Annotated in this window: 55 protein-coding genes, 1 pseudogene and 1 riboswitch (1 of these 57 only partly in view); of the genes and pseudogenes, 14 read left to right on the top strand and 42 right to left on the bottom strand. The window is 62.2% G+C overall.

Going from position 1 to position 55,460, the window contains the following annotated elements; all coding sequences use genetic code 11:
* Positions 1-357: 357 nt before the first annotated feature.
* Complete coding sequence (locus LPW11_RS09315) at positions 358-1,803, bottom strand: glyceraldehyde-3-phosphate dehydrogenase (protein WP_230997847.1); 1,446 nt, start codon at positions 1,801-1,803, stop codon at positions 358-360.
* 279 nt (positions 1,804-2,082) lie between these two features.
* On the opposite strand from LPW11_RS09315, the gene LPW11_RS09310 reads away from it, so the two are divergent.
* The 3 genes from LPW11_RS09310 to LPW11_RS09300 all read left to right on the top strand — a co-directional run bounded on the left by LPW11_RS09310 (position 2,083) and on the right by LPW11_RS09300 (position 3,486).
* Complete coding sequence (locus LPW11_RS09310; RefSeq protein ID WP_230997846.1) at positions 2,083-2,412, top strand: DMT family protein; 330 nt, start codon at positions 2,083-2,085, stop codon at positions 2,410-2,412.
* 70 nt (positions 2,413-2,482) lie between these two features.
* The gene (locus tag LPW11_RS09305) at positions 2,483-2,788 is read left to right on the top strand and encodes a putative quinol monooxygenase (protein ID WP_230997845.1); all 306 of its coding nucleotides are present in this window, start codon (positions 2,483-2,485) and stop codon (positions 2,786-2,788) included.
* 215 nt (positions 2,789-3,003) lie between these two features.
* Positions 3,004-3,486, top strand: coding sequence for a DUF2127 domain-containing protein (locus tag LPW11_RS09300; RefSeq protein ID WP_230997844.1), 483 nt, complete (start codon positions 3,004-3,006; stop codon positions 3,484-3,486).
* Here the strand turns inward: LPW11_RS09300 and LPW11_RS09295 are convergent.
* Both LPW11_RS09295 and LPW11_RS09290 read right to left on the bottom strand, forming a co-directional pair.
* Complete coding sequence (locus LPW11_RS09295; protein ID WP_230997843.1) at positions 3,483-4,256, bottom strand: sugar phosphate isomerase/epimerase family protein; 774 nt, start codon at positions 4,254-4,256, stop codon at positions 3,483-3,485. The two genes, LPW11_RS09300 and LPW11_RS09295, sit on opposite strands and share 4 nt — an antisense overlap.
* Positions 4,249-5,307, bottom strand: coding sequence for a potassium channel family protein (locus LPW11_RS09290; RefSeq protein WP_230997842.1), 1,059 nt, complete (start codon positions 5,305-5,307; stop codon positions 4,249-4,251). The genes LPW11_RS09295 and LPW11_RS09290 overlap by 8 nt, the downstream gene beginning before the upstream one ends.
* A gap of 147 nt (positions 5,308-5,454) precedes the next feature.
* On the opposite strand from LPW11_RS09290, the gene LPW11_RS09285 reads away from it, so the two are divergent.
* The 5 genes from LPW11_RS09285 to cysS all read left to right on the top strand — a co-directional run bounded on the left by LPW11_RS09285 (position 5,455) and on the right by cysS (position 10,879).
* Entirely contained in the window at positions 5,455-6,147 is a 693-nt protein-coding gene (locus tag LPW11_RS09285) for a GntR family transcriptional regulator (protein WP_230997841.1), read from the top strand.
* Between the two features lie 257 nt (positions 6,148-6,404).
* Positions 6,405-7,094, top strand: a complete 690-nt coding sequence (ispD, locus tag LPW11_RS09280) for a 2-C-methyl-D-erythritol 4-phosphate cytidylyltransferase (RefSeq protein ID WP_230997840.1) — start codon at positions 6,405-6,407, stop codon at positions 7,092-7,094.
* 33 nt (positions 7,095-7,127) lie between these two features.
* A complete protein-coding gene (ispF, locus tag LPW11_RS09275; RefSeq protein WP_230997839.1) occupies positions 7,128-7,604 on the top strand; it encodes a 2-C-methyl-D-erythritol 2,4-cyclodiphosphate synthase in 477 nt (158 codons plus the stop codon).
* Positions 7,605-7,674: 70 nt separating this feature from the next.
* A complete protein-coding gene (locus tag LPW11_RS09270; protein WP_230997838.1) occupies positions 7,675-9,351 on the top strand; it encodes a glutamine--tRNA ligase/YqeY domain fusion protein in 1,677 nt (558 codons plus the stop codon).
* Positions 9,352-9,442: 91 nt separating this feature from the next.
* Positions 9,443-10,879 carry a cysteine--tRNA ligase gene (cysS, locus tag LPW11_RS09265; RefSeq protein ID WP_230997837.1) on the top strand — a complete coding sequence of 479 codons (1,437 nt, stop codon included), beginning with the start codon at positions 9,443-9,445 and terminating at the stop codon, positions 10,877-10,879.
* Positions 10,880-11,027: 148 nt separating this feature from the next.
* Here the strand turns inward: cysS and LPW11_RS09260 are convergent, their stop codons facing one another.
* Positions 11,028-11,210: a ribbon-helix-helix protein, CopG family gene (locus LPW11_RS09260; protein ID WP_230997836.1), complete on the bottom strand. Its 183-nt coding sequence runs from the start codon at positions 11,208-11,210 to the stop codon at positions 11,028-11,030.
* A 243-nt stretch (positions 11,211-11,453) separates the two neighbouring features.
* Positions 11,454-13,739: a sigma 54-interacting transcriptional regulator gene (locus LPW11_RS09255; RefSeq protein ID WP_230997835.1), complete on the bottom strand. Its 2,286-nt coding sequence runs from the start codon at positions 13,737-13,739 to the stop codon at positions 11,454-11,456.
* A gap of 418 nt (positions 13,740-14,157) precedes the next feature.
* Between LPW11_RS09255 and LPW11_RS09250 the strand changes: the two genes are divergently transcribed.
* From LPW11_RS09250 to LPW11_RS09240, 3 genes are all read left to right on the top strand, one after another.
* The gene (locus tag LPW11_RS09250; protein ID WP_230997834.1) at positions 14,158-14,370 is read left to right on the top strand and encodes a hypothetical protein; all 213 of its coding nucleotides are present in this window, start codon (positions 14,158-14,160) and stop codon (positions 14,368-14,370) included.
* Between the two features lie 5 nt (positions 14,371-14,375).
* Positions 14,376-15,815: a transglutaminase-like domain-containing protein gene (locus LPW11_RS09245; RefSeq protein ID WP_230997833.1), complete on the top strand. Its 1,440-nt coding sequence runs from the start codon at positions 14,376-14,378 to the stop codon at positions 15,813-15,815.
* Positions 15,816-15,977: 162 nt separating this feature from the next.
* Positions 15,978-17,147, top strand: a complete 1,170-nt coding sequence (locus LPW11_RS09240; protein WP_230996629.1) for an IS4 family transposase — start codon at positions 15,978-15,980, stop codon at positions 17,145-17,147.
* Between the two features lie 169 nt (positions 17,148-17,316).
* Here LPW11_RS09240 and LPW11_RS09235 read toward each other — a convergent pair whose 3' ends face one another.
* From LPW11_RS09235 to yihA, 10 genes and pseudogenes are all read right to left on the bottom strand, one after another.
* Positions 17,317-18,177: an energy-coupling factor ABC transporter ATP-binding protein gene (locus LPW11_RS09235; RefSeq protein WP_230997832.1), complete on the bottom strand. Its 861-nt coding sequence runs from the start codon at positions 18,175-18,177 to the stop codon at positions 17,317-17,319.
* 17 nt (positions 18,178-18,194) lie between these two features.
* Positions 18,195-18,953 (bottom strand): cobalt ECF transporter T component CbiQ, encoded by a 759-nt coding sequence (cbiQ, locus tag LPW11_RS09230; protein ID WP_230997831.1) that lies wholly within the window; start codon positions 18,951-18,953, stop codon positions 18,195-18,197.
* Positions 18,954-19,007: 54 nt separating this feature from the next.
* Positions 19,008-20,019, bottom strand: a pseudogene (locus LPW11_RS09225) (energy-coupling factor ABC transporter permease).
* Between the two features lie 254 nt (positions 20,020-20,273).
* On the bottom strand, positions 20,274-21,581 hold the full coding sequence (gene thiC, locus LPW11_RS09220) for a phosphomethylpyrimidine synthase ThiC (protein ID WP_230997830.1): 1,308 nt from the start codon (positions 21,579-21,581) through the stop codon (positions 20,274-20,276).
* The gene (locus tag LPW11_RS09215) at positions 21,578-22,951 is read right to left on the bottom strand and encodes a cobyrinate a,c-diamide synthase (RefSeq protein ID WP_230997829.1); all 1,374 of its coding nucleotides are present in this window, start codon (positions 22,949-22,951) and stop codon (positions 21,578-21,580) included. The genes thiC and LPW11_RS09215 overlap by 4 nt, the downstream gene beginning before the upstream one ends.
* On the bottom strand, positions 22,948-23,556 hold the full coding sequence (locus LPW11_RS09210; RefSeq protein WP_230997828.1) for a histidine phosphatase family protein: 609 nt from the start codon (positions 23,554-23,556) through the stop codon (positions 22,948-22,950). The genes LPW11_RS09215 and LPW11_RS09210 overlap by 4 nt, the downstream gene beginning before the upstream one ends.
* A gap of 90 nt (positions 23,557-23,646) precedes the next feature.
* On the bottom strand, positions 23,647-24,390 hold the full coding sequence (gene cobS / locus LPW11_RS09205) for an adenosylcobinamide-GDP ribazoletransferase (protein ID WP_230997827.1): 744 nt from the start codon (positions 24,388-24,390) through the stop codon (positions 23,647-23,649).
* A 20-nt stretch (positions 24,391-24,410) separates the two neighbouring features.
* Positions 24,411-25,463, bottom strand: a complete 1,053-nt coding sequence (gene cobT, locus LPW11_RS09200; RefSeq protein ID WP_230997826.1) for a nicotinate-nucleotide--dimethylbenzimidazole phosphoribosyltransferase — start codon at positions 25,461-25,463, stop codon at positions 24,411-24,413.
* 48 nt (positions 25,464-25,511) lie between these two features.
* Complete coding sequence (gene cobU, locus LPW11_RS09195) at positions 25,512-26,033, bottom strand: bifunctional adenosylcobinamide kinase/adenosylcobinamide-phosphate guanylyltransferase (protein ID WP_230997825.1); 522 nt, start codon at positions 26,031-26,033, stop codon at positions 25,512-25,514.
* Positions 26,034-26,119: 86 nt separating this feature from the next.
* Positions 26,120-26,300, bottom strand: a riboswitch (cobalamin riboswitch).
* A 113-nt stretch (positions 26,301-26,413) separates the two neighbouring features.
* Positions 26,414-27,046, bottom strand: coding sequence for a ribosome biogenesis GTP-binding protein YihA/YsxC (gene yihA, locus LPW11_RS09190; RefSeq protein WP_230997824.1), 633 nt, complete (start codon positions 27,044-27,046; stop codon positions 26,414-26,416).
* 241 nt (positions 27,047-27,287) lie between these two features.
* Here yihA and LPW11_RS09185 point away from each other — a divergent pair, with 241 nt between their 5' ends.
* On the top strand, positions 27,288-28,133 hold the full coding sequence (locus tag LPW11_RS09185; protein ID WP_230997823.1) for an HDOD domain-containing protein: 846 nt from the start codon (positions 27,288-27,290) through the stop codon (positions 28,131-28,133).
* Between the two features lie 19 nt (positions 28,134-28,152).
* Here LPW11_RS09185 and LPW11_RS09180 read toward each other — a convergent pair whose 3' ends face one another.
* Complete coding sequence (locus LPW11_RS09180) at positions 28,153-28,338, bottom strand: hypothetical protein (protein WP_230997822.1); 186 nt, start codon at positions 28,336-28,338, stop codon at positions 28,153-28,155.
* Positions 28,339-28,723: 385 nt separating this feature from the next.
* Between LPW11_RS09180 and LPW11_RS09175 the strand changes: the two genes are divergently transcribed.
* Positions 28,724-30,187 carry a sensor histidine kinase gene (locus LPW11_RS09175; RefSeq protein WP_230997821.1) on the top strand — a complete coding sequence of 488 codons (1,464 nt, stop codon included), beginning with the start codon at positions 28,724-28,726 and terminating at the stop codon, positions 30,185-30,187.
* 218 nt (positions 30,188-30,405) lie between these two features.
* Positions 30,406-31,773: a sigma-54-dependent transcriptional regulator gene (locus tag LPW11_RS09170; RefSeq protein ID WP_230997820.1), complete on the top strand. Its 1,368-nt coding sequence runs from the start codon at positions 30,406-30,408 to the stop codon at positions 31,771-31,773.
* A 103-nt stretch (positions 31,774-31,876) separates the two neighbouring features.
* Here the strand turns inward: LPW11_RS09170 and LPW11_RS09165 are convergent, their stop codons facing one another.
* From LPW11_RS09165 to LPW11_RS09040, 26 genes are all read right to left on the bottom strand, one after another.
* Positions 31,877-32,224, bottom strand: coding sequence for an MGMT family protein (locus tag LPW11_RS09165; RefSeq protein WP_230997819.1), 348 nt, complete (start codon positions 32,222-32,224; stop codon positions 31,877-31,879).
* A gap of 176 nt (positions 32,225-32,400) precedes the next feature.
* Positions 32,401-33,963: a right-handed parallel beta-helix repeat-containing protein gene (locus LPW11_RS09160; RefSeq protein ID WP_230997818.1), complete on the bottom strand. Its 1,563-nt coding sequence runs from the start codon at positions 33,961-33,963 to the stop codon at positions 32,401-32,403.
* A 471-nt stretch (positions 33,964-34,434) separates the two neighbouring features.
* Positions 34,435-35,079, bottom strand: a complete 645-nt coding sequence (locus LPW11_RS09155) for a four helix bundle suffix domain-containing protein (RefSeq protein ID WP_230997817.1) — start codon at positions 35,077-35,079, stop codon at positions 34,435-34,437.
* Positions 35,080-35,103: 24 nt separating this feature from the next.
* Positions 35,104-36,165: a flagellar biosynthesis protein FlhB gene (gene flhB / locus LPW11_RS09150; RefSeq protein ID WP_230997816.1), complete on the bottom strand. Its 1,062-nt coding sequence runs from the start codon at positions 36,163-36,165 to the stop codon at positions 35,104-35,106.
* A gap of 57 nt (positions 36,166-36,222) precedes the next feature.
* Complete coding sequence (gene fliR, locus LPW11_RS09145) at positions 36,223-37,011, bottom strand: flagellar biosynthetic protein FliR (protein ID WP_230997815.1); 789 nt, start codon at positions 37,009-37,011, stop codon at positions 36,223-36,225.
* Positions 37,012-37,281 (bottom strand): flagellar biosynthesis protein FliQ, encoded by a 270-nt coding sequence (gene fliQ / locus LPW11_RS09140; protein ID WP_230997814.1) that lies wholly within the window; start codon positions 37,279-37,281, stop codon positions 37,012-37,014.
* Between the two features lie 83 nt (positions 37,282-37,364).
* Positions 37,365-38,117 (bottom strand): flagellar type III secretion system pore protein FliP, encoded by a 753-nt coding sequence (fliP, locus tag LPW11_RS09135; protein ID WP_442899809.1) that lies wholly within the window; start codon positions 38,115-38,117, stop codon positions 37,365-37,367.
* Positions 38,114-38,572 carry a flagellar biosynthetic protein FliO gene (gene fliO / locus LPW11_RS09130; protein ID WP_230997813.1) on the bottom strand — a complete coding sequence of 153 codons (459 nt, stop codon included), beginning with the start codon at positions 38,570-38,572 and terminating at the stop codon, positions 38,114-38,116. The genes fliP and fliO overlap by 4 nt, the downstream gene beginning before the upstream one ends.
* On the bottom strand, positions 38,569-38,829 hold the full coding sequence (gene fliN / locus LPW11_RS09125) for a flagellar motor switch protein FliN (protein ID WP_442899822.1): 261 nt from the start codon (positions 38,827-38,829) through the stop codon (positions 38,569-38,571). Before fliN ends, fliO begins: the two co-directional genes overlap by 4 nt.
* Before the next feature lie 41 nt (positions 38,830-38,870).
* The gene (gene fliM, locus LPW11_RS09120) at positions 38,871-39,848 is read right to left on the bottom strand and encodes a flagellar motor switch protein FliM (protein ID WP_230997811.1); all 978 of its coding nucleotides are present in this window, start codon (positions 39,846-39,848) and stop codon (positions 38,871-38,873) included.
* A gap of 12 nt (positions 39,849-39,860) precedes the next feature.
* Positions 39,861-40,415, bottom strand: a complete 555-nt coding sequence (locus LPW11_RS09115) for a flagellar basal body-associated FliL family protein (RefSeq protein WP_230997810.1) — start codon at positions 40,413-40,415, stop codon at positions 39,861-39,863.
* 399 nt (positions 40,416-40,814) lie between these two features.
* On the bottom strand, positions 40,815-42,020 hold the full coding sequence (locus LPW11_RS09110; protein ID WP_230997809.1) for a flagellar hook-basal body complex protein: 1,206 nt from the start codon (positions 42,018-42,020) through the stop codon (positions 40,815-40,817).
* 336 nt (positions 42,021-42,356) lie between these two features.
* On the bottom strand, positions 42,357-43,232 hold the full coding sequence (locus tag LPW11_RS09105) for a flagellar hook-basal body protein (RefSeq protein ID WP_230997808.1): 876 nt from the start codon (positions 43,230-43,232) through the stop codon (positions 42,357-42,359).
* A gap of 105 nt (positions 43,233-43,337) precedes the next feature.
* The gene (locus tag LPW11_RS09100; RefSeq protein WP_230997807.1) at positions 43,338-43,724 is read right to left on the bottom strand and encodes a TIGR02530 family flagellar biosynthesis protein; all 387 of its coding nucleotides are present in this window, start codon (positions 43,722-43,724) and stop codon (positions 43,338-43,340) included.
* A 1-nt stretch (position 43,725) separates the two neighbouring features.
* Complete coding sequence (locus tag LPW11_RS09095; RefSeq protein WP_230997806.1) at positions 43,726-44,388, bottom strand: flagellar hook assembly protein FlgD; 663 nt, start codon at positions 44,386-44,388, stop codon at positions 43,726-43,728.
* A 16-nt stretch (positions 44,389-44,404) separates the two neighbouring features.
* Positions 44,405-47,710, bottom strand: coding sequence for a flagellar hook-length control protein FliK (locus tag LPW11_RS09090; protein WP_230997805.1), 3,306 nt, complete (start codon positions 47,708-47,710; stop codon positions 44,405-44,407).
* Positions 47,711-47,980: 270 nt separating this feature from the next.
* A complete protein-coding gene (locus tag LPW11_RS09085; RefSeq protein WP_230997804.1) occupies positions 47,981-48,460 on the bottom strand; it encodes a MotE family protein in 480 nt (159 codons plus the stop codon).
* Positions 48,457-48,900 (bottom strand): flagellar export protein FliJ, encoded by a 444-nt coding sequence (gene fliJ, locus LPW11_RS09080; RefSeq protein WP_230997803.1) that lies wholly within the window; start codon positions 48,898-48,900, stop codon positions 48,457-48,459. Before fliJ ends, LPW11_RS09085 begins: the two co-directional genes overlap by 4 nt.
* 90 nt (positions 48,901-48,990) lie before the next feature.
* Positions 48,991-50,319, bottom strand: a complete 1,329-nt coding sequence (locus LPW11_RS09075) for a FliI/YscN family ATPase (RefSeq protein ID WP_230997802.1) — start codon at positions 50,317-50,319, stop codon at positions 48,991-48,993.
* Entirely contained in the window at positions 50,300-51,013 is a 714-nt protein-coding gene (locus LPW11_RS09070) for a FliH/SctL family protein (protein WP_230997801.1), read from the bottom strand. The genes LPW11_RS09075 and LPW11_RS09070 overlap by 20 nt, the downstream gene beginning before the upstream one ends.
* On the bottom strand, positions 51,000-51,992 hold the full coding sequence (gene fliG, locus LPW11_RS09065; RefSeq protein ID WP_230997800.1) for a flagellar motor switch protein FliG: 993 nt from the start codon (positions 51,990-51,992) through the stop codon (positions 51,000-51,002). Before fliG ends, LPW11_RS09070 begins: the two co-directional genes overlap by 14 nt.
* A 156-nt stretch (positions 51,993-52,148) precedes the next feature.
* Positions 52,149-53,711: a flagellar basal-body MS-ring/collar protein FliF gene (gene fliF, locus LPW11_RS09060; protein WP_230997799.1), complete on the bottom strand. Its 1,563-nt coding sequence runs from the start codon at positions 53,709-53,711 to the stop codon at positions 52,149-52,151.
* 95 nt (positions 53,712-53,806) lie between these two features.
* Positions 53,807-54,106, bottom strand: coding sequence for a flagellar hook-basal body complex protein FliE (gene fliE / locus LPW11_RS09055; RefSeq protein WP_230997798.1), 300 nt, complete (start codon positions 54,104-54,106; stop codon positions 53,807-53,809).
* A 34-nt stretch (positions 54,107-54,140) separates the two neighbouring features.
* A complete protein-coding gene (flgC, locus tag LPW11_RS09050) occupies positions 54,141-54,572 on the bottom strand; it encodes a flagellar basal body rod protein FlgC (protein WP_230997797.1) in 432 nt (143 codons plus the stop codon).
* A gap of 3 nt (positions 54,573-54,575) precedes the next feature.
* The gene (gene flgB / locus LPW11_RS09045; protein WP_230997796.1) at positions 54,576-54,989 is read right to left on the bottom strand and encodes a flagellar basal body rod protein FlgB; all 414 of its coding nucleotides are present in this window, start codon (positions 54,987-54,989) and stop codon (positions 54,576-54,578) included.
* A gap of 167 nt (positions 54,990-55,156) precedes the next feature.
* Positions 55,157-55,460 carry the final stretch of a tetratricopeptide repeat protein gene (locus LPW11_RS09040; protein WP_230997795.1) on the bottom strand. It continues 1,823 nt past the right edge of the window, so the window shows 304 of its 2,127 coding nt (coding positions 1,824-2,127); its start codon lies off the right edge, out of view; the stop codon is at positions 55,157-55,159.

Raw genomic sequence — 55,460 nt, 5'->3', positions numbered from 1 at the left:
TCGGAAGAGGTCCCGCCGCCGCCCGCCGCCGTCAGACATTGCACAGCACGACGTGCAATTCCTGCAAAACCAGCCACTTAAGCCTTGCCAGCGCCAGGTCATTTTGCTGACACAGCTGTCTTAATCTTGGCACCACGACCTTGTCCGACTTGTCCGACTTGTCCGACTTGTCCGACTTGTCCGACTTGTCCGACTTGTCCGACTTGTCCGACTTGTCCGACTGGTCCGACTGGTCCGACTGGTCCGACTGGTTGGACTGGTTGGACTGTGCGCCGGTGTCTGGAAGAAAAAAAAGCCGGCGCAGGAAATATCTCCCGCGCCGGCTTCTGCTTCCTAACTGTTTGTGCCTCTACTGAATCACTGCGGCAGGGTCGGCCACTCGAGGCCGGCCATGTCCTGAACCAGGCGTACAACCTGGCAGCTGTAGCCGAATTCGTTGTCGTACCAGACGTAGAGCACGCAGCGGTTCCCTTCCACGATGGTGGCGAGGGAGTCGACGATGCAGGCGTGGCGCGACCCGACATAGTCGCTGGAGACGACGTCGGGGGAGTTCGTGTAGTCCACCTGGTTCTGCAGCGGGGAGTCGAGCGAGATGCTGCGCAGGTAGCTGTTCAGCGTCGCCTTGTCGGTCGCCTTGTCCAACTCCAGGTTGAGGATCGCCAGCGACACGTTCGGGGTCGGGACGCGAATCGCATTGCCGCTGAGCTTCCCGGCAAGTTCCGGGAGAACCTTCGCGACGGCCTTGGCGGCACCGGTCTCGGTGATGACCATGTTGAGCGGGGCGCTGCGCCCGCGGCGATCGGCCTTGTGGTAGTTGTCGATGAGGTTCTGGTCGTTGGTGTAGGAGTGGCAGGTCTCCACATGCCCGCTCACCACGCCGAAACGGTCGTGCAGCGCCTTCAGCACCGGCACGATGGCGTTGGTGGTGCAGCTTGCCGCGGAGTAGATCTTTTCCTCAGGCTGGACCAGGTTGTTGTTGATCCCCGCCACGATGTTGGGGATGTCCCCCTTCCCCGGAGCGGTGAGGAGTACCTGGGAAACGCCGTTGGCTTTCAGATGCCTGCTGAGCCCTTCCCTGTCGCGCCACTTGCCGGTATTGTCAACGACGATGGCGTTGCGGATGCCGTACTGGGTGTAGTCGACGGTCTCCGGGGAATCGGAGTAGATGATGCGGATCATGTTGCCGTTGGCGATGATCGCGTTTTCTTCCTCGTCGATGGTGATGATGCCGTTGAAGGGGCCGTGCACGGAGTCGCGGCGCAGAAGGCTCGCCCTCTTCAGCAGGTCGTCCTCACTCCCCTTGCGCACCACCGCGGCGCGCAGACGCAGTTTCTCCCCGCTGCCCGCCTTCTCGATGAGGATGCGCGCGAGCAGGCGGCCGATGCGGCCAAAACCGTAAAGAACCACGTCCTGCGGCTCGTCGAGGATCGCCTGGCGGCCGGTGTTCACCGTCGCAAGCTCCTGCTTCACGAACTCCTCAACGGCAACTTTCCCTTCGTGCTCCAGGTAACGCACGGTGAGACGGCCAAGGTCGATACGGGCGGGTGCAAGATCGAGGGAGCAGATTGCTTCCAGCAGGGGGAAGGTTTCCACTACCGACAGTTCATCGTCGAGGATCATGCGAGCAAAACGGTGTGCCTTTAGAATGTCTATGGTGGTCGCGTTTACCAGGGACCGGCCGTACACCGACATCATGACGTTCTTGTCACGGTAGAGTTGACCGATCATCGGCAGCATCTGCTCTGCCAATTCTTCCTGGCGATGCCACTCCCTCAGATAGACATGCTGCTTCTCGTTGTTCATCTGTAGATTCCTTTCCCTCTGTTACTGCCTCTTGGCAAGCCAGTTTACTTACTACAACTTTTCCCTCTCGTAAACAATAAAGACGAGCCGGAGCACATCTTTAGCATTTTTTCGCTCGTCACACACGTCCGTAAACGAGCTCCTTCTCTTTCATCGACCAGGGGAGCTTACCCTTTTGCATCTGGTCGCATAATCGTGCTATCCTCTCTCTGAACAATAAGAAATGCCTCATTGACCACCGCCTCGCGGGGTGGTCAAGATGCTGTCGAAGGACTCCCTATGAGAACAATCCTGCTGCTACTCCTCTCCAACGTCTTCATGACCTTTGCCTGGTATGCCCACCTGAAAAACCTCCGCGCCGCCCCCTGGTACATCGCGGTCCTGGCCAGCTGGGGGCTCGCCTTTTTCGAGTACCTGCTGCAGGTCCCCGCCAACCGCGCGGGGTACGGGACCTTCAACCTCGGGCAGCTGAAGATCATCCAGGAAGTCATCACCCTCTCCGTCTTCATCCCCTTCGCGGTCCTCTACATGGGGCAGCAGATGAAGCTCGACTACCTCTGGGCCGCCTGCTGCCTTGGGGGCGCGGTATTTTTTATCTTCCGGAGCTAGCGGGACGGCGGATTCTGTGGCAGGATGAAGTCGCTAAAGCATCTTTTATGAAATCAAAAGGAGGGTACCCATGATTACCGTAGTCGCTTCACTGAAAGTAGCTCCCGGCAAGCGCGCTGAATTCCTCCCCATTTTCAAGTCCTATGCCGAAATCGTTCGCACCGAGAAAGGGTGCGTCGAGTACGCCCCCGGCGTCGACATCGACGCGAACCTCCCGGTACAGCAGTTCGACGAGAACGTGGTGACGCTCGTGGAGCGGTGGCACAGTGTGGACGACCTCGTGGCGCACCTGAACGCCCCGGCCATGCAGTCGTTCAAGGCGCAGGTGGACAACCTGCTGGAGGACCTGTCGGTCAAGGTGCTGCAGACGGCCTAGCGGTGGAAGTATCGTTGAGGGCGGAGAGTGGTCTGCACCACGCCGCCCTCTTCTTGCGTCCGGAAGATGTCGAAGGTGACGCACCGTCTGCACCTTCAGCGGACGGTGCCGCCGAGACACTGGTGAAAATGCGTCCCCTCCCTTTCAAGGGGAGGGACAGGGTGGGGATGGGGTTTGCCCCTCTCGCTCATCCGCTGCCCCGAGGAAGGTACTGCATGACCGGCACGGGGAACAATCTCAATGGTCTGCGTCTGGTGGCGGTCTTCGAGGCGCTGAAAGGGGCGCTGGTGCTCCTTGTGGGGTGCGGACTCCTCGCTTTCATCCACAAGGACCTGCATGACGCGGCGGAGCAACTGGTGCGGGCCCTCCACTTCAACCCGGCGCGTCACTACCCGCGCGTCTTCATCGACGCCACCGCCAACATCAGCAATACCGAGCTCTGGGTACTCTCCCTCTCCGCCTTTCTCTACTCCGCGGTGCGCTTTGCGGAGGCGTACGGCTTGTGGCTGAAGCTCCAGTGGGCAGAGTGGTTCGGCCTTTTGAGCGGCGGCATCTATATTCCGGTGGAGATGTACGAGGTGGCGCGGGAGCTCACCTGGGCGCGCGTCGCCGTCCTCACCGTCAACACCCTCATCGTTTTGTACCTCGCCTATATACTTCTCCGGTCCCGCGGCAGCCACCGCAGAAGGGACGACTAGCTGTACGGGAGGTACTTCTTCAGAGCGGCGAGCGCCCGCTGCACCTTTTCGCGGCTGTGCGCCTCGATGGTGTAGGCTGCGTGCGGTGCGTAGCGCTGCATGAGGGAAAAGAAGAGCTCGAAATCGATCCCCCCCTCCCCTATCGGCAGGTGCTCGTCTTTGAGGCCGCTGTTGTCGTGGATGTGCACCTCCGCTATCCGATCTCCCAGCGCCTCGAACCACTCCTCCATCCCGACCTTCTTGAAAAGGTTCCAGTGCCCGACATCGAAGCAGTGGCGGAATCTCGGATCCTCCACCTCCTCGAAAAGTGACTTCAGCGTCGAGGGCTCCTCCTCGAAGATGTTTTCGATCGCCACCGTCGCCCCGATCCGTTTCGCGTGCTCCAGGACCACCTGCCAGACCCCCACGCTGTGCTCGCGCCACTTGTCCGTCGCCTCCCCGTAGCGCCACCGGTCGAAACCGGGGTGGAAGACGATGACCTCCGGCTCCAGCACCGAGGCCGCGTCGAGCACCTGCCCGAAGCGGAGCATGGTGGCCTCGCGCACGAGGCGCTCCAGCGATCCGGGATTCAGGTCCATGAAGGGGGCGTGAATGGTACAGGACAGACCCGCGCTCTTCAACTCCTGGGCGATGGAGAGGAACTCCTGGCGCACCAGCCCTTCCAGTGCCTCGCCGGAAAAGAAGATCTCGGGGTTGATGCCGTTTTCCAGGATGAAGGGGAGATGCAGCGACAGCTGCGTGTACGGGACGTGAACGAAAACTCTAGGCATTGGTGTGACGACCTTTATCCTTATGTTTGTTGATGAGCTCGTCGGCGCCGGTGCCGCTCCCGATGAGCTGTTCCAGCTTCAGGATGGCGCTCGGCTCCCCGAGGAGGATGAGGGTATCGGCCGCATTGATCTTTGTGTGCGACTCCGGGTTGAAGACCATGTGCCCGTCGCGCGCCTTGATCCCCACGATGATGACTCCGGTCTCCTTCCTGAACCCGGAACTGGCGAGGCTCTCCCCTATGAAGCCGGAGTGCTCCGGGATCACGATCTCCTCCATCTGCAGCTCCAGGTGCTCCCGGCCGGTAGCGATCTCGATGAAGTCGACGACGTTCGGGCGCAGCACCGCCTGCGCCATCCTGCTGCCGCCGATGAGGTACGGGGAGACGACCTTGTTCGCCCCGGCCCTCTTCAGCTTTATCTCGGACCCCTCCTCGCTGGAGCGCGCCAGGATAAAGAGGGCGGGGTTCAGCCCGCGGGCGGTGAGGGTGATGTACACATTCTCCGAGTCCGAGGTCACGACCGAGATGAGCCCCTTCGCCTGCCTGATCCCCGCCTTCAGGAGGGTATCGTCGGAGGTGGCGTCGCCGCGCAGGTAGAGGTACCCCTCCTCCGCCAGGCGGTCGATGACGGCGGGGTCCTTCTCCACGACCACGAAGGGAAGGGGTCGTGCGGCGAACTCGCGGCAGATGAGGGCGCCGATCCGCCCGAACCCGCAGATGATGTAATGCTCCCTCAGTCCTTCGATCGCCTTTTCCACCTTTCTCCTCCCGATGATCCGGTGAAACTGCCCCTCGAACATGATCTGGGCCAGGCTGCCGACGATGTAGCCGATGACGCTCACCCCGAAGAGGATGAGGATCATGGTGAAGATCTTCCCGGCGTGATCCAGCGGGTGCACCTCGTGGAACCCCACGGTGCTCAGGGTGATGACCGTCATGTAGAGCGCGTCGAGCGAGCCCCATCCCTCGATCAGTACATATCCCAGCGTGCCGCACGAAAGCAGCAACAAGAGGACCATGATGGAAATTTTCAGATGCCGGACCGGATCCATCCCCCAGGCTCCTTTCAGCCGACAAGATACAATTGCGGTCTTTAAATTTCAAGCCAATTGCTGCTAAACTGCGTGCTAAGAAAGGGAAACCCTTGACAAATCTGGGACACTGTATACAATTGTGCGCAGAATCGGGAGAGTATAGACATGAAAAGATCAGTAGAAAATCATCTAACCCTGAGAGAGCGCATACTGGGGACGATCCGCGATGCCATCATGAACGGAAGCCTCAAGCCAGGGGAGAAGATTGCGGAGCCGGAGCTCGCGGCACGTTTCGGCATCAGCCGCACCCCGATTCGGGAGGCGTTCCGGCAGCTGGAAAGCGAGGGATACCTGACGGTGATCCCCCGCAAAGGCGCTCTGGTCGCCTCTTTCTCGGCAAAGGACGTCGAGGAGTTCTACGCAATCAAGAGCATACTGGAAGGGTATGCAGCCCGCAAGGCATGTGAGCGGCTGACCCCGAAGGATATAGCAAAGCTGGAGAAGATCAACGAAAAGCTGCGCGCCCTCGCCGAAGAAGGGGACGTGGGACACTTTTTCAAGGTGCACAACACCTTCCATGAAGTTTTCATCAAGGGTGCGGGGAACGAGAAACTTGCCGAGATGATCTTCGCCCTGGTGAAGAAGTTTCAGCGCCTGCGGCTCGCGTCACTGGCAAAGCCCGGGAGGATGCAGGTCTCGGTGGAAGAGCACGAAAAGATCATCGATGCCTTCCGCAGCAGGAACCCGCATCTGGCCGAGGCGCTGGTGCAAAAGAATGCCGAGTACGGCGGCAGGGTCCTCATAGAAGAAGAAAAAGGCGCCCCCCCCGCGTCGGTCCCGGCAGATCTCGACCTCTAAAGGTTCCGTTGAGCCGGCTGCGGCGCGCGACACAGGCTTAAATTCAAGACCTGACCCCGGGGTCAGGTCTTGAATTATAAGGTTCTCGCCCCCTGCGCACCCCAGACACCACGCCCCCCTTGCACCGCACCCACCCCCGCCACCGCCGAAACCACCCGATTTTTCGCCAACAATGAGTTTTAACTTTTATTTTTGCTGCAGGGCTGTATAATTCCACGTTTTATCCTCCAAGTTAAAGAAAACACGAGATATAGCTAATGAGCACGTACGCCTTGATCCCAGCAGCGGGGATGGGGAAGCGCATGGGCGCAGGGATGAACAAGCAGTACCTTCTTCTCGACGGGAAGCCCATCCTTGCCCACACACTGGCAGTTTTTGAAGAGGCCCCCTTCATCGACGGCATCTACCTCGTCGTGCCGGAGCAGGAGATCCCGTTCTGCCGCACGGAGGTCGTGGAGCGCTTCGGGTTCACCAAGGTGCGCGGCATTGTCCCGGGGGGGGCCGAGCGCCAGCATTCGGTTCGCAACGGGCTCTGTGCCATGACCGGGGCGGCGGAGGACGACGTCATTCTCATCCACGACGGCGTGCGCCCTTTCGTTACCGCAGCCATGCTCGAGGCCGCTGCACGGGGCGCTTCACGCAGCGCAGGAGCCGTTGTGGCGGTCCCGGTGAAGGACACGGTGAAAGTCGCCGCCGACGGCATGATAGTGGAGACACCTCCCCGCGCAGGACTCTGGCTTGCCCAGACTCCGCAGGCCTTCCGCTACGGCGTCATCCGCGAGGCTCACGAAGCTGCCGAGAAGGAAGGGTTCCTCGGCACGGACGACGCGTCTCTCCTGGAGCGCCACGGCTCACGGCTCGAGATCGTCGCCGGCGACTACCGCAACATCAAGATCACCACCCCCGAGGACATGCTCCTTGCAGAGGCCTTCCTCAAGGTGTCATGATAGGGAACATGCAATTTACTCAGGAGGAGCGATATGAGGATCGGTAACGGATACGACGTACACAGACTGGTGGCGGGAAGAAAGCTCATCATGGGTGGCGTGGACATCCCCTACGGCAAGGGGCTCCTCGGGCATTCCGACGCGGACGTCCTTTTGCACGCCATTTCCGACGCCATCCTCGGCGCCATCGGCGAGGGGGACATCGGGCGCCATTTCCCCGACACGGATCCCGCCTACAAGGGTGCGGACAGCCTGAAGCTCCTGCGCCACGTCATGGCGCTCGCCGAGGGGAAAGGGTACTCCATCGGGAACGTCGACGGGACCATCGTGGCACAGCGCCCGAAGCTCGCTCCCTACATCCAGCAGATGAGGCGCAACATTGCAAAGGCGCTCGACACCGACGAGGACCGCATCAACGTAAAGGCGACCACCACCGAGGAGCTCGGGTTCACCGGGCGCGGCGAGGGGATCGCCGCCTATGCCGTGGCGCTCCTGCAGAGAAAGCGCTAGCATCAAGCTCGGGGAGATCCCTCCCCTGCAGACGAAGGACATACCGCCAGACCATCACCAGGACAGGGCCATGAACAGCACCGAGATCACAGCGGCGGAGAAACCCGCCAACTTCATCAGAAACATAGTCATCGACGACCTGCAGAGCGGGAAGCACGACCTCATCGTGACCCGTTTCCCGCCGGAGCCGAACGGCTACCTGCACATAGGACACGCCAAATCGATCTGCCTGAATTTCGGCCTGGCCCGCGACTTCCAGGGTCGCTGCCACCTCCGCTTCGACGACACGAACCCGGCAAAGGAAGAGGTGGAGTACGAAGAGTCGATCCGCGACAGCGTAAAGTGGCTCGGCTTTGACTGGGGCGAGCACATGTACTACGCCTCCGACTACTTCGAGCGGCTCTTCCAGTACGCGCTCGACCTGATCCGCGCCGGCAAGGCCTACGTCGACAGCCTCTCCGCCGAGGAGATGCGCGCCTACCGCGGCACCCTCACCGAGCCGGGGAAGGAAAGCCCCTACCGCACCCGCGCGGTCGAGGAAAACCTCGACCTCTTCCAGCGCATGAAGGACGGCGATTTCCCGGACGGCGCCCACGTGCTGCGCGCGAAGATCGATATGAACTCCCCGAACCTCAACATGCGCGATCCGGTGATCTACCGCATAAAGAGAGTGGAGCACCATCGCACCGGAGCGGTGTGGTGCATCTACCCGATGTACGACTACGCGCACTGCATCTCCGACGCCATCGAGGGGATCACCCACTCCGTCTGCACCCTTGAGTTCGAGGACCACCGCCCTCTCTACGACTGGGTGCTGGACCAGCTCGACGTCCCCTGCCATCCGCGGCAGATCGAGTTCGCCCGCCTGAACCTGAGCTACACCGTCATGAGCAAGAGGAAGCTTCTGGAGCTCGTGCAGGAGAAACTGGTGGACGGCTGGGACGACCCGCGCATGCCGACCCTCGTCGGTCTGCGGCGCCGCGGCTACACTCCGGAGTCGATCCGCAACTTCTGCGAGACGATCGGGGTCGGCAAAAGCGACAGCTGGATCGACATGAGCCTCCTCGAGGAGAGCGTCCGCGAGGACCTGAACGTCCGCGCCCCCCGCGCCATGGCGGTGCTGCGCCCCCTGAAGGTCGTCATCGAGGGGTACCCGGAAGGGGAGACGGAGGAGTTCGAGGCGGCGAACCACCCGAACGATCCGACCATGGGGGTCAGGAAGGTCCCGTTCTGCCGCGAGGTGTACATCGAGCGCGACGACTTCATGGAGGAGCCGGTAAAAGGGTTCTTCAGGCTCGCGCCGGGGCAGGAGGTGCGCCTCCGCTACGCCTATCTCGTGCGCTGCACAGAGGTCATAAAGGATGACCAGGGGGAGGTTGTGGAGGTCCGCTGCAGCTACGACCCCGCATCCCGCGGCGGCAGCGCCCCCGACGGCCGCAAGGTCAAGGGAACCATTCACTGGGTCTCCGCGCGCCACGCCGTCGAGGCGGAGGTGCGGGTATACGACCGCCTCTTCACCACCTCGAACCCCGGCAACGGCGACTACCGCACCGTGCTGAACCCCAACTCCAAAGAAACCCTCACCGCCTATCTCGAGCCCTCCCTGGCGCAGGCGGAGAAGGAGAGCCGGTTCCAGTTCGAGCGGCTCGGCTACTTCTACGCCGACCTCGTGGACAGCCGCCCCGGCGCTCCAGTCTTCAACCGCACCGCGACGCTGCGCGATTCGTGGGGGAAGGGACAGCAGTAACAGGGACGGAGCCCCCTCTGCTCCGTCCGCACCACAAACCATACAATGAGTGCGGCGGCCCTCCGCCGCACCTGCCAAAGGAAGAGATCTCATGGCATTGCGCGTCTACAATACCCTCACCGGCAGCAAGGAAGAATTCGTCCCCATCAACCCCGGGAAGGTGGGGATGTACGTATGCGGCGTCACGGTCTACGACCACTGCCACATCGGACATGCCCGCGCCTACGTCGCCTTCGACACCATCTACCGCTATCTGCGCGCCAGCGGCTACGACGTCACCTACGTGCGCAACTACACGGACATCGACGACAAGATCATCAACCGGGCGAACCGGGACGGGCTGGCGTTCAACGAGGTCTCCGAGCGCTTCATCGGGGAGTTCGACCGCGACATGGAGGCCCTTTCGGTCGATCTTCCCACTATCCAGCCGAAGGCGACGGAGCACGTCGGGGAGATCATCGCCCTCATCGAGACGCTCATCGAGAAGGGGGTGGCGTACCAGTGCGGCTCCGACGTCAACTTCGGCGTGGAGTCGTTCGACGGGTACCTGAAGCTCTCCAAGAGAAACCTGGAGGACATGCAGGCGGGCGCACGGATCGAGGTGGACGAGCGCAAGAGGCACCCCATGGATTTCGCCCTGTGGAAGGGTGCCAAGCCCGGCGAGCCGTTCTGGGAGTCGCCGTGGGGGGAGGGGCGCCCCGGGTGGCACATCGAGTGCTCCGCCATGAGCATGAAATACCTGGGGGAGAGCTTCGACATCCACGGCGGCGGGAAGGACCTGATCTTCCCGCACCACGAAAACGAGATCGCCCAGACCGAAGCGGCCACCGGGAAGCCGTTCGTGAAGTACTGGCTGCACAACGGGTTCGTAAACATCGATTCCGAGAAGATGAGCAAGTCGCTGGGGAACTTCTTCACCATCAAGCAGGTGCTTGAGAAGTACGACGCGGAGGTGCTGCGCTTCTTCCTTCTCTCCGCGCACTACCGCTCGCCGATCGACTTCTCCGACTTCAACCTGAACGAGGCGGAGCAACGGCTGGAGCGGATCTACAGCGCACTTGCCGCCGTGAAGGAGCAGATCGCCAAAGGGGGCGCCTCCACCTCCGGCGCCTCGGAGCTCCGGGAAAAATGCGCGAATCTGGCACAGCGCTTCACCGAGGCGATGGACGACGACTTCAACACCGCCCTGGCCCTCGGGCACGTCTTCGACCTCGTGCGCACTCTGAACCGCGAGATCGAGGAGGCGCCGCTGCCGCTCCTGCAGCAGGTTGAGCAGGAGATTGCGGCGATCGCGCGAGTACTCGGGGTCCTCGACTCCGAACCGGCCGAATTCCTGGAGCGGATGCGCCAGAGAAAGAGCAAGGACGCGGGGATTTCGGAGGCGGAGATCGAGAGCCTCATCGTGGAGCGCGCCGAGGCGCGCAAGGCGAAGGACTTCAAGAAGAGCGACGAGATCAGGGACCGCCTGCTGCAGCACAACATCGTCCTTCTGGACACCGCGCAGGGGACCGTGTGGAAGGCTAAATAGGAGGGGCCGGCGGGCTTCGCGGAGGAGCCCGCCCCTCTCCACCCGGAGTTGTGCCAGTATTGGCACTTGTTAATTTTTCAGAACTGCAGACACAAAAAAAGGCCGCGTGAGCGGCCTATTTTTTGTACTGCAGGTATGTTGTGTCAGTCTATGCTGCCTTCTTGTTCGGCTCCATCGTTGCCCTTGCTTTCACGAGTTCCATAGCTTCACGCATGATCTCGGAAACGCTTTTCTTGGTGGTGGCCATGATCTCTTCGAGAGTCTCACGTTCTGCGTCGCTGATCCTCATGGAGATTACGTTGTACCTCGGGTTTTCTCTCATTCTTCCCATTTTTTCGCTCCTTTTAGATAGTTGGCAGCTTTCGCTGTTGATTTCCCCCTATATACTGCTACATGCGTGCCAAAGTCGCACAAGGAGCAAAAAACGAGATAACCCTCCGTTATTCCTGGTAAATATAATTTACTCAGTATACGTTATAAGCAACAACTGTGTATACAACTTGAGCCACATTTGGCACACCTGCACCATTACCACCCAGTCGGCGTGTGCCAAAGCGGAAACACCCCTCCAAAACTACTCCTCGCCATGGTCCCGGGCCCTTATACTCCGTCCTTTCAGGCCGTGCTTGTCCAATATGCGGTAAAAGGTGCGTCTGGGGATGTTTGCAAGTTGTGCCGCTTTTGACACATTACCTCCGGCGTCATTCAGATACCGCTGGATCAGCTTCTTTTCCACCCGGAGCACGTGCGGTTCGCGCTCCTTTTTGAAGGAGCGCAGGTCGATGACGTCCTCCCCTTCCTCCGCGTAGCTCTCTGCGAAGGCAAGTGGGAGATTGCCGAGCTTTATGAGCTCGTCGTTGGTGAGGACCGCGGCACGCTCGATGATGTTCTGCATCTCCCTGATGTTACCCGGCCAGGGGTAGCGCATCATGGCGTTGATGGCGCGCTCCTCTATCCCCACGATGTTCTTGCCGAGCTTCTTGCGCGACTTGTCCAGGAAGTAGTGTGCCAGCTCCGGTATGGACTTGGTCCTTTCCCGCAGCGGCGGCATGGTGATGGAGAAGACGTTGAGCCGGTAATAGAGGTCCTCGCGGAACCAGCCGTCGCGCACGCCGTCCTCCAGGCACTTGTTGGTGGCGGCGATGAGGCGCACGTCGACACGCTTCGAGGAGGTTCCGCCGACCGGCCGCACCTCACCGATATCGAGGACCCTCAGGAGTTCCCCCTGCAGCTTCGGGGTAATGTCCCCGATCTCGTCGAGGAAAATCGTGCCGCCGTCTGCGGCCTCGAAAAGCCCTTTCTTGTCCGCGATGGCGCCGGTGAACGCCCCCTTCTTGTGGCCGAAGAGCTCGCTCTCCAGAAGGGAGTCGGTGATGGCGGTGCAGTTCACCGTGACGAGGAGCTTGTCCCCTCTCTTGCTGAGCCGGTGGATGGCGCGGGCGGCGAGCTCCTTTCCGGTCCCGGACTCGCCGCGCACGAGGACCGTGGTGGGGGTGGGACCGACCTGCTTTATCTGCTCCAGCGCCTCCAGCGTCTTGCTGTCGGAGCCGACGATGAATTCGTCTCTCGTCCCCTGGTCGAGCTCACGCTTGGCGAGCTCGTATTTCTGGATCAGTCGGCCGCGCTCCTCCTCGAGCTGCTGCAGGTTGTGCGGCAGGCACATCTCCAGGTCGGCGAGCCCCTGGAAGACGGCGACGGCATACTCCCGGCAGGTGCGGTAGCCGCAGGCGCGGCAGTCGAGCTCGTCCTTGCGGGTGAACTTGTTCGTCGCCTGCAGGATCTTCTTCACGTCCGACCCCTTCGGCAGCGGCAGCTTCGCGTGCCGGTCGGTGAAAGAGCGGGTGAAGGTGATGCCGGAGAGGTCGGAGAGGTACGGCTCTGAGGTGCGGTATTCCGGCGGGCTCTTGAAGTGGGAGATGACCTGGTTTCGGCGGGAGAACTCGGTGATGTCGCTGTTCTTACCAGGGCCGCCGATGCAGCCGTCGTAGCAGTAGCGCAGGTCGACGAGCTTCGGGCTGATCCTCCCCGCCGCGAGATCCTTCACGATCCCCATCACGTTGACCTCCCCTTCCGCTGTCATGATCTCGGTGTCGAGGGGGTCGATGTCGAGGTTCAGCGCACGGAAGGAGCCTTGCGAAAGGGAAAAGAGCCTGCCGAGGTGGGGCTCGCGGCCGTCGAACGGCTCCGGCTCGATCTTCGTGATGTCGATGGAACGGGAACTGAAGATCGACTCCAGCTCCCGGTAGGTCAGCACCAGATCGACCGCCCCGCACGCCTTTTCGTCTTCCACCTGGAACTTCGCCGCCACGCACGAGCTTATGTACACGACTTTCACATGGCTGCCGAGGATTCCCTTCACCATCCGCCCCATCGCCACCATGTGGGTTACCGCCCCCACCAGGTTTTTCAGGAGCTGGGGGTAGTGGCGCTCGATGAGGTCGATGACCGCAGGGCAGTGGGAGGAGATGAGGGGCCCCTCGCTCGTCTCCAGCGCCTTTGCGTACTCGAGGCCGATGAGCTCCACCCCGCTGGCCCCCTCGTGCACCTCCGCAAATCCTGCGCGCCTGATCCCCGCGGCAAGCTGCCCCGGCGTGGCATAGTGGAAGTATGAGGGGAAGGAGCAGCCGAGGACGGCGACGACGATGTCCCGCGACGCGAGAAGCTGCTCCGTCACGGAGACGTTGTCGGAGAGGACCTTTGCGTGCTGCGGGCAGTTGCTGAGGCAGTTGCCGCAGCCGATGCAGCGCTCAGGAATGATGTCGGTGTAGGTGTTCTCGACCTTGATTGCCTTCACCGGACAGCTCCTCATGCAGGAGTAGCACTTGCGGCAATGGTCTGAAATGGTGATTATCGGGTACATGGTTTGCCCTCGGAAGGTGGCGAGTGAATGATTAAAAAAGGTTGGCCTATAGTACCTGATTAGCGAAAAGTGTGCAACAAGTGGCACAGCAAAAAAAGACACAAAAAAACCCTAGCGACTAGGAGGGCAAGTCGGCTAGGGGAAGGGGGGTCTTGCAACCCCCCGCAACTCTTTTGTTAAGCCCAGTATACCGCTGCATGTCAGGTGATGCAAGTGGTCATCATATCGAGACATTGTCTACATCATCATGACCTGAAGGCGCGGCGACCACTGCCCCGGCGCGCTGCGACAGAGGAGAATCGGGATGACCGACCCGTTCTCCTTTGGCGTGAAGCCAGTGTGGGAGCGGCCTTCCGCATTGCGCGCCTTAATTGCGCTATGCTATATAGGAGAACCGTTTCCATCACAGGAGCCGCCCATGGAACTCAATCTTGAAGAGCAGGGTCTCGTTGCCACCTACCGCAGGCTGAATGAAAAGGGGAAGAAGGAACTCGCCGGCTTCGCCTCCTCCCTCCTGGAGGCCGCCAAAGCCGCAGCTGCGGAGGAGCCGGAATCGACCGCCGGCAGCTGCAAGATCTCACGGGAAGAAGAACGCCCCGAAACCGCCGCAGAGCCGATCTGCACCGAGTGAAAGAAATGACATTGCTACGCCCTATTTTCCGGCTCCTCCTGATCCTTGCGCTCCTGGCAGCGCCGCACCTCTCCGCCGCGGCGGACCTTCCACGCCTCACCGCCCCCCCCACCGGGGAGCGGTGGTTCAGCGTCAACATGGATGGTGAGCGGGTAGGCTTCGCCCACCAGGTGATCACACGCCTCGAAGACGGATACCAGATGGAGGCGGAGGGGAGCGTCAAGATGCTGGTGATGGGCTTCTCCCGCGACGCGAGTTCCAACGAGTGCTACTACGTGGGGAAAGACCTCTCCCTGCGCTCCTTCACCGTCGAGCAGACCATCGACGGCAGCCGGGCCACACTGAGCGGTGAGATGACCCCGAAGGGGATCAAGGTCACCATCGAGAGCGCCAGCGGCAAGAAGGAAAAGCTCATCAAGGCGAAGGGGCCGGTGTACCCTCCCCCCGCGCTGAATCTCCTGCCCCTGATGCAGCAGGGGAAGCCGGGGAAGAAGGTGAAGGTTTCACTCTTCGATCCCGAGGCGCTGAAGGTAAAGCAGGTAACAGTGACGGTGGTGGGGTCGGAGTCGGTTGCCGGGAAAGAGGCGATTCATCTCAAGAACAACCTCTACTCCTTCGTAGACAACGACATCTGGGTCGACCTCCAAGGTAACAGCATCAAGGAATCGGTACGGGACGACCTGGTGGTGACCAGCGCCGAAGACGAGAAGAGCGCCAGGAACTACCTCGCCAACGCGGCCGTCGCCAAAAAGGACCTCATCCTCGATTTCAGCCTGATCCGGCTGGAGAAGCAGATTCAGAGCCCGGAGCGGTTGAAGCGGCTCGTCGTCGATTTCATCGACATGCCGAAGAATCTCCCGCTGATCCAGGGGGCCAGACAGCAGGCGACCGTCCTCCCAGACGGCACTGTCCGCTTTACCATGTCCGGGGAGACGAAAGGGGCGCCGGCACCGGCACCCCCCGAAGGATACCTGCAGCCAGCCGAACGGATCCCGAGCGACAACCCCGAAATAGTGAAGCAAAAGGATGCAGTGGTGGGGAGCGAGCAGGACCCCGGGCGCAAGGTGGACGCACTGGTGGCGTGGGTGGCTCGTGAGATCCAGGGGACCGTCACGGACAGCCAGAGCCCGGTGGAGACCCTCCAGAAAAAAAACGGCAACTGCCAGTCGCACGCCCGGCTCTATACGGCAATGGCACGCGCCGCCGGGGTCCCATCCCGCTTTGTTTCCGGCGTTGTCTATGCTCCGGGGAAAGGATTTTTGTACCACAGCTGGGCGGAGAGCTACCTGAACGGCATGTGGGTTCCGGTCGACCCGACTTTCGGGCAGAATCCGGCGGACCTCACCCACATAAAGGTCGAGGAGGGTGATACGCCGGACGACATGGCGACGCTGGCAGTAATGGTCGGCAAGGTGAAGGCAAAGCTGGTGGAACAGCAGTACTAGGCGGTTCACGCCTAAGAAAGGCAAATCCCCCCTGTCCCCAGCGTTGTCCGGTTAGGTTCTTGCTCTCTGAAATCTTTGATATTGCTGTACTTTTTGCTTGACATCTGTTGAAGGGTGGCGCGCGCCGCGTTCGTAACTACGTAATTCGGGAGTGGTTACGACATGCGTCCCTTCAGCAGACAAAAGCCGCAGAATCCTTATGAATTTAATAGACTTCTCGACCCAGTAAAGAGATCATGCACCCCTGTTTCTCCACTTACATCGAGAGGTTACCGACCGTTGCAACTGTCATTCGACGATCAGCTAAAGGCCCTTGTCTACTACCATCTCCAGGAATTCTCTTCTGGAAGAGAACTGATCCAGGCCCTGGAACAGGACAATTTCGCCAAGGAATGTGTTGCGCCACCTAAAGGCGTTAAAAAATCCGCCTTTTTTGAGGCTATCAACACACGTGGACTCGAACAACTCACTGAAATCTTTGGAGCACTGGCGAAAGAGGCTCGCAAAGTCATTCCCGCCCAACACGCAGAACTTGGCAACCTTGTTGGCATCGATGGATCTGTCATCGACGCTTTGATGTCCATGGATTGGGCGCAGTACTCAAGCACTCACAATAAAGCCAAAGCCCACGTAGGCCTTGATCTGAACCGTGGTGTGCCGACGAGTGTGGTCGTGACTGACGCTAACCAGGTGGAGCGGCAGTATGTAGACCGTATCCTCCAGCCTGGCGAAACTGCTGTCCTTGATCGAGGGTACCAATGCAACGCCGACTTCGATCAGTGGCAAGAAGACGGCAAACTCTTTATCTGCCGCATCCAGCAGAGAGCCAGAAAGAAGGTCGTCCGTCAAAATCCTCTTCCGCACAGTGACATCGTCTTTTATGACGCCATCGTTATTCTGGGCAAGAAGGGGCTCACTGAAGGGCAGAAAGAGCTCCGAGTAGTTGGCTATCGCGTTGACCGAAAGGAATACTGGGTTGCGACAAACCGCTATGACCTTACCGCTGAACAGGTGGCCGAAGCCTACAAACTACGTTGGAACATAGAGACCTTCTTTGGCTGGTGGAAACGATACCTCAACGTCTACCACTTAATCGCCAGAAGCCAGTATGGCGTGATGGTGCAGGTCCTTAGTGGACTTATCACTTACCTTCTCCTGGCCATTTACTGCCAAGAACAGCATAACGAGCGGGTGAGCATCAATCGTGTCAGAGAGCTAAGAAACAAAATCGCTAGTGAAGCTGCTGGAATGGCAGCTGAAGCCTCTAGACTGCGAAAAAATGAGGCCAAAAAAAACCGAAAAAAGCAGAAACGACGCAAAGCAAAAACCTAACCGGACAACGCTGCCCTGTCCCCCCTTCGCAAAGGGGGGAACGTGAGGGGGCGGTTCTTCGTTATGCGACCGGCCTAAATGACCGGAACGACAAAAGAAAAGGCGCAAAGGGCGGGGGCTATCCCCTCAGTACCCTTTGCGCCTTTTTTCTCTTCAGCTCAGCGCCAAACTACCACGCCCCTTCCGGCACACCCCTCATGGCCTCCACGATCTCCCGCCGGGCCGCCCCCACCGTGAGGGGGATCCTTCGGAACGGTAGTTTCTCCTCGTGCTTCAGCCGGTAGATAAGCTCCGCGATGTGCGGGAGCCGCAGCTTGACGCTGTGCAACTCCTCGGGCGCGGTGAAGACCTCCTCCGGAGTCCCTCCCCGCACCAGCCTGCCACGGCTGAGAATGTGCAGCCTGTGCAGGAAAACGGGGACCAGGTCGACGCTGTGGGTAGCCATCACCACAGTCACGCCGCGCTCCCTGTTGAGTCGCGTCAGGAGCTCCATCATGCGGTACTCCCCCATCGGGTCGAGCCCCGCCGTCGGCTCGTCCAGAAGGAGAATCCCGTGCCCCATCGCGAGAAGCCCCGCGATGCACACCCTTTTCTTCTGGCCGTAGCTCAGATGCTGTATCGCCTTCCCCGCATACTCCGCCATATCAACGCTGTACAGCGCCTCCTCCACCCTCTGGCGGACCTCGTTCTCCGCGCACCCCATGTTGCGGGGCCCGAAGGCGGTGTCCTCAAAGACCGAATGCGCGAAGAGCTGGTCATCGGGGTTCTGGAAGACGAGCCCCATCTTTGCATAGATCTCGCGCGGATGGAGACGCAGCACGTTCACGCCGTCCAGGCGCGACTCCCCTTCGTACCCCTTGATGAGCCCGTCCATGACCTTCAGAAGGGTGGTCTTGCCGGAGCCGTTGGAGCCGAGGATCCCTGCGAATTCCCCCTCCGTAATGGAGAGTTGGATATCGGCGAGCGCGACGCTGCCGTCCGGGTATGCGAACCGTTTTATGTCGACCGAGAGACGTTGCGGCTTTTCCATCAAGATTCCCGTTGAAGTTAGAGAGAGCGCAGCACAGCCATCCCGGAGACCAGGAGGACGGAGAAGAGGACCTCCGCGGCCACGAAAGGATGGTGCTGCAGCATCGGCAGTTCCCCGGTGTACCCTCGCTGCACCATGGCGGTGGTCATGCTCTGGCTGCTGTCGAACGCCTTCAGCACGAGCACTCCCGCGAGTGTCCCGAACGAGCGGAGCCCCCGACGGTACCCGGCATAGCCGAGGCGGTTTTTCTGCGCACTGTACACGACATGTGCGTCGTCGAGGAGGAGGAAAAGGTAGCGCCAGGCAAAGAGCGAGATCTCCAGAAAGACCTTCGGCACCTTGAGCCAGGAGAGCGCCGCCATGAGCTCGGTGAACTGGGTGGAGTACCCCACAACCGCCAGCACCGATACGCCCCCTGCAATGCGGCTGGCAATCACCGCCCCCTCGAGGAGACCGTCCCGATGTGCGAGCACCTCCAGCCCCCAAAGGTGCAGGGTGAAGAGGGGAACCTTCCCGGCGCAGAATATCTTCAGCAGCAAGAGAGTGCAGGCGATGAAGGCCGGCTCGGCGAAGCGGAGCAGCACCCTTTTTGCTGGTACTCCCAGGTGGAAACAGAGCCCGAGTGAAAAAAGCGCCACCAGCAGGGGGAAGACAATCCCTTTGCAGCTGATCACCATAACCAGGAGCACGACGGCGGTGACGACCTTCACCCTGGCATCCGCGCGGCACAGGCGATGTGCGGGACGGCTCTTTACATCGGAAAAGTGGTGGTGCATGGTTTACCTGCGAGTGAAATAGTTTTGGGCGAAGGCAGGAACTGCCTCCCTTCGTCATTTGCGCATGAGGTCCCGCCAGTAGTACCCGGCGATAAAGCCGCCTGCTGCGCCGGCGGCCAGGAATAGGAAGAGCAGGAGATCACCCTCCCCCGGATCGAAGAGCGGCCGCGATGCCTCCCGCCCATGTTCCCTCGCGATCTTTTCCACCACCGCCTCATCGACGCCGGTGTACGCTTTCGGAGCCGAGGTGAAGAAGTAAAACGCCAAAAGGAGACTCGGCACAAGCGCAAGACGCATGAAGCCCCTTTTTCCCCTCCCTCTTTTCTCAGCCATTCGTGGACACCTCCCCCGCTTTCAAGACCCGCATCCGTATCAGAAGATCCGGGCGCTTCTGGGAAAGAAGAGTCACCATCCCCGCCGTCACGGCTCCCTCCAGGATGCCGATCGGCAGCTGCGTCGGGACGAAGGCAAGGAGCACTTTCACGAAGAGGGGCATGAGGGGCGCATCCCCCCGAATCCCGCTGGCAAGCACAAACGAGGTCGCCGCATAGGTGAACCAGTCGGCGGCGATGCCGGCTAGGAAAGCGGCGACAGCAAGAGAGCCGCCCGCCCTGCGGACCGTTTTGAACACGGCGAATGCCGCGAAGGAGCCGACCACCCCCATGGAGAAGACGTTCGCGCCGAGTGTCGAGAGGCCGCCGTGCGCCAGAAAGAGCGCCTGGATCAGGAGAGCGACCGCCGATATCAGCACGCTCAGGAGCGGACCGGCGAGTATCGCGGCGATCCCGGTGCCGCAAGGGTGAGAGCAGGTCCCGGCTGTCGGGACCGGTATCGGCATGCAGGAGATTATGAAGACGACGGCCGCCAGCATCCCCACCAGCGGCTTCATGGAGAGATCTTCCCGCGCCAAAGCGGTGAGCCGCCTGACACCGAGAGCAACGAAGGGGAGCGCCGCTGCACTCCAGGCAATAGCCCAGGAGAACGGGAGGATTCCCTCCGAGATATGCATGGCGTGAGCGGGGGTAGCGGCTATGAGAAATAGCAGCAGTGCCGTAATTAAATTCATCAGTTCTCCATAACCGTGGTGGCGGCTTCGCGTCCCCCCCTCTTTTATTGCTCATCCGCAAATACCGGGGAGCCAGCGTGAGGAAGGTACCCCCTCCCTTGACGGGAGGGGGACAGGGGGTGGGTGAAGCTGCCATCTGCTGGACTGGGGGCACCTTCTCCCCCACCCTGTCCCTCCCCCGCAAGGGGGGAGGGGACGGTCCGGCCGACGTTAACGGAGGGGACAGGACCGCGACGAAATCCCATCATCTGCAGCTAGATCTTGTCTCCTGCCAGATCACCCGCAAAGAGTTTCGCCGCACCGCGGGAGGCGCAGAAATCTCCGCACATGGTGCAGGTGCTCTCGTCCTCCGGGGTCCGGCTTGCCCGAATCGCTGCGGCGTCGTGCGGGAAGAGCGCAAGCTCGAACTGGCGCTGCCAGTCCAGATCCCGTCGCGCCTTGCTCATCTCCTTGTCCCGCTCCCTGCCACGCTCCGGGTATTTGTTCATGTCCCCGATGTACGCCGCGATTTTCGCAGCCTTCACCCCCATACGGACATCCTCCTCGTTGGGGAGCGCCAGGTGCTCGGCGGGGGTGATGTAGCAGATGAGATCCGCGCCGTAGCGGGAGGATTGCGCAGCTCCTATTGCCGCGGTGATGTGGTCGAAGCCGGGCGCGACGTCGGTGGCAATCGGACCGAGCATGTAATACGGTGCTCCGCCGCTCATCCTCTTTTGCAGCTTTATGTTCCCCTCGATCTCGTCGAGCGGCACGTGTCCCGGCCCCTCCACCAGCATCTGGCACCCCATCTCGCGCCCCAGCTCGGCAAGCTCGCAGTTGATGAGGAGCTCCTGGATCTGGGCGCGGTCGCTGGAGTCGTGGATCGCCCCGGCCCGCAGCCCGTTTCCGAGGGAGAGGACCGTGTCGTACTTCTTGAGGATCCCCACCACCCTGTCGAACTGCTCGTACAGCGGGTTCTCACGCCCCGTCGCCAGCATCCACGCCGCCATGCTCACCCCACCCTTCGAGACGAGGCCGCCGTAGCGGTACCCCTGGCGCTTCAGGCGCTCCAGGGTGTACAGGTTGATGCCGCAGTGCACCGCCATGAAGGCCATGCCGTCGGCGCACTGCCGCTCGATGATGTCGAAGAGCATCTCGTCGTCCAGCTTGTTGGGGTTGCCGTACTTGCGGCTCGCCTCGCAAAACGCCTGGTACAGCGGGACGTTTCCTACCGGCAGGTCGACCGCCGCGATCACCTCGCGCCGCACCCGGTCGAGATCGCCGCCGACCGAGAGCTCCATGAGGGTATCGGCGCCTGATTCCTCTGCGGCACGGGCCTTGGCGACCTCGGAGGCGTAGTCGATGATGTCCGAAGAGGTGCCGATGGAGGCGTTCACCTTCGTCCGCAGCCCTTCCCCGATACCGACCGCTTTCGGCTTCCTCACGCTGTTCCAGGGGATGACGATCCGCCCCTGCGCCGTCTTCTCCCGTACGAATTCGGGAGACACGCCTTCGTTTTGGGCGACTGCCGCCATCTGCTCGCTGATTATCCCTGCGCGTGCTAGCTCGATCTGGGTCTTCATCTGGTAATCCTTTCGCGGTACTCCCTGCAGGAGTCGACAAAGCTGGCGGCCAGCCCCGGAGCGCTGCCGAAGTGGAGATGGATGTAGGAGGCGAGGCAATTTTTGTACAGGAACCCTTCGCTCCCGAGCGACACCCCTTTGCGGCGCACTGAGTAGAGACGCTCGACGCGGTCCGGAACCGCGTCCATTTCGGAGTAGTGGAATTCGTGTCCGCGTGCGGTCGTTCCGGTATCGCCGAGGAGCCCGTCGCGGGCGAAGGTGACCTCGCGGTAGCCGAGCGCCTTGCGACGCGGCAGCATCCTGGCCTGCACCGGATAGACCCCCACGAAACGCTCCGTCACCCCGTCCGCCAGGACGCCGTCGGTGAGGTAGATAAAGCCGCCGCACTCGGCGTACACCGGCATCCCCGCCTCCACCGCATCCCTGATGGCACCTGCCATGGCGTGATTTCTGGAGAGGTGCGAGGCGAAGAGCTCGGGGTAGCCACCGGGGAGGTAGATCCCGGATACCCCTTCCGGAAGTGCCGAATCCTCCAGCGGCGAGAATTCCTTCAACCGCGCCCCCGCTTTCTGCAGGAGGCGCAGGTTGTCTTCGTACACGAAGCAGAATGCCGCATCCCGCGCGACCGCAAGCTCCACGTCGCTGGCCGGGACAGCAGGAGAGCCCAGGACAGGTCGGGGCGCGGCGGCCGACACTTTCAGCAGACGGTCCAGATCGATGTGGCGCTCAATCACCTCGGCGAGGCGGCCGAGAAAGTCGGGGGAGAGCGGATTGTCCTCGGCGGTGACCAGTCCGAGGTGGCGGGAGGGTATCGCCAGGAAAGGGTCCCGGGGCAGGCAGCCGAGGACCGGCAGGTCGGGGTTGGAGGCAAGAAGCGCCTCGCGCAGGACCTTTTCGTGATTCTCGCTCCCCACGTTGTTGAAGATCACCCCGCACACCTTCAACGCTGGGTCGAAGGTGGTGAAGCCGTGCACCAGTGCAGCGGCGCTGCGCCCCTGGCTTCGGCCGTCCACCACCAGAAGTACCGGCGCACCGATAATTTTGGCGACCTGCGCCGTGCTCCCCGCCTCCGATGAGCCTCCGATACCGTCGAAAAGCCCCATGGCGCCTTCGATGACAGCCACGTCGGCGGCAGCGGCATGATGGGCGTAGGTGTCGCTAATAAAGGAAGTCGGGCACATCCAGCCGTCGAGGTTGACGGACGCGGTCCCGGTCACGGCGCGGTGGTAGCCGGGGTCGATGAAGTCAGGCCCCGTCTTGAAGGGAGCGATCCGCAGGCCGCGCCGCTTCAGTGCCTCCATGATCCCTAAGGAAACGGTGGTTTTGCCGCAGCCGCTGTGGGGCGCGGCGATGACGATGGCGCTGGTCACTCTCTTGCTCCGCCGTTAAGAAGTTTCACCACTGCATTGCCGTCGGCATAGTAGTCGATGATGTTGAGGCAGCAGTAGTCCTGCGCGATGTTGAAAAGGGCGCCAAGGGGGGCACCGATGGCGTGCAGGAGAATGACGCGGTTGACGCCGCCATGGGCCACCACCAGTACCTCCTCGCCCCGATGCCGCTCCACTATCTCGCGGAATCCTGGCATCACCCGCTCCGAAAGCTCCACCAGGGTCTCCCCTTTCGGCATGCGGAAATTGACGGGGTCCGCCAGGCGCTCCTCGAGCTCGCCGGGGCGGTTTTCCTGTATATCGGCGAGAGACAGTCCTTCCCACTCGCCGACGTTCAGTTCCCTGAGCGCACTCACCGGCACCGGCGTGATCCCCAGGTGGCCGGCGAGGATGTCGCCCCCCTGGATGCAGCGGGTGAGGTCGCTGGTGTAGCAGGCGGTGATCTTCGCCTTTTCCAGCCGCGGCTTGAGCAGGTGGTACTGCTCCACGCCTCGATCGGAGAGGGGGACATCGCGCTGGCCGTTGTAGCGGTGCGCCGGGTTGACCTCGCCGTGGCGGATCAGATGGATTCTCGTCTTCGGGGTCATGTGCCGGCTCCTCATGATATGGTGGAAATGGAGATGCCGGAAACGCTGCGCTTATTCCGGCCTACAACTTCAGATGCCTAACCAGTTTCTCTACCGCCCGCCGACCAGCATCAGCATCACCAGGAGGCAGCCGATCTCGTTGAGCTCGCTGTTACACCCGATGACGTCTCCGGTGATCCCGCCCAGCCTCCTGTGAGCCCACGATTTCATGCTCCAGGTCAAAGCCGCAAGCGCCGCGACGCAGTAGATTCCGTTGAGCCCGAAGAGGAAAAGACCGATGCCGAGAGTGCTGACGCCAGCGACCGCGAGCTGCCCCCATCCCGCGCCGCCGATGAAGAGCGACCCCAGCCCGTCCCGCCGCGCCCGCTGCGCCCCCACGGTCATCAGCACCTGGGAGAACCGCGCCACCAGCGGGAAGAAGAGGAGCACCTGCCGCTTGCAAGGGAGGGGTAGCGCCAGGAGGGCCTGATACTTCAAAAGAAGCGCCAGCACCAGCGCAGCGCCCCCCACCGCCCCCACCCGCGGGTCCTTCATGACCTCGAGAAACCTCTCCCGCGAGCCCCGCGCCGCGAGCCCATCGCAGACATCGGCGAGGCCGTCGAGGTGCAATCCGCCGGTCACCACGGTGCAGAGGGCCACGAGTATCAGATCCCCAACAGACCGCGGCAGCAGCGCCCCCATGAGGTAGTCGGCGCAGACGAGGAGCGCGCCGATGACCAGCCCGACGAGCGGGAAGACGGCCATGGAGCGCCCGAGATCATCGTCATCGCAACGCACCGCAAAGGGAAGCGGCACGATGGTCAGAAACTGGAATGCGATGACGAAAAACCTCATCGTCTTACCCCTCCGGACCTCTACCCTGCGCTGACTCCGGCCTCGTCAAATGTCGCCATCTCGTTCAGGACCTTTACCCCCGCCTCGATGAGAGACATGGCGAGAGCCGCGCCTGTCCCTTCGCCGAGGCGAAGCTTCAGGTCGAGCAACGGCTGGGCGCCCATTCTCTGCAGCATGAGGGCATGGCCGACCTCCACGGAAGAGTGGGCGGCAAAGACATAGTCACGCGCGGCGGGATGCATTTCGCAGGCGATGAGAGCTCCTGCCGTGGAGATGAAGCCGTCCACCACCACCGGAATCCTGTTTGCCGCCGCCCCGAGTACCAAACCGGCTATGCCCGCTATTTCCAGACCACCGACCTTCGCCAGCACCTCGAGCGGATCCTCCGGGTTCGGGCGGTGCAGCGCGAGAGCCTCCTCGATCACCTCGACCTTCCGCTTCAGTGCCGCGTCGTTGATACCGGTCCCGCGGCTGGTGACCTCGGAGACGGAGCACCCGGAGAGAGCGGCGATGATGGCGGAAGAAGGTGTGGTGTTTCCGATCCCCATCTCTCCGGTGCCGAGCATGGCAACCCCTTCCCGCTTCGCCTCGTCGGCGAGGGAAATGCCGACTTCGATCGCTGCGACAGCCTCCTCCGTCGTCATCGCGCTATTTTTCGCGAAGTTGCGGGTACCGCGTGCGATCTTCCGGATGGTGAGGCCCGGGGCGGGGACGAAATCGTAGTCTACGCCGATGTCGACGACGCGCACCTCGGCGCCGGCGTGGCGTGCCAGGACATTTACTCCGGCACCACCGGAGAGGAAGTTGAGGACCATCTGGGGAGTGACTTCTTTCGGAAAGGCCGAGACCCCTTCATCGACGACGCCATGGTCGCCGGCGAAGGTGTAGATGACTTTCTTCTCTGTTTCCGGGGAGAGGGTGCGCCTGATTGCCGCAACGCGGCGGGCGACCTCTTCGAGCCGCCCGAGGGACCCGACCGGCTTCGTCTTTTGATCGAGCTTTGCCTGCGCCTTCGTGAGGAATGCCTCTTCTACCGGCTCGATCCGGCCGAGCGTATTCTGTAACAGTTCCATTTCTCCCCTCCTTTAAAATTTCATCGCAATAAAACCAGCAGGTCCTGCTCACTTCAGCTTCAGCGGCATCCCCGAAATCGAAACGTAGACTTCATCAGCCGCGGCGGCGATGATCTGGTTCGCCTCCCCCGCTAGGTCTCGGAAAGTGCGAGCCAGCGGATGCTCCGGCACGATCCCCATCCCCACTTCGTTCGTCACCAGAATAAGGGGGGTGGAGAAGGTCGAAAAAGCCGCCGCGAGCTCCCGGACCCGCGAAATGATCTGCGAGGCGTCCCCCTCCAGAGCAAAGAGGAGGTTCGAAAGCCAGAGCGTGATGCAGTCGACGAGGAAGATGCTGTAGCGCCCCTCGTTCCTTTGGAGCGCCGCGAGAAGCTCCAGAGGCTCCTCAACCGTCTCCCATCCTGCCCCCCGCCTCTCCTGGTGACGCGCGATTCGTTCCGTCATCTCTGCGTCACGGGGCTCGGCGGTGGCAAGATAGCCGCGCAGGGGGGGATACCCCTCTGCCAACTGCTCCGCAAAACGGCTCTTGCCGCTGCGCGCCCCCCCGGTTACCAGTACGATCTTGGACATAAAAAAGACCCGCCTCCAGGTGGAGGACGGGTCTCAAGTCGGAAAGCGGGTGCGATTTCTGGCTTAGGCCCTCTGCCACGGAGGTTCCTTGAGCAAGCATCCAGGCAGGTTTCCTGACTTACGGGTCAATTTACTTGCCGCGCCTTCCCGAGATAGTCAGTGGCTTCAAAGCGGCTTTCATCACCGTTCACAGTTGCGGGACAGCGAGGGATTCTCACCCTCTTCCCTTTTACCCCCTCTCGGGGCACCTGAATGATTCTAGTATTTAATTTTGTGCGTTTTCTATCAGACGGAGCCAGCAAAGTCAAACAGAAAGGAGTCTGAGCTTCTTCTCACGCATTTTTTCTTACGTCTCAGCCAGCTTCCGGACGAAGGGGTGGTCAAGACGCTTCAATACCCGCGTTCTCCGGCTGCTCCGTTCCTTCAGCGCCGACTTCGAGGAGCGCGTCGATGCGCGCCCAGATGCCGTCCTTCCCCTCTTTGGAAAGGGCGGAGAAGAAGCTCAGCTCGCTCTTTTCGACCCCCAGCCGCTCGGCGATGATGGCAGTCTGCCTGGCGCGCTCGTTCTTGGAGACCTTGTCGCACTTCGTGACCACCACGATCGGCGGAACGGAGTAGGCACGCAGCCACTCGAGCATCTGCAGGTCCTCCTCCACCGGGGTCCGGCGGATGTCCACAATGAGGACGACCCCGCGCAGGTTGCGTCTCTTGGAGAGGTAGGTCTCCATCATCGGCCGCCACGCCTTCTTCACCTCCAGCGGGACCTTCGCATAGCCGTAGCCGGGAAGATCGACGAGGGTGAAGCAGTCGTTGACCTGGAAAAAGTTGATGAGCTGGGTGCGCCCGGGGGTCGAGCTGGTCCGCACCAGGTTCTTGCGGTTTACCAGCACGTTGACCAGCGAGGATTTCCCGACGTTGGAGCGGCCGGCAAAGGCGATCTCCGGAAGATCCCCCTCCGGGTAATGGGCTGGCCTCGTGGCACTTTTTACGAAATGGGCGCTTTTTACTATCACGGTCCGTCCTTTTTTTTCTGCAGTATAGCCGCGCGTTGCCGCCGCTTTCAATGATAATCGCCGCTTGCTGGCGATTTCCTCGAGGTGAATCTTATTTTCTGAGCAGCTGTCGTCACTCCTCAAGTTACCGGCGTTTCTTCCGAAGAGATGGATGGAACCCCATCCTGCCCCCGACCCTCCCGTTGGAAAGAGCTAAGTGGTTATCCATATCAGGTAAGACAGACAGAGGTATGCCGTGACAATGAACAAGGAACTAGAAGCCGCAATCAACTCGGCGGTTGATCTGCCGACCATCCCCGTGGTGGCACTGAAGGTGATGCAGCTGATCGAGAGCGAAAGCGCCACCGCCGATGAACTGGCGAAGGTGGTCGCTTCCGATCCTGCCGTGGCCGCCCGCGTCCTCAAGATATCGAACTCCTCCTTCTACGGGTGCCAGCGCCAGATCCAGACGCTATCGACCGCTGTCGTCATCCTCGGGTTCAGCACCTTGCGCAGCCTCGTGGTGGCGGCATCCGTGAAGCAGGTGTACAAGCCGTACGGCCTCACGGAGAAGATGCTGTGGGAGCACTCCTTTGCGGCGGGGCTGGCAGCGCGCATCATCGCCAGCGCGACCCGGGCCGCGAACGAGGAGGAGGCCTTCCTCGCCGGGCTCTTCCACGACATCGGGAAGATCATCATGAACACGCTGGACAAGAGGAAGTTCCAGGACGTGATGCAGCTGTGCTACAACGAGGGGATTTCCTTCCGGGAAGGGGAGAAGCTCCTGTACCCCTTCGGGCACGACGAGGTCGGAGCCCACGTGATCCGCAAGTGGAACTTCCCGCAGCTCCTTACCGACGCCGTCCTGCAGCACCATGCGCTGGACTTCGACGAGATCTCGGATCCAGCGGTGGTGAACCTCGCGGCAGTCATCTCCCTTGCGGACCTCTTCTGCCTGAAGCTGGGGATCGGGGTGAGGGAGCCGCAGGAGCTGGATGTAGCCGGCTCGAAGGCGGCAGCTCTCCTGCGCATGAATGAGCAGAAGGTGAACGAGGTCATGGAAATATTTCGGGAAGCGTTCGAGAAGGACCGCACCGTCTTCGCCTGACCTTGGCCCTGTCCGGGCCTCAGGCGTAGGTCTCTTCGTCGGAGCTCTCGCCGAGGACCCTTTTTCTCGCCTCCTCCGATATCGTTACACTGTCCCGCCGTTGCTTCTGCTTCGGCGGGTCTTCTTTTTTGCGCTGGCGCTCTCTCTGCCCCCCCAACGGCTCGATCGGCACATTCTCATAGACCTTTTCCACCGTGTAGTCCATATCCCCCTCCGTATTTGCCGAACGCATCAGCAGAAATGATATTCATGAACATGAATTTGTCCAGCGCCTCCGGGGACATACATCTTGTTTCACGGCCGGGGCTATTGTATAGTGCGAAGATGTGGTGGTTCTGCACAGTTACGGCCAAACCGCCCGCCATTTCGATGGACAATGCACCTCGCGGATCATTAAAACGGGCCTCCTGCCCTGGAAGAACACCGAAGGCAGGCACCGTGCAGCCAGTCAATCTTCCCCTCAGCGAACCCAGCTCACATCCAGCGATGGTCGCGAAGCCGGCGCGTCGAGCGGAAACCGCCCCGCAGGGGACGTCGTGCGGCAGGAGACACGCGACGCCGTCCCGCACCTTTCCAGGAGCTTCCTCTTCATGAAACTAAACACAAAGCTCGTGATGATCATGCTGTCCCTCCTGATCATGGCCGTGCTCATCCTCTTCGTGATGAACCAGGCCAGCCAGAACGACCTGGTGCAGGAGATCCAGGAGAGCTCCACGGAAGTATCAAAGGCGATCCAGCTCAGTGTCGAGGACCTGACCTCCGACTCGGAGCTCGAGTCGTCCCGCCTGAAGGAGTACATGAAACAGGCGAAGACGAAGGGGATCAACCAGATCAACATCATCAGCAACGAGGGGGAGATCATCAACTCCTCCGACCCGGCGCAGGTCGGGAAGAAGCGTGAGATAAAGAAGCTGGAAAAGGGGCTGAAGGCACGCAAAGGTGGAGCTAGCTCCGTGAATGCCTCACTGCACCCCTACGACCTGGTGGTCCCGGTCATCGTGGGGGATGAGCAGCTTGGCTACGTACAGGTCAATCTCCTGCTGGACAACATCCGGGACATCCAGCATGCGAACTTCGTGCGGCGTCTCGCGGCCACCAGCATGGTCTTCGTCATCGGCATGATCCTCACCATCTTCCTCGCCCGCAGGTACACGGCACCGATCCATCGACTGGCGAGCGGCGTGAAGGACGTCTCCGCCGGGGACCTGAGCGTGACCTTTCAGGTCCAGAGCGGCGACGAGATGGGGGAGCTCGCGGAGAACCTGAACGAGATGGTTGCAAAGCTGAAGGAGAGGGAGCTTCTGGAAAAGCGGCTTTTCGAGGCGGAACACCTCTCCAAGGTCGGGCAGCTCGCCTCCGGCATCGCCCACGAGATAAGAAACCCGCTGAACTACATAAGCCTTGCCATCGACCACCTGCAGAGCGAGCTTTTACCGATTTGCCCGGGGCGCAGCGACGAGCTCACCAGCATCACCTCCACGATCAAAGAAGAGGTGCGCAAGGCGAACTACATGGTGCTGAATTTCATGAACTACGGGCGCCCCCTCAAGCTGCGCCGGCAAAAGATCTCGTACGCTGACCTGCTGGACAAGACGATGCCGATCCTGCAGGACAAGCTGCGGGAGCAGCAGATAGAGGTCGTGCGGGAAATTGCGGCGGATCTGCCCGTTATAAATGTGGACCCGGAGCTCATGCGGAACTGCCTGACCAACTTCATCACCAACGCCGCGCAGTCGATGCACGATGGCGGGAAGATCGTGCTCGGCGCGACGCTCGATGAGAAGAACGGCACCGTCCGCCTTACCTTCAGCGACTCCGGAACAGGGATCCCCCCGCAGGACCTGGAAAAGGTGTTCCAGCCGTACTTCACCACGAAGGAAGCGGGGATCGGGCTCGGGCTCGCCATTACCGAGAGGATCGTGAAGGAACACGGCGGTTCGCTGGAAGTGGCGAGCACCGTGGGAGTGGGGACGACCTTCACTGTCATCCTCCCCGCGGAGCAGCAGCCCGCGCAGAACCAGGATTCAGCAGCGCCGCAGAGCTCCGCGGCGTAGCAGGATCGAGTCGGTCAGGCGACGGGAGGCCTTTGTAGGCCGGGATAAGCCAAAGGCGTTCCCGGCGTCGGCGCCAGCCGATTCACGTTGCGGACGAGGTTGCCGGAAACGCTTCGCTTATTCCGGCCTACATCTTACACAAGATCAGCATTTTTCATCTCCCGCACCTCCCTTCCAAGGGGAACCGGTGAGGATGGCATGAAATAGAAGGAGCGCGCATGAACGGCAGCATTCTGGTAGTCGACGACGAAAAGGGGCAGCGGGACATCCTCAGCACCATTCTCGGCAAGGAAGGGTACCGGGTCCGCGCCGTCTCCGGAGCCAGGGAGGCCCTCCTGGAACTGGAGCGGGAGGAGTTCGACCTCATCCTCACCGACCTGAAGATGCAGGGGATGTCCGGCATGGAGCTCATGGAACGGGTGCTCGCCGAGACGCCGCGCCAGTGCGTGGTGATGATGACCGCGCACGGCACCGTCGACTCGGCGGTGGAGGCGATGAAGAAGGGTGCGTTCGACTACCTGGAGAAACCGCTGGAGCGGGATGACCTGATCCTCACCCTGCAGCGCGCCTTCGAGCACATCGCGCTCCTGAAGGAAAACAGGGTCCTGCACAAGAAGCTCGCGGAGACGAAGCGGCTTCCGAACATGATCGGCGACCACCCGAAGATGATGGAGGTGGTGCGCATGATCAACAAGATCGCGCCGACGCAGACGACGGTTCTGATCTACGGCGAATCGGGGACCGGGAAGGAGCTGGTCGCCCGCGCGGTCCACGACGGCAGCCCCCGCAGGGAAAAGCCGTTCTTTGCCATCAACTGCGCGGCGATCCCCGATTCCCTTATGGAGAGCGAGCTCTTCGGCCACGAGAAAGGCTCCTTCACCGGCGCGGGGAGCCGCGAGATCGGGCTTTTCGAGGCCGCAGAGGGGGGGACCCTCTTCCTGGACGAGATCGGGGAGATGACGGTTTCCATGCAGGCAAAGCTTTTGCGAGCCATTCAGGAAAAGGAGATCCGGCGGGTCGGGGGAAAGTTCAACATTCCGGTGGACGTGCGGATCATCTCCGCCACCAACAAGGACCTGGAGCAGGAGACGAAGAAAGGGGGATTCCGTGAGGACCTCTTTTACCGTCTGAACGTCATCAGGGTCACCCTGCCGCCGTTGCGCGAGCGCGGCAACGACGTCATCACCCTTGCCGATTTCTTCCTGAAGAAATACAGCGCCTCCTGTGGCATTCCGGTGAAGGGGATATCGAAGCCGGCGATGAAGATACTTCTCGACTACAGCTGGCCGGGGAACGTGCGCCAGCTGGAAAGCGTCATCGAGAGAGGGGTGCTGATGGCCGAGAGCGACTACATCGTGCCGGAAGATCTTCCGGCGGAAGTGCACGAACACCCCTCCCGTACCCATCTCCCCTTTGAGTTCCCTGCAGGGGGGATCTCCATCGAGGAGCTGGAGCGCGATCTCATCATAAAGGCGATGGAGCGGGCGGACTGGGTCATCAGCAAGGCTGCGCCGTTGCTCGGCATCAGCTATAAGACGCTGCAGTATCGCCTGGAGAAGTTCAACATCGCAAAACCGGGGAGCTGACGCTCCGCCAGGAGGGGAAGGTCGAAGCGTGCCGTTCAACTATGAAAGCCAGCAACTTCATCACGAAGTGCTGGCTTTTTCTTTTCCTTCTTTCCGTTGTCATTCACAGGGAGCCCGGGTCCGGGTGCCACAGAAATACCTCGAGGGGGATGCGGCCGTCTCGCTCAAACGCTATCCCTTCCGCTTCCAGGCGTACTCTTTGGAACTCGTCCTCTGCCCCGCCGTCGGCGCGGAGGCTGATACGTCCTGCCGCATTGACGACGCGGTGCCACGGCACCCCCGACTGATTCGGCAGGGAGCGGAGGGCGTATCCCACGAGCCGCGCCCGCCCCGGCATTCCGGCCAGCCCCGCGACCTGCCCGTAGGTGGCGACGCGGCCAGGTGGGATGAGCGAGACCACCCGGTAGATGGCAGCATACTTTCCGCTCGCTGAAGATATCTGAGATGCCATGTGACGAACTCCTCCGCAGACTTTCTCACCCATTCCTATCAACCCGCGACCGGCAAGTCAACAATGCAGGGCCTGACTCTCCTGACGAAAAAAAAGCCAGGTCACCGCCGGTCTCACTTTGACCGGCGGTGCCTGGCTTTTTCCACTTCTTACTTTCTGTCTACCTGTTCCTTACCTTACCAAGGCATACCCCAGGTCGGAGCAGACGGTGCCATCGGGGAGCGATCGGGCCCGATCACCGGCCAATTGGCCGCCCGCCACCATGCCGGCTTCCCTGCGAGGTAGAGGCTCGCGGGGAGGACGCGGTCATCGGAGCCGTTCCACATCGTCTGGTTGTTGACGCTGTCCCAGTTGGCGTGGCGCAGCGATGTGGCCAGTCCACTGCCGTCGGCGAAGCTGTAGATCGCTTTCGCGCAGCTCGACTGCGGCGTCTCGTAGGCGGTTTCGAATCCGGGGGTACCGAGAACATTGCCGATCATGTTGTAGTACTGCTGGCGGCCGTGGATGTTGACCGCGTACTGCTTGCAGCTGAACCCAGTCTCGTTGATGACGCGGTTCCTGAAGAAGGTGTTGTTGCTGGAGGAGCCCCAGTAGTTGTCCGCAACCATCGACACCTTCGAGTAGTTCCCTTCGATCAGGTTCATCATCGCGTGGGACCCGTGGAAGGAGATCCCTGCCCCGGCGGTCGAGGTGCTGTTGTGATACAGGTCGTGGAGGTAGTTGTAGGCGAAGACGTTGCCGGAGCTCGCACCGTTGAAGGTGATGGCGAGTGCCAGGTGGTAGAACTCGTTATTTTCAAAGGTGTTGGCAGAGCCGCCGCTGAACCAGATGCCGTAGCCGCGGTTCCCGCCGAAGGATGCCCCGGAGGTCGCCGTCGTCGGGCTCCCCTCATGGAACTTGCAGCTGCGGATCGTGTTGCGGTAGCCGTTCCACACCCTGAAAAGCTCCTTGTAGGCGCTGACCATCTCGACGCCGACCGCCCAGCTGCTGTTCACGTTGTCCCACTGCATCGCCGCTTCCCTGGCTGCGCTCAGGCTGTTGTCCAAGGTCAGGTGCTCGATGCCGAAGCCGGTGACCTGCCCCGCGACCTTCACCACCTGTGGGGCGAGGGTGGAATCGTACGGCCAGTAGGTCGGCATCTCCAACGTCGCGGAGGTAGAGGACGGCACGGAGGTTACCCGCGCATACTGCCCGAGTGATCTGCCGCCGGAGGCCCTGCCGCACCAGGTGCACGCCCCGCCGTCCCCCTGGTTGCTGACCGGCGGGTTATCGGCGCCGTTGTTGACCTGGTCGATAAGGATGATGTCACCCGCTGCCAAGCCGTGGATCGCCGAGGTATTTATAGTAGTCGAACCTTTGGCAAGGCCGCCGGAAAGAGCGACGGAAGCCGGGCTGGTGAGGGAGTAGGACCACGAAGTCGGCTCGACAAGGATAAGCTGACTGCCGGCAAAGCCGGAAAGCCCCCTGATGATCGTGCTACCCATGCCGGAGCCGCGCAGGACGACGCCTTTGCGAACCGTAAGGGTGCTGGATATTTTATAGGTACCGGGGTTCAGTTTTATTACCTGGCCCTGGGGGCAGTTGTTGATGGCGGTCTGGAGAGCTGCAGTATCATTGCTGCCGTTCGGGCTCAAAACGGTGTAGATGGTGGTCGCGGCGGGGACATCCCCGCGGACGCCGACGTTACCTTGCCAGGTCACCTTCCTGGTAGCCGGGATATTGTAAGTAGCACTGGCCACAGAAGAAAGACCAGTCATCAGGGCAAAAGCCATAAAAGATATACGTCGCCAGCCACGTCCGTTGGTGTTGCATTTGGTCATCAATTGTCTCCCTTTGAGGTTGCTTCAGATTGGGGTGCGGAAATATCGCGCGCCGCAAAAAGCGTCACGCGGCTCGCACGCCGTGTCACCTGCATCGTTCGCTGGGTTTTACTAATTTGGGGGTTTTCCCGGCAGTTTGAAAATCCGGGGTTGGGTCGCTCGCAGCATTGCGCTATGCAGCGGGCTGATATGGAAGATAGCTATCGGCGGGTTTTTCAATGAAGGGCGTCGTTGCCCTTGCGATAAAGAGAAGGTACCAAACGGTGCCCGAATAAGATGTGACGTGCGTCACAAATATGAACTTCGGACGCGACGAGGCAGACCGGGCAACGTGGCCTGTCCGACCTGTCCGACCTGTCCGACCTGTCCGACTGGTCCGACTGGTCCGACCTACTCCGGCCTCTCCGGGTCGCGCTTTTTCGTGTTATCACGGTGCTCTTTCCTGCAGCGGTACAACCTTTCTGTGATGCCGCCCTGCTCCAGAAAGTCGCGCTCCAGCCGCTCCAGCTGCCGACGCAGGAGGTAGCTCGCCTGGTGTGCCAGGCACAGCAGGATATTTGCGCACACCTCGGAGGATCCTTTCCGTATCGCCGCCAGAGCCGCCCTCAATGGCTCGTCATAGCATTCCCGCCCCTTTACAACCGGAGGCTGTGGCTGCGCCACATCGGGCTTGAGCTTCCCCGCCAGCCGCGCCCGCATCAGGCGCACCCTCTCCGAATCCTTCTCCCAGACCTGCAGCCCGTGCTGCGTCAGGTAGTCCTCGTAGTCGCGTATCAATTCCCCAAGACTCGCCCTCGCCACCCCGGTCAGCTTCAGCTCCGTCTTTTTGGAGGTCGCAGAGGCCACCGAACCTTCCGCTATGTTCTGCGGTCCGCTGCGCGCCGCCTGGACCATCTGGTCGTGCGTCCGCGACCGCAGGTCTACAAAACGGTCGCAGAAGATCACCGTCCCGTCATAAGCGGCGAGAGCCACGACGAAGCTGCGTAGCTTGCGGTAACCGCCATGCGGCGGCAGTATCAAGTCGGAGCCGCTCATCTTCCCCTCCGGAAAGAACTTCGGCTAGCGCTTCCCCTTCAGGCCGTACACGTACGCGAGGACCTCGGCGACCGCTGCGTAAAGAGATTCCGGGATCTCGGCCCCTTCCTCCACCTGCGCATAGAGCTCGCGCGCCAGAAACCGGTTCTCCACCAGGACGACCTTCGCCTCCCGCGCGATCGCCTTTATCTGCTGGGCCATCTCGTCAACGCCCTTCACCAGGACCTTCGGCGCACCCATCTGCCCGCGCTCGTACTTCAGCGCCACCGCAAAGTGGGTCGGGTTGGTGACGACGACGTCGGCGGTCGGGATGATCTGCTTCAGGCGCCGACGCGCCAGCTGCATCTGCTTCTGGCGAATCTTCCCCTTGACGCTCGGATCCCCTTCCGTGTTCTTGTGCTCGTCCTTCACCTCCTGCTTCGTCATCTTCAGGTTCTCGAGGAAGCGCCACTTTACGAAGGCGAGGTCGATCGCGGCCAGCACCAGGAGAACGCCGCAGGTGTGCAGCACCAGCTTGAAGGAAAGGTGCCCGATGAAGGACATGACACCGGAGAGGTCCTGGTCCACGAGGTAGATGATCCCGTCCATCTCGTCGGCGATGATGTGGTACGCCATGTACCCCACGATCCCCATCTTTGCGAACGACTTCGCCACCTCGAAGAGGGAGTCCTTGTTGAAAAGGCGGGAGAGACCCTGCATCGGGTTCAGCTTCCCCAGGTCGAACTTGAACTTCTCCGTGCTGAAGCTGATCCCCGCCTGCCCCACGTCGACAGCGAGCGCCGCCACGAACATGATGATCAGGAAGGGGGCCAGCATGATCCCCAGGTTCAGGAACTCCTTGATCATCAGGGCGTGGACCCCGGAAGGAGTGACCTCTATGGTGGCAAGCTCCCCGAAAATGTCCCGCGACTCGCTCTTCAGCCGCGAGAGGATCATCCCGGCACTCCCGGAGAGGGCGATCATGGCGGCGATGAGGGACAAGGCGGAGGAGAGCTCGCGGCTGCGCGGGGCGCCGTTCTTATTTCGCGCCTCCTCTATCTTCTTTTGGGAAGGTTTTTCTGTTTTGGAGTGTTTGTCCTCGGACATGGCTTCCTAAAGGGGTCCCCGTGGTGGAGGATGCAGCGGTGGACCGGGAGGAGCTCATCAGCTCCCGAGCAGTTTGAAGATGGTGGTCATCTCGCCGGACATGGCGCCGAAGCTGTTTGCCAGCACCCGCAGGAACACAGGGAGGGAGATCCCCAGGAGGGCGAGACCCATCCCGATATTGAGGGGCATGCTCACCATGAAGACGTTCATCTGCGGAAAAGCGCGCGCCACGATCCCCAGCACGACGCTCGTGGCGAGGAGGGCGACCGAGACGGGGGCGGAGAGCTTCACCGCGATGATGAAGATGCCGGTACTGGCCTCGATCACGAACTGCAGGAGCCCGCCGCTCATATGCCACCCGCCGATCGGAATGCGCTGGTAGCTCTCCACGATGCCGCGCAGGAAGATGTGGTGGGCATTCAGCGAGACAAAGAGGAGAGTGGCGAGCGCGCCCTGGAACATCGCCATGGTCGGGACGTTGTTCTGCGTGGTCGGATCGAAGAGGGAGGCCATGGAGAGCCCCATCTGGGTCCCCACCAGCTGCCCGCAGAACTCCACCGCCGCAAAGATCGCCTGCGACATCAACCCGAGCGTGAGCCCGATCAGCACTTCGCCAAGGACAAGGAGCACGAGAGAGATGGTGTCGGTCGAGTCGGGGGGGATCTGCGGATGGATCACCGGGTAGAGGAGCAGGGAGAGGACAAAGACCAGCCCCGCCTTCACCCGCGCCGGGACGATGCGCGCCCCGAAGATCGGTATCGCCGAGAAGAGCCCCGCAACCCGCGCCAGCACCAGGGCGAACACCGGGAGGGCCTCCAGCGAGGTGAGCGGCAGGTTGCCGAACACCTAATGCCTCATGTTGGCGATCATGCCGTAAATTTCCCGGGTGAAGTCGCTCATGTAGGTCATCATCCACGGAAAGAATATGACCAGAGCCACCATCACCGCCACGATCTTCGGCGCAAAGGCGAGCGTCGCCTCGTTGATGGAGGTGACAGCCTGGAAGATGGAGATCAGGAGCCCTACAACGAGGGCGCATATGAGAAGGGGCGCGGAGAGGAGAAGAACCGCCTCGAAACTGCGCCTGCCGATCTGTGATACGAGTTCAGGTGTCATGGAAAACTCCTTCAGTAGAGTTGTGCGGGACGGAGGGCAGTCGCATGTCCGACTGGCCGGACTGCCGTTCCCGCGGCGTGCTGCTAGCTGAAGCTCTTGACGAGGGAGCCGATGACGAGTCCCCACCCGTCCACCAGCACAAAGAGGAGTAGCTTGAAGGGTAGCGAGATCATCGCCGGAGGGAGCATCATCATACCCATCGACATGAGCACGCTCGCCACCACCATGTCCAGCACGAGAAAGGGGATGTAGATCAGGAAGCCGATCTGGAACGCGGTCTTCAGCTCGCTCACCACGTACGCCGGGATCAGCGTCATCGTCGGGACGTCGTTCGCGTTGCGCGGCCGGGGGAGCTTCGAGAGGGAGAGAAAGAGGGCGAGATCCTTCTCCCGTACCTGCGAGAGCATGAAGCGCCGCACCGGCTCCACCCCCCTCTTGAATGCCTCCTCCTGCGTTATCGTCTGTGCCTTGTACGGCTGCAGCGCCTGCGTGTTAACCTGCTGCCACACCGGCGTCATGATGAAGAAGGTCAAAAAGAGGGAGAGCCCGATGACGATCTGGTTCGAGGGAGCCTGCTGCGTTCCCATCGCGCTGCGCAGGAAGGAGAGGACGACCACTATCCTCGTGAAGGAGGTCGTCATCATCAGAAGCCCCGGCGCCAGCGAGATCACCGTCATCAGGAAGAAGATCTGCAGCACCGTCGATACATCTCCGGGCTTGGAGACCTTCCCCATCCCCACGCTCACCGTCGGAATGGACAACGGCTCCGCATGGGCGACGCCGGCAAGCGCAAGGCAGGCCAGGGTCACAAGCAGAAGAATCTTTCCTATTTTCACGCAAGACCACCGTTTTTCTTGACGAGCGACAGGGGGAGTTCCTGCAGCATCCCGGCCACCCGTTCCTTCAGACGGCCGGGGATGAGGGAGGAGGCGCTTTTTTCTTCCACGACCTCGATCTCCTCCAGGAGCTCCAGTTTGGAGAGGAAGTTCACCCCGTCGCCGCTGTTGCTGAGGAGGAGGTACTCCCCCCCCACCTCCACCAGCATGAGGGACTTCTTCGGGGAAAGGTGCCGCGTTTCCAGCACCCGTATGTACCGGTTAGCCGCGCTCCCACCGTGCGAGAGCTTCATGAGCCGTCCGGCAAAATGGTAGATTATCAGTATGATGCCGATCACCAGGGCAAGAGAGGCCACGGTCTGCACCACGGAGCCGAGGAGATCGAAGGGACCTCCGGCGGCGACCGCCGTGGCGGGGAGCGCAAGCACTGCCGTTACGATCGGGAGTTTTCTCATAGCACCTTGTCCACGCGTTCGTTCGGGCTGATGATGTCCAGGAGACGGATGCCGAACTTGTCGTTCACCACCACCGCCTCGCCGCGCGCCACCAGCTTTGAGTTCACAAAGACATCGAGAGGCTCGCCGGCGAGCTTCGTGAGCTCCACCACGGAACCCTGGTTCAGCTGCAGCACGTCGCGCACCAGCAACCGCGTGCGCCCGAGTTCCACCGTGAGCTGCAGCGGGATGTCCATGATGAAATCAAGGTTCTTCATCTGCGGAGCGCTGGTCAGCTCCTCTAATTCCAGCTTGTCACTCAAGCCTCACCCCCTCCGCGGAGCACGCGGCTGATCTGCACGGCCTTGTTGCCGCTGCTCGTCCCCGCAACCCCCATAAACTTCCTGGTCTCCCCCACCTTCACCACCAATTCCTCCCGTCCCCCGCCATCGAGCATGATGGTATCACCGGGGGAGAGCGTGAAAAGATCCGAGAGGGAGATCGTCGCCCCCCCCATCTCCACCGAGAGCTCCAGCGGTACGTCCTGGAGCTCCTCGGAAAGGCGATAGGACCAGAGGGGATCCACCGCCATCATATCCGTCTGCATCCCCCGCTTCAGCTTGTCCCTGATCGGCTCGACCGTCATGAAGGGGACTGCGAGGATCATGCTCCCCACCGTCTCCTCGATCTGGATCTTCAGGGAGGTGGTGACGAGCTGATACTCGGGGGGGACGATATTCACCAGGCGCGGGTTCATCTCCATGCGCAGGAGACTGGTTTTCACCGGGCACAGCGGAGCCCACGCCTTTTCCATATCCACCAGGAGATCCTTCACGATCTTCTCCGCCAGCCGCATCTCGATCGGCGTGAAGAGCCTGCTGGCGGGGGGGGTGGAGGAGCCGCTGCCACCGAGGATGCTCTCCACGATGGTAAAGACGAGGGTGGAGTCAAAAACCACCAGCGCCGCGCCCTTCAGCGGTTCCAGCTTGTATATGCCGAGACAGACCGGCGAGGGGAGGATCTGGAGGAAGTCGCCGAACTTGTACGCCCGCGCCTCCTCCTTCTTGATCTCCACCATCCGCCCGAGCCGGTTCGACATGGTGATCCTGTTGTATCGGATGAACCCGTCGTAGACGATGTCGAGGTTCGGAATGACCCGGTGCGCCTCGATGTTCAGGAGATCGAAGCTCTGCGGCTCGCTGGCGGCGCTGGACAGTTCTTTGTCCGGCTCCACCCTCCCTTCGAGGACGGCCGCTACCAGCTCGTCAATTTCTTCCTTGCTGAGGATCGATTCCATCAGGTCACCCTACTACTGCACCACGAAGTCGGTAAAGTACACCTTCGTGACCTTCCCCGGGGTGGCGATCTTCCCTACCGCGGCGAGGATCTGTTCGCGCAGCTGGTTTTTACCCTGCAGGTCCTGGATCTCCTGCATCGTCTTCGTGGTGAGAAGGACGAGGATGGCATCCCGCAGCGGAGCCTGCTTCGCGTCCAGCTCACCCTTCACCTCGGGGGTGGCCAGCTCGAATTCCACCTTCAGCTTCAGGTAGCGGATCTCCTGGCCGTCGTAGATGTTGACGATGAACGGCTCCAGCGGATATACGTTCGTCGCGGCACCCTTTCCTTCGCCACCACCGCCGCCATGACCTCCGCCTTCCCCTTTCGACTCGGCCTTCGCCTCGCCCCCTTCGCTCGCCTCCACCTTCGCTTCCGCGCCGTGCCCCTTCTTCTCCTTACCGCCACCCATGAAGAACCCGGCGGCTACGCCTATGACGAGGAGAACGGCCACCGCAGCACCGATGATGATGAAAAGCTTCTTTTTGTCCTTCGGGGGGGGCGCCTGCTCTTTCGCCTGTTCGGCCATACTTGAATCTCCTTTGAAACCGTATTCCCCTGCCAGGGGGAGTGCTCCTTACCCTTTGCAACCGCGGTGCCAGAAGGGGCACAAAATGCCTCGGCGCTGTCATTTTTATATGCAGGGGGCCAAAACCCCACTACTCTGGCACCTTCCCCGGCCGCGTCAAAAAATTAACTTAGACTTATCGTTGGCGGGTGCCGGGAAAAGTCAAAGTCTTGACCTGTGCGTGTCGGGGTTGCTGTCGCCGAAAAACTTTCTTTGAGAGCAGTGATAGATGGAGTGCGGCAGAGCCCGTGGCCGTCGCAGGATCCTCGGCGGCCGCGGCTTGCGCCGCTGCTGCGGGTCTCCGGCGAGGTGGGAGGGGGTAGGGAGGGGGGATGCGCCCCCTCCCCTTCAGCTCAGGTGCTACCTGATCAGCCCAAGCACTTCCTGGGTCATCTGGTCCGTAGTGGTGATGATTCGAGAACTTGCGGAATAGGCGCGCTGCGTGGTGATCATGCTCACGAACTCAGACGCCATGTCCGTGTTGCTCCCCTCCAGCGCGTTGGAGATGAGCTTCTCGCTCGTCCCGTTCGGGGTGTTGGCGGCGAGGCTGAAACCCTCGTGCGGCACACCGGCGCCGGGAACCGCCTTGTACAGGGTGCCCCCCGCCTTCTGCAGCTCCGTCGGGTCCACCGCCGTCACCAGCGCGATCCGCTGCACCTTCCCGGCGTTGTCGGCGGTCGCGGCTATCCCCGCGCCTCCGCTCACGTTGTAGAAGTTCTCCGTGACGCCGTCCCTGCCGAGGTAGGTGATGAGACCGTCCTGGCTGATGCTGGAGACGCTGCCAAAGGAGGTCCTCCATGCGTTCGCCGCGGCGGCGGCGTCGGCGCTCAGGGTGGCGACGGTACCGGCGGCGGTGGTGAGGGCCGCCGGGGTCGCCGAGGAAGCGTTCGCCGCGACGATCGCGTTGTAGGCGGCGGATATGGCAGCGGCCAGCGTGGAGGAGGTGGCGGCGTTCGGCGAGCTGGCATACGCCGCCGCCGCGGAGGTCAACGCCGTGCACGCGGCATCTGCAGCATCGACCTTCGTGGCGTCCGTGTCGGCAAGGGCTTTCACCTTCGCGAGGTCTGCGGTGATGTCCGTGACGGTCGTCGTGCCGAGGTCGCTGCCGAATGTGTCCAGGGTCGCGCCGAAGGTGTCGGTGAAGACGATCGGGTTCCCCTGGGTGTCGAGCACCTGGTAGCCATCAGGGTTTACCAGCGTCAGATTTCCGTCCACATGAAATGTGCCGGCGCGGGTGAGGTAGGCCGCGTCCTGCGTCGTCACCGGCGATGGGCTCCCCGCCGCCTTCAGGGCGAAGAACGATTCTCCGGAGATGCACAGGTCCGTCACATTGCCGCTGGTGAGCATCGAGCCCTGGGTGAAGACCTCGTCCGATGTCTGCACCCTCGAACCGGTGCCGACCTGGAAGTTCCCCATGCTGTCCGACAGGAGATCGGCAAAAAGGGTCCTGGCGGTTTTGAAGCCGGTCGTGTTGACGTTGGCGATGTTGTTGCCGATAACGCTCATCGCCTGGCTGTTGCTTAAGAGTCCGCTTACACCGGTGTACATCGCAGAAGTTACGCTCATCGCTACCTCCTATGCAGACCAGGTTGCGGGACGCCTCTTTCGGTCGGAGTCCCCGGGCTTCCTCCAGGAGGGCCAGCCCGTAATCCTTATCCTTCACACGAGTATCGGGAGCTGCTGTAACCTTGCTACTTGTAACGGCGCGCGCTGCGGGAAAGTACCGGGCGGCGCAACTTGCGGGTAATGCAGAGAAGAGACCGGCAACAGAAAGAGTCAACATTTCGACAGCAGGAACGTGGCAGCGTGGGTGCTGCCCCAGTCCCCGGCATTGCAGGTATTCAGGAGGGGCGTTTAACGGAAGAGGGAGGGGACGCTTGCCGCCCCCTCCCTCTCAGGGTGTTACCTGATCAGACCGAGCACTTCCTGGGTCATCTGGTCAGTGGTGGTGATCGTCTTCGAGCTTGCCGAGTAGGCGCGCTGGGTGAGGATCATGTTCACGAACTCGTTCGCCATGTCCACGTTACTCGCCTCCAGCGAGTTGGAGATGACGCGCTCGCTGGTGGCGTTCGGAGCGTTCGCCGCGAGGGTGAAAGCTCCCGTCGGCACGCCGGCGGAAGGGACCGACTTGTAGAGGGAGCCGCCGACCTTCCTCAGCACCGCCGGGTTGGAAGCGGTCACCACGGCGAGGCGCGCGGCCGGGACGCCGGAGGTCGGGATCCCCACCGCGCCGCTGGCGTTGTAGAAGTTCTGGGTGACGCCGTCGGTGGCGAGGTAGGTGATGGTGCCGTTCGGGTCCACCTTCACGATCTTCGCGAAGTCCGTGGTGGGGGCGACGCCGGTGTTAAGGAACTTGATCGGGTTGCCGGTGGTGTCGAGCACCTGGAACCCCGCGGGGTTCACCAGGGTGTAGTTGTTGTCCACGGAGAAGGCGCCTGCGCGCGTCAGGAGCGCCTGGTCCTGCGTCGGCACCGGAGCTGCGGTGTTCGGCTCCTTCAGGGCGAAAAAGCTGCTCCCGGCGATGGAGAGGTCGGTGACGTTGCCGGTAACCTGGGCGGAGCCCTGGCTGAAGATATCGTTTACTGCCTGCAGCTGCGAACCGGTACCTATCTGGGAGTCGAGCATGTACATGTTGGAGAGCATGTCGGCGAAAATCGTCCTGCCGCTCTTGAAGCCGGTGGTGTTGACGTTGGAGATGTTGTTGCCGATGACGGTCAGTGCCTGCGCGTTGCTCAAAAGACCACTCACGCCAGTGTACATTGCAGAAGTAATACTCATTTCTTTATAGCCTCCAAAGCTTGGTTGTGGACACCTCTGTCGGTCGGTGTCCGCGGGCTTCCTCCAGGAGGGCCAGCCCATGTTGACGTTTGAAAGTTCCTGTTTTTAAAAGACGACTGCCGAATCTATGTTGGTAAAGACATGGCCGTTCATCGACTGCCGATCCATCGCAGTCACTACCGTCCTGTTCTTTATGCTGACCACGAGGGCCGCATCCCCTGTCATTACGAGGGATTCCTTTCCACCCTTTTGGGCGACGCTGTCCACCGCTCCGGAGAGCTGTTTCAGGTCCGTCTCGGAAAGGGTTATGCCGCGCGCCTTCAGTCTCTCCAGGGCGTGCTGCGAGAAGCGCACCGGCTCGCCCGGAAGCTTCTGGTCCAGTACCCTCGCGAAGGCGGAGTCGCCGCCGACCTGCTTCGCTGCCGGGGTGGATCCGGTCCCCCTCCTCGGAGCCTGTATCGGTTGCGGGAAGAGTACGCTGTTATCGATCATGTCAGCTCCGCTTCACCGAGGTGACGCTGTAGATCGGTACCTGTATATTTCCGACGCTCAGGGTCGGGGTGGAACCGGAAAGATCGACACCGTCGACCGTCCCCTTGATAAACGGTGTTGCCGCGACCTTCGTGCCGCTGGCATCGAGGGCGCTGACGGAGAAGGAGTATGCTCCGGAGGGGAGCGCCGCCCCGCTGTTGTCGGTGCCGTCCCAGGAGACCGCGTTGTCCCCCGCTCCTGCGGCGCCGGCGGTGATCGTCTTCACCGTGTTGCCGCTGGCGTCCTTCACCGTGACGGTGATGCTGCTTGCCGCCCCGCCGAGGTTGAAGTTGATGCTGCTCGGCGTGCCGGCGCTCAGGCTCACCTCGGAGCCCGCCGCCTGCACGGTTCCTCCCACGAAGGAGACCGCGTTCATGGCGATATTGTTCGTCCCCTGCGCCAGCAGGTTCTGGAGGTTCGTGTTTGTGTTGTAGGCCTGTTCCACCTGGGTGAGTTGCGCCAGCTGGCCGATGAACTGGGAGCTGTCCTGCGGGTTCATCGGGTCCTGATTCTTGAGCTGCGTCACGAAGAGCTGGAGGAAGTCGTTCTTGTTGAGCCCTGCCGTCTTCCTCATTTCGTTCGCTGCTGCCGTTGTGTCCGTGGTGGTGTTGACCGCTGTAATCATTCTTGTACCTCCTTTGCTAGGCTCTTACGTCCAGCAGAGTGTTGTCGCCTCCGGTCAGGTAGTTGACCCGTGCGATGTCGGACTCCTCTCCGTACCTTGCGCTGCGGGATGTCCTTCCTTGCGACTGCTGTCTCGGTTCCCTCTTGTCCTCCGGGAGCTGGCTGAAGGCGCCGCCGGTCGAGACGTTGAACCCCTCCATGTTGAAAGCCTTCGAGGAGAGGGCTGTCTTCAGACTGTCCAGGTTGCTGAGGAGAAGCTCCTTCACCGTGTGGTTCTCTGTGACTACTTCCACGCGCACCCGGTTGTCCTCCATGCGGACCTGGATCTTCAGCTCTCCCAGTTCTTCCGGATGGAGCCTGATGCTGATTTCGCGGTGCCCCCTGGCATCCTGGGTCACCGTCCCGTCCTTTACCTGCGACAGGATGCTCTCGTGCAGCGCGCTGTGCTGATGCGCGCTCTTCTGTTCCGGGAACGCCGCCTCGGTGGCGTGGGGTGTCGCAGCGGGTGTGGCGCTTTGCAGCGCCGCGTGCTGCTCGGGGTGCGAGCCATGCTCGTGTCCCCCTTTTTTGCTTCCCCCTCCCGATTTCGCTTCTGCGATCGGTGCCGCCGGCCCATCCCCTTTGGTAGGTGCCGCCGATTCGGAGCCCTTTGCTGCAGGTTTCGTCGCGCCTTCTGCGCCACTGGCTGCGGCCTCTTCTGTCGCTGTCGCGGCAGGGTTCTGTGCCGCCTCGAGTCCCCGGTTTCTCCGCAGCGTGGCGGAGCGCTCCGAAGGAGCCGCCTTCACCGCGGAGGTTGAGGGATCGGCGGGAACCGCCGCACCCTCCGGCGCAGACTCCGCACCCTGAGGTGCCGGGACGGGACGCGCCATCACCAGGTTCGGTACTGCACCAGCCGCCTCCCTGGAGAGAGGGGCCGGGTTCTCCACTGTAACCGGGGAAGCGGCCGCCGGTGCGGCACCCTCTTCCTCCACTGTCCGGGTGCCCGCCTCGGGCGCCTGGGCCGAGGCGACGAGCGTCTCACCCGCGGCGGGAGCGGCAGCTTCCAGCACCGTGCCACTCAAACTCTCGGAACCCTTTCCGGGGATCGCCGCGTGAAGGGCACGCCCCGGTATCCTTTCCGGCGTTTCGGGAGCAGCCATCGCGGGCATCCCCTTGGCGCCCTCGGAAGCCGGCTGCGAGGGAGCGCCCGGGAGGGGCTCCGACTGTGCCGGCGCTTGCGGATTTAGCAAGGGACGTGCCGATGCACTGTACACCATCCCACCTGCCGCGAATCCTACCTGATGCCTGAATACCCCCTGCGCCGCCAGAGGCGCTGCAGACGCGGGCTCGGCCGCTGCCACCACGATTTCAGCTGCAGCGACAGCGGGTGCTGCGGCAGCAGAGAGCACTTGAGAAGGAGCCTCTGTGGCGGCAGCGACGACGGAAAGAGGCGCCGGATCCTGTGCCGCAGCTGCCGTCGCCGGTTCGGCGGTGGCGAAGCTTCGCAGGAAGGAAGCAGCTGCAGGAGCCACTTCAGCGGCCTTGCGGAAGCTGGGAGCTGCGGGAGGAAGAACGGGTTCTGCCTTCGCGGGAGCCTGTACTGCTGTGGCCGAGGCCAGCCCCGTCTCTGACACCGCAGCGGGAGCGGAAAGAACCGGAGCAGCTGGAAGGGGCGCCTGCGTTGACGCAGCGTCGGCAATTTGACTTGCGGGTGCCGCTTCGGGAGGGGCGGGGTGAGTCACCGCTGCCGCCTCACCATCAGGTGCTGCCGGGGACGCGCTGACCGTTTCCACCTGCTTCGGCGCTGCGCGCAGCGTATGCGGCGCTGCTGCGGCGACCGCTGCCATTCGCGGCTCTCCCTTTGAAAACGCAGAAGGTTCCACAACTGGGGCGGCTTTCGAGGTCGCCGCCGGAGTCGGTACCGCCGGAGCTTCCGGGGAGACAGCGACCGATTCACCTGCCGTCACCGCGGCAGCGGCGGGAGGAGTCGTCTGCACCGCTGGCGGTCCCTGCGGATCGAGTGTCGCTGCGGTCCTTGCCGCCGCTGCTGGTTTTGCTGCGGGTGCGCTCTTCGCTGCACGGGGGGCACCAAGCTCGACGCGCTCGACCTGCGCCGGCGCCGCCGAAGTCGCAGCGGCCTCGGGCGCCGATGCCACAGTCGACGGAGCTGCCGCCGCAAGGGAAAGTTCCGCACCCTTTGCCTTCGTTCTCCCTTCTGCAACTGCTGCAGCAGGGATTGCGTTCCCGGCGGCCGAAGCGCGGCTCGTAACTGTTCCATTCTCCTCCGCCCGGGGGGCGCGAAGCTGTGCCGCCGCAGCTTCAGCGGGGCGGGCTGCATTGCGGTGAGGGGGAGCGGCAGCGACCTGTGCCTTCACTGCAGAGGCAACGGTCGCGGGGGCCGGAGAAATGTCGGGTGCCGTAGGTGCCGGTGCAGCCACAGCTGCGGGGACCTCATGCACGGGGGGCTGAACGGGGGAAGCTGTCTCACCGCGCTGCGGCGCCGCCATCACCGGGGGAGCGGGGGGCGCAGGTGCCGCCGGTGCGGCTGCAACCGTTTCAGCGTGCGCCGGGGGAGCCTCCGCGGCCTGAACCGGTGCGGCCGCTGCCGCCCCCCTCTCCGTCGCCAGGGGAATTGCGGGGACCACAAAGGAGAAACCGTTTGGAGTTACCTGCTGCAAGAGCGCTTCCCCGGCGGGAGCCGGCTCGGGCTCTTCCTGCACGATGACACCGCGCTCCGCTGCCGCGATCTCCGGCGCGCTTCCTTTCAGCGCGGAGAAACCTCCTTCCGGAAAGGGGGGGGGTGAGAACGGGTCGGCGGCTTCGGGGGAAAACGGGACAGCAACACCACGGGGTTGCGCCGGGACATTTCCTTTGCGCCCTGCTACGGAGGCGGCTCTCGTAAGACCTTTGGCCTCTCCCGCAGGGACGGCGGCGCTCTTCACCAGGTGCAGTTCCGGGGCGGCCGCTGCAGGGGGGGTAGCCTCCTCCGGCACGGGCTGGTGCGGCACGGAGGCGCCGTCGGCAGTCGCGGAAGGAGCGGGCTCATCGGGGCGTGCTTCAGCTTTTGCTGCGGGGAGAGGGGCAGAGAAAAGACGGACGTAGCGGGCCCCCTCGTCGGGACGGGCGGCCGCCGCGGGAGCCGGTGCGGCAGGGGAGGAAGCCGCAGGCGCCGCCGGGGTCTCCTTCGCCCCCTCCCCGCCCGGATCCTGGGCGGGATCCGGCGCCCTCTCAGCCATGAGACTGGCGAAGCCTCCCCTCTTTTGGCCATTGACGGGAGTAACGGCGTCGCGCTGTGCCGCCGCGCCCTGCGCGTCGGAAATTAGCGCCGACAGCGAGTTTTGCATTTGTCCCACCTGGACCGTCTTCACCGCTCCTACCCCCTTTTATCTGTGCCGGCGAGGGGTCTCCCTGCCTGACGACCTGTTTATGCAATGAACCGGCCAACCTATCGCCACACCCTTCACTCCCCCTTCTTTTCATCCGGATTCTCTTCTTTCGAGAGAAATCAGTGGGGAAAGCCGCGCTACTCCCTTCCGGAAAGTAAGAAGGCGCCCTTTTGAGGGGGCGCCCCGATAGCCAGCTCACTGACAGCCGTGCCAACCTTTTGACTTCCACTAAGGGACCGCGAGGTTCTCCCGGCTCCATTTCAGCACCCTCGGCTGGGTCAGGAGAGGGATCAGCTTTACCGCCGTCTTCTGGTCCATCTGGTTCAGCATCCCGATGACGGTCGGCTCGTCGAGCTTGTTCATGAGGTCGGCAGCCTGCTCCGGCTTCAGCGCCTTGTAGATCTTCAGCATCTTCTTGTAGCGCTCCTCGTCCAGCTTCTTCTTCCCGGCCAGCGACCCTTCCAGACCCTTCTTCGCCGCGTCGAGCTCCCGGATCCGGGCTTCGACCTGCGCGGAGAGCTTCCTGAGAGCATCCTCCTTCGCCTTCACGGCCGCTTCCCTCTCCGCCAGTTGCTGCCGCTTCAGCTCCAGCGCCGCAGCGCCCTCGTCCGGCGCGGGCCTGCCGGAGCCGGCGGCGCCACGAGCTTCGAGAAGCGAGGAGCAGCCGAGGGTGAGAAAGAGCACCGCCAGCAAGACTTTTCCCTTCATCGTGACTGTCCCCCTTTCTGAATCGATATCTCGTCCATGAAATCGCGCTCCTTGTGCTGGCGCTGCTGCTTCAGTATCCTCATCTGCTTTTCCTTGAAGATCTCCAGCGCCTTCTTGTCCTTTGCCGCCGCCATGAGCGCCTCCAGCTTGTCCTGCACCTTCTGCTCAAGGTCGAAGACGAGCGCCCGCAGGTTCTGGATCTCGATCCTCTTGCGCGCGCTGAAATCGCTGTAGAGGAGGAGCTCGTGGGCGTCGATCCCCCGCTGCTGCCTCTCCATGAACTGCTGCGCAAGCTCCTGCAGCGCCGTCTCCTCACGGGTAAGAAGGGCGCACGCCTCGTCGTGCTCCTCTCGTGCCGCGGCCAGTTCCAGTTGCTGGTTTCTCTCCACTTCTTTGCGGAACTTGAGTACCTGCTCCAGCCTGAACTCCGGTGCTGCCATCGGCTCTCCTCCTCGAAAAGTGCTTCAATTTTCTTCGGCTGAAGTCTCCCCCCGGGGGGAGGTGCCGGGCCATGCGGCGACGGCAGCGTCCTAGAAGGGGCGGTCCTCGAAGATCCGCTCCAGCGCCGCGATGGAGGTCTCCATACTCTCGCCGTCGTCCACCCTCTGCCTCATGAAGCTGATCATCTGGTCCATCTTCGCGATGGCGTAATCGATCTTCGCGTTGCTCCCCGCCTTGTAGGCGCCGATGTTGATCATGTCCTCGGCCTGGCGGTACGCCGCGAGGATCTCCTTGAAGAAGCCGGCGGCCTTCCGGTGCGACGGGGTGGTGACGTCGGACATGACACGGCTGGCGCTGTTCAGGAGGTCGATGGGCGGGTAGATGTTCTTCGCGGCGAGCTCGCGGGTCAGGATGATGTGGCCGTCCAGAATGGAGCGCATCGCGTCGGAGATCGGCTCGTTGAAGTCGTCACCCTCCACGAGGACCGTGTACAGCCCCGTGATGCTCCCTTCCTCGAAGTTCCCGGTGCGCTCCAGAAGGCGGGGGAGGGCGGCGAAAACCGACGGGGTGTACCCCTTGGTGGTGGGAGGCTCACCGATGGCGAGCCCTACCTCCCGCATCGCCATGGCGAAACGGGTGGCGGAGTCCATCATGAGGAGGACCTTCTTTCCCTGCGCCTGGAAGTACTCCGCAATGGTGGTGGCGATGTAGGCGCCCCGCATGCGCACCAGCGGAGGCTGGTCCGAGGTGGCGACCACCACCACCGACTTCTTCAGCCCGTCCGCCTGCAGGTCCTTCTCGATGAACTCCCGAAGCTCCCTGCCGCGCTCTCCGATGAGGGCGATGACGTTGACGTCGGCCTCCGTGTAGCGGGCGATCATGCCGAGCGTGGTGGACTTTCCGACCCCCGACCCCGCCATGATGCCGACACGCTGCCCTTCGCCGCAGGTGAGGAGCCCGTTGATGGCGCGGATACCGAGGTTGAGCGGCTTCCTGATGGGGCGGCGCAGCATCGGGTTCACCGGGAGGGCGTAGATAGGGTACTCGTCCGACACGGCGATCGGCCCCTTGTTGTCGATGGGGTTTCCCAGCCCGTCGAGGATCCGCCCGAGCATCGCTGGCCCGACCCCCAGTGAGGGCTTCTCACGGCGCACCGAGATGAAGCTCCCGAGCCCCACCCCCCTCAGCTCGCCGAGCGGCATGAGGAGCGTCTTGTTGTCGCGAAAGCCGACGACCTCCGCCGGAATGGGGGGGCTCCCCTCGGAGTACACCTCGCAGAGGCTGCCGACGGAGGTCTCCGGGCAGTACCCCTCGATGACCAGCCCCACCACCTGGGTCACCTTCCCGTGGAAGCGCACCGGCTTCGCCTGCTCCACCGTCCCGAGGTACCGGGCGAGATCAATGCGGTTGCGGTTCATCTTTCCGGGAGCTCCTTTCCTCCGCCAGCCTGCGGTACATCTCCTCCAGCTGGCTCTCCAGCCGGGCGTCCACGTTCCCTCGGACCGTCTCCACGAGGCACCCTCCCCTTTCGACGGCGGGGTCCCCCTTGAGCGTAATGCGCCGCTTTTCGGTGGAGAGCTGGGCAAACTCGGGGGTGTGCGCCACCACGGAATGGTCTTCGGGGTGCAGCCTCACCACGACCTCGTCGCACCCGGAGACGACCTCCACCGCCCCCTGCACCATCCCGCCGAGGATCTCAGGATGAAGGGAGATCTCCTTCACCACGATGCTGCGGGCAATCGCCACGGCCAGCTTCAGAAGATCCTCCTCGGCGTCGTGCAAGAGCTCCTGACGCAGTTTCCCTATGGCGATGAGGGCCTTTGCCAGCCCCTCGGTGACGGTGGAGAATTCATTCTCCGCTCCGCGTCGCCCTTCCCGCACCCCTTCCTCGTAGGCCGCCTCGATCCTTTCCTGCGCCTCCGCCTCCGGGATCATCGGGACTTCCGGGACGTGCGGCTCCCCTGCCGCGACCTCCACGGCAGAGGCGGTCGAGGAGGCGAAGGTGGCGGGGAGAAACTCCGCCCCCTGCGGGAGGATCGCCTCCCCCAGCGGACCGAGCGGGAGGGGGCGCGGCTCGTGAACGCCGCCGCGTATGATCTTAGACGAGAACATCGTCCGCACCGCGACCCGCGAGGACCACCTTCCCTTCCTCCTCCATCTTCCTCACGATCTTTATGATCTCCGACTGCGCCTTCTCCACGTCGGAGAGGCGCACCGGCCCCATGACCTCCAGGTCCTCCTTTATCATCTCGGCGGCGCGCGCGGAGATGTTGCGGAAGATCTTGTCCTTCACCTCGTCCGGCGAGGTCTTCATCGCCAGAGTGAGGGTGTCGTTGGAAATCTCCCGCATGATCGACTGGATCGCCCGGTCGTCGAGCTTGAAGATGTCCTCGAAGGTGAAGAGATGCTTGCGGATCACCTCCGCCAGCGGCGGGTTCATGGTGTCGAGCTTGTCGAGGATCTTCTTCTCCCTGGTGCGGTCCAGGTGGGCGAACATGTCCACCACCTTCTCCACGCCCCCGACCTTGTAGCGCTGCACGCCGCCGAGCGCCATGAGTTCCTTCCTGATCACCTCGTCGATCTCGGCGAGGATTTCCGGGGAGACCTGGTCGACCTCGGCGATGCGGATCACCACCTCCGCCTGCAGTTCCTGCGGCAGCAGCGAGATGATCTCGCTCGTCTGCTTCGGCTTCAGCTTCGCCAGCACCACCGCGATCGTCTGGGGGTGCTCCTGGGAGAAGAAGTTGGCGATCGTCTTCGCGTCGAGGCTCGCCAGGAGGTCGGACATCTCCCCCATCCCGGAGTTTCGAAGCTCCTGCAGGAGATGCTCGGCGCGGGCAGGGCCGAGCGCCTTCTCGAGGATCTTCTTCACGAACTCCTCACCCTGGGAGAAGAAGCCGGTGTCGGGGTTGGTGATGTCGGTGAACTCGTTCACGACGGTGGCGATCTCCTCCTTCTGCACGTGCCCCAGGCGCGCCATGCTCTGGCTGATCTTCTTGATGTCGCCGTCTTCCATGTGCTCGAAGACTTTCGCGGTGACATCGGGCCCCAGGTAGAGGAGGAGTATCGCTGCTTTTTCTGCTCCGGTCATGCGGTACCTCTATGAATCGGATTGATAAAACTGAAGGCTGAAGATTGACGGCTGAAGGGAAAACCCCTGCCCCGGTTCACTCTTCAGCCTTCATGGACGCCCCTCACTGGCAACTCATCTCAATGCACGGGCCCGGCCTGGCGGCCCCTCCCTTCACTAATCCTTCTGTATCAGCCAGTTCTGCAGGATCTGGGCTACCTGGTAGGGATCCTGCTTCGCCTTCTCCATGAGCTCCAGCTGGCTCGCCTTCCTCTGGGCCGTCTCGCTCCTCTGGAGGTCGAGGCGCGCGGCGTCCTGCTCCACCATAAGCGGCTCCAGCACCTCGCTCTCCTTCGGCTTCAGCATCTTCATGAGGGGACGGATAACCATGAAGAGGAGCGCCAGGAAGCCGAAACCGATGAGCCCGTTCTTGATGAGGCTCTGGGCCATCGGGGAGTTGTACCACTTCTCCGCCTCCAGCGCGCTCTCCCCGGTCTCCTGGAAAGGGATGTTCGCCACGGTGACCTGGTCCCCCCGCTCCGTGTTGAAGCCGACTGCGCTTTTTACCAGCGCCTCGATCTTCTGCATCTCCTCGGGGGAGCGCGGCTGGTACTTCGCCTTCGCGTCAGGCTTTCCTCCCACCGGGAGCTCGTACCTGCCGTCCACCAGCACCGCCACGGAAACCTTCGCCAGCGTCCCGACCGGCTCGATGATGCGGGCGGTGGAGCGGCTGACTTCGTAGTTGAGCGTCTCGTCGCTCTTCGATCCCCCCCCGACCGTCCCCGGGGTGGCCCCGGTGCGGTTCAGGTTCGACTGCACCCCGGGGATGCCGGTGGCGGTGGAAGTCCCCCCCGCCTTCTCCTCGGTGCGCTGCTCGCTGCGGACCGCTGCGGACTCCGGGTCGTAGCGCTCCTCGTACTTCTCCACCTGCTTGTAGTCGAAGTTCGCCGAGACGCGCGCGACGGAGCGCCCGCTCCCCACGACCTTGTCCAGGAGGGACTGCAGTTTCTCCTCCTCGCTCTTCTCGAAGGAACGCTGCGTCTCCTGCCTGCTACCGGAGAGTTTGCTCGCCGGGTCGGAACCGCTGTTCTTGCTAAGGGCGATCCCCCGGCTGTCGAGCACCGTCACGTTCTCCGGGTCCATCCCTTCCACGGAGGAGGCGACCAGATGCACGATCCCCTGGACCTCGCTGTCGCGCAGCGAGCGGCTGCCGCGCATCTTCAGGACTACGGAGGCGGTCGCCGGCTTTTCGCCGTCCTTGAAGAGACTCTTTTCCGGGATCGCCAGATGCACCCGGGCGGACTCCACCCCGGCGATCTGGGAGATGGTGCGGGAGAGTTCCCCCTGCAGCGCCCGCTGGTAATTGAGCTTCTGGACGAATTCGGTCATGCCGAAGTTCTTCCGGTCGAAGATCTCGAAGCCGACCCCACCCCCCTGGGGGAGGCCGTCGCTCGCCAGGGAGAGCCTCAGGTCGTACACCTTGTCGGAGGGGACGAGGATCGCCTTCCCGTCGCTGGCGATCTGGTACGGGACCTTCTGCTCCTTGAGCTTCTTGGTGATCTCCCCGGCGTCCTCCGCGTTGAGGTTGGAAAAGAGCGGACGGTAGTCGACCTTGTTCGCCACCGTGATGAGCGCGCCAAAGGCGAGAAGCGAGGCAAGCGCCACCCCGCCCACCACGAGCCGCTTCCCTGCGCTCAGAGCCAGAAAAGGCTCAAGAAGTTTTTTAAGGCCCTGCGGCATACCATCCCCACCTGAAACTGACGTCTTCCTCCGGGTTCTCCCGGGGTGCACCACCGTCCCGCGGCACTAGCGCCGCCCTACCTCTCCCGCGCAGGCTAGACCTGCATCCTCATCACTTCCTGGTACGCCTCCACCGCCTTGTTCCGTACCTGGGTAAGGAGCTGGAAGGAGATGTTCGCCTTCTCCACCGCCAGCATGACCTCGTGCAGCCCGGTCGGCCCGCCGGTGGCCATGCTCTGGATGGAGGCGTCGGCGCCCTTTTGCAGCGTATTCACCTTGCCGACCATCTCTTCCATGAATTTGCTGAAGTCCACCGCAGGGGAGGCCGCCTTCCCGGTCTGTTCCGGAAACGCCTTCTCCACCCCCATGCCGCTCTCGATCGCCTTGATGACCATGTGCTACTCCTTTTTCTGTGCGCGGGGCGGCGGACTAGCGTCCGAGCTCCAGCGTCTTCAGCGCCATATTCTTCGCCGCCTGCGCCGCAGTGACGTTCGCCTCGTAGGAGCGGGTGGCGGAGATCATGTCCGCCATCTCCTCCACCACGTTCACGTTCGGGTAGGCGACGTAGCCGCTGGCGTCGGCGTCCGGGTGGGTCGGCTCGTACTGCATGCGCGGGGGGTTCTGGTCCTCCACGATCTGGGAGACCTCCACGGAGCGGGCGGCCTGCGCCTTGTTCAGCGCGGCGCCGAAGGAGCCGGGGAGCGGGGTCGCGGTGAAGACCGCGTCCTTTCTCTTGTACGGCCCCCCCTCCGCAGTTCTCGTGGAGTTCACGTTCGCCAGGTTGCTGGAGATCAGGTTCATCCTGGTCCGCTCCGCCGAGAGGGCGGAGGCGCTGATGTCCATGGAGCTGAAGAGATCCATCGTTTAGTTCCCCTTTATCGCGAGCTTCAACGTCTCGAATTTCTTGTTCAGGAGCTGTATGGAGGCGTTGTACATGATCTGGTTCTCCGCCAGGTGCGACATCTCCGTCTCCATCTCCACCGCGTTCCCGTCAGGCCCCGGGGACTTCGACGGCGTCTCCAGCACGATCCCGCTCACCTCGGCGAGGCGGTGCGCACCCTTTTTCAGGGGGATGTGGCGCGGGTTCGTCACCACGACGTCCGCCCCCTTCTGCAGTGCGTTTTTCAGCTGCCCCTCGAAGGAGAGGGTGGTGGGGACGTAGCCGGGGGTCTCACCATTTGCGAGGTTCGCCGAGATCATTTCCTGCTGCTTCACGCGCAGGTCCAGGGTCTTCCCCAGGAGATCTACCGTCGTACCGAATATTCCATTTATGGGCATGTCCATCCTCCTCGACGCACAGGTTCCTACAGCAAAAGGCGTACCAGCAATTTTTTTGACACCGGCCGCGGCTCTCTCCCGCGCCACCCCCCTTCCCGATCTTCCGCCCGTGAAAGGGGAGTGCGACAGGGGGGAGAGGGGAGAAAAATTTCCCCGTCAGGGGGAGGTCATCTTTTTGACGGGGAGGAGAGCTCCCGCGCCATCCTCAGGCGCCACTGCAGGTCGTTCAGCGACTCCTGCGCCATGGTGCGCCATACCCCTTCCTTCCCTTCCTTCACGACCTTTTCCCAGGAGGCTGCCGCCTCCCGCATCTGCTTCAGCTGCAGGTGGAGCTCCCCCATACGGTAGAGGAGGTGGTCCGCGTTCTCCCCGGTCGCCCCTTTTACCCCCTGCCGGCACACCTCCAGCGCGCCGCGGCAGTCGCCGGCGGCGGAAAGGGCCTGCACCCGCCCGAAAAGGGCGTCGGAGGCG

It is taken from the genome of Geomonas sp. RF6 (genome assembly GCF_021044625.1).
Classification (GTDB): Bacteria; Desulfobacterota; Desulfuromonadia; order Geobacterales; family Geobacteraceae; genus RF6.
The sequence above is the reverse complement of the archived record's forward strand: the minus strand, read 5'-3'. Positions and strand labels throughout refer to the sequence as shown.

Excerpts from the sequence above, each read along its gene's own strand:
- fliO (WP_230997813.1), bottom strand. The coding sequence starts at position 38,572 with ATGAGAAAACTCCCGATCGTAACGGCAGTGCTTGCGCTCCCCGCCACG.
- LPW11_RS09310 (WP_230997846.1), top strand. The coding sequence starts at position 2,083 with ATGAGAACAATCCTGCTGCTACTCCTCTCCAACGTCTTCATGACCTTT.
- fliJ (WP_230997803.1), bottom strand. The coding sequence starts at position 48,900 with ATGGCAGCACCGGAGTTCAGGCTGGAGCAGGTACTCAAGTTCCGCAAA.
- LPW11_RS09260 (WP_230997836.1), bottom strand. The coding sequence starts at position 11,210 with ATGGGAAGAATGAGAGAAAACCCGAGGTACAACGTAATCTCCATGAGG.
- thiC (WP_230997830.1), bottom strand. The coding sequence starts at position 21,581 with ATGAAGACCCAGATCGAGCTAGCACGCGCAGGGATAATCAGCGAGCAG.
- LPW11_RS09185 (WP_230997823.1), top strand. The coding sequence starts at position 27,288 with ATGAACAAGGAACTAGAAGCCGCAATCAACTCGGCGGTTGATCTGCCG.
- cbiQ (WP_230997831.1), bottom strand. The coding sequence starts at position 18,953 with ATGCACCACCACTTTTCCGATGTAAAGAGCCGTCCCGCACATCGCCTG.
- fliQ (WP_230997814.1), bottom strand. The coding sequence starts at position 37,281 with ATGACACCTGAACTCGTATCACAGATCGGCAGGCGCAGTTTCGAGGCG.
- LPW11_RS09250 (WP_230997834.1), top strand. The coding sequence starts at position 14,158 with ATGGAACTCAATCTTGAAGAGCAGGGTCTCGTTGCCACCTACCGCAGG.
- cobS (WP_230997827.1), bottom strand. The coding sequence starts at position 24,390 with ATGAGGTTTTTCGTCATCGCATTCCAGTTTCTGACCATCGTGCCGCTT.
- LPW11_RS09155 (WP_230997817.1), bottom strand. The coding sequence starts at position 35,079 with ATGAGCGGCTCCGACTTGATACTGCCGCCGCATGGCGGTTACCGCAAG.
- cobU (WP_230997825.1), bottom strand. The coding sequence starts at position 26,033 with ATGTCCAAGATCGTACTGGTAACCGGGGGGGCGCGCAGCGGCAAGAGC.
- LPW11_RS09085 (WP_230997804.1), bottom strand. The coding sequence starts at position 48,460 with ATGAAGGGAAAAGTCTTGCTGGCGGTGCTCTTTCTCACCCTCGGCTGC.
- LPW11_RS09255 (WP_230997835.1), bottom strand. The coding sequence starts at position 13,739 with ATGTACCCGATAATCACCATTTCAGACCATTGCCGCAAGTGCTACTCC.
- LPW11_RS09300 (WP_230997844.1), top strand. The coding sequence starts at position 3,004 with ATGACCGGCACGGGGAACAATCTCAATGGTCTGCGTCTGGTGGCGGTC.
- LPW11_RS09175 (WP_230997821.1), top strand. The coding sequence starts at position 28,724 with ATGAAACTAAACACAAAGCTCGTGATGATCATGCTGTCCCTCCTGATC.
- ispD (WP_230997840.1), top strand. The coding sequence starts at position 6,405 with ATGAGCACGTACGCCTTGATCCCAGCAGCGGGGATGGGGAAGCGCATG.
- flhB (WP_230997816.1), bottom strand. The coding sequence starts at position 36,165 with ATGTCCGAGGACAAACACTCCAAAACAGAAAAACCTTCCCAAAAGAAG.
- LPW11_RS09285 (WP_230997841.1), top strand. The coding sequence starts at position 5,455 with ATGAAAAGATCAGTAGAAAATCATCTAACCCTGAGAGAGCGCATACTG.
- LPW11_RS09305 (WP_230997845.1), top strand. The coding sequence starts at position 2,483 with ATGATTACCGTAGTCGCTTCACTGAAAGTAGCTCCCGGCAAGCGCGCT.
- LPW11_RS09095 (WP_230997806.1), bottom strand. The coding sequence starts at position 44,388 with ATGATTACAGCGGTCAACACCACCACGGACACAACGGCAGCAGCGAAC.
- LPW11_RS09100 (WP_230997807.1), bottom strand. The coding sequence starts at position 43,724 with ATGATCGATAACAGCGTACTCTTCCCGCAACCGATACAGGCTCCGAGG.
- LPW11_RS09290 (WP_230997842.1), bottom strand. The coding sequence starts at position 5,307 with ATGGATCCGGTCCGGCATCTGAAAATTTCCATCATGGTCCTCTTGTTG.
- LPW11_RS09165 (WP_230997819.1), bottom strand. The coding sequence starts at position 32,224 with ATGGCATCTCAGATATCTTCAGCGAGCGGAAAGTATGCTGCCATCTAC.
- LPW11_RS09245 (WP_230997833.1), top strand. The coding sequence starts at position 14,376 with ATGACATTGCTACGCCCTATTTTCCGGCTCCTCCTGATCCTTGCGCTC.
- flgC (WP_230997797.1), bottom strand. The coding sequence starts at position 54,572 with ATGGATCTCTTCAGCTCCATGGACATCAGCGCCTCCGCCCTCTCGGCG.
- LPW11_RS09270 (WP_230997838.1), top strand. The coding sequence starts at position 7,675 with ATGAACAGCACCGAGATCACAGCGGCGGAGAAACCCGCCAACTTCATC.
- LPW11_RS09090 (WP_230997805.1), bottom strand. The coding sequence starts at position 47,710 with ATGCAAAACTCGCTGTCGGCGCTAATTTCCGACGCGCAGGGCGCGGCG.
- LPW11_RS09295 (WP_230997843.1), bottom strand. The coding sequence starts at position 4,256 with ATGCCTAGAGTTTTCGTTCACGTCCCGTACACGCAGCTGTCGCTGCAT.
- fliF (WP_230997799.1), bottom strand. The coding sequence starts at position 53,711 with ATGCCGCAGGGCCTTAAAAAACTTCTTGAGCCTTTTCTGGCTCTGAGC.
- LPW11_RS09070 (WP_230997801.1), bottom strand. The coding sequence starts at position 51,013 with ATGTTCTCGTCTAAGATCATACGCGGCGGCGTTCACGAGCCGCGCCCC.
- fliM (WP_230997811.1), bottom strand. The coding sequence starts at position 39,848 with ATGGAATCGATCCTCAGCAAGGAAGAAATTGACGAGCTGGTAGCGGCC.
- fliN (WP_442899822.1), bottom strand. The coding sequence starts at position 38,829 with ATGAAGAACCTTGATTTCATCATGGACATCCCGCTGCAGCTCACGGTG.
- LPW11_RS09170 (WP_230997820.1), top strand. The coding sequence starts at position 30,406 with ATGAACGGCAGCATTCTGGTAGTCGACGACGAAAAGGGGCAGCGGGAC.
- ispF (WP_230997839.1), top strand. The coding sequence starts at position 7,128 with ATGAGGATCGGTAACGGATACGACGTACACAGACTGGTGGCGGGAAGA.
- LPW11_RS09235 (WP_230997832.1), bottom strand. The coding sequence starts at position 18,177 with ATGGAAAAGCCGCAACGTCTCTCGGTCGACATAAAACGGTTCGCATAC.
- LPW11_RS09210 (WP_230997828.1), bottom strand. The coding sequence starts at position 23,556 with ATGACCCCGAAGACGAGAATCCATCTGATCCGCCACGGCGAGGTCAAC.
- LPW11_RS09180 (WP_230997822.1), bottom strand. The coding sequence starts at position 28,338 with ATGGACTACACGGTGGAAAAGGTCTATGAGAATGTGCCGATCGAGCCG.
- fliG (WP_230997800.1), bottom strand. The coding sequence starts at position 51,992 with ATGACCGGAGCAGAAAAAGCAGCGATACTCCTCCTCTACCTGGGGCCC.
- LPW11_RS09105 (WP_230997808.1), bottom strand. The coding sequence starts at position 43,232 with ATGAGTATTACTTCTGCAATGTACACTGGCGTGAGTGGTCTTTTGAGC.
- LPW11_RS09075 (WP_230997802.1), bottom strand. The coding sequence starts at position 50,319 with ATGAACCGCAACCGCATTGATCTCGCCCGGTACCTCGGGACGGTGGAG.
- LPW11_RS09115 (WP_230997810.1), bottom strand. The coding sequence starts at position 40,415 with ATGGCCGAACAGGCGAAAGAGCAGGCGCCCCCCCCGAAGGACAAAAAG.
- LPW11_RS09110 (WP_230997809.1), bottom strand. The coding sequence starts at position 42,020 with ATGAGCGTAACTTCTGCGATGTACACCGGTGTAAGCGGACTCTTAAGC.
- cysS (WP_230997837.1), top strand. The coding sequence starts at position 9,443 with ATGGCATTGCGCGTCTACAATACCCTCACCGGCAGCAAGGAAGAATTC.
- LPW11_RS09315 (WP_230997847.1), bottom strand. The coding sequence starts at position 1,803 with ATGAACAACGAGAAGCAGCATGTCTATCTGAGGGAGTGGCATCGCCAG.
- flgB (WP_230997796.1), bottom strand. The coding sequence starts at position 54,989 with ATGCCCATAAATGGAATATTCGGTACGACGGTAGATCTCCTGGGGAAG.
- fliE (WP_230997798.1), bottom strand. The coding sequence starts at position 54,106 with ATGGTCATCAAGGCGATCGAGAGCGGCATGGGGGTGGAGAAGGCGTTT.
- cobT (WP_230997826.1), bottom strand. The coding sequence starts at position 25,463 with ATGGAACTGTTACAGAATACGCTCGGCCGGATCGAGCCGGTAGAAGAG.
- LPW11_RS09240 (WP_230996629.1), top strand. The coding sequence starts at position 15,978 with ATGCGTCCCTTCAGCAGACAAAAGCCGCAGAATCCTTATGAATTTAAT.